Source organism: Paenibacillus sp. cl141a (assembly GCF_900109305.1).
GTDB classification, from domain to species: Bacteria; Bacillota; Bacilli; order Paenibacillales; family Paenibacillaceae; genus Paenibacillus_AQ; species Paenibacillus_AQ lautus_A.
Map to the genome: position 1 here is coordinate 519,043 of NZ_FNZO01000001.1, position 57,157 is coordinate 576,199.

A 57,157-nucleotide genomic window follows, 5' to 3' on the forward strand; every position below is an offset into this window, starting at 1 on the left:
ATTGAAGGGTTTCTTCTGTATCAATTCGAGGATCTTCGAAACTCCCTGGATCTGAAGCTGTTCGTCGACTGTCCCGCGGATGAAAGAATGCTTCGCAGAAACCGGCGGTTCATGGAGAAGGGTCATCGCGAGGAAAGCGTGATACAGGAATATTTGCAGCTTGTGCGATACAGGCATGATCAATATGTCGAGCCTACCCGTTGGCATGCGGATTTGGTGATGAACGGCTCCCTGGAGGGGAAGCTTGGCTGTGCGGTTGTGATGGACTGGATTCAGGCCAGGATACAAGATAGCAGGAAGCATCGCTGAAGGCTGTTTACCGTGTGCTCATATCATGGATTACCGTGCAGCATTGCCGTTTTCATATGTAGTGTTGATATCAGGGCGAAAGCGGGTTACAATTAGTAAGTTAGTATTCCTGCTCGCTAGGAGGCGAATAAAATGAAAGTTGAAATTTGGTCGGATTTTATGTGTCCGTTCTGTTATATTGGAAAGCGCCGGTTCGAATCGGCATTGGAGCAGTTCCCTCATAAGGATCAGGTTGAAGTGGTATATCGCAGCTTTGAGCTTGATCCGAATGCGTCGTATAAGCCCGGGGTGTCCATGGACGAGTTGTTGGCGGCGAAATACGGCATGAGCATAGAGCAGGCCAAGGCAGCTAATGCCAACGTGACTCAACAAGCGGCCAGTGTTGGACTTACCTACCACATGGACCGCGTGATCCCTGCCAATTCATTCAATGCTCACCGACTGGTTCATTTTGCGGTGCAGCATGGTAAAATGAAAGACATGACGGAGCGGCTGTTCCGCGCCTATTTCACGGATGCCGAGAACCTGGAAGATAAGAACCTGCTCGCCGATCTGGCGGCGGAGGTCGGACTGGAGCGGGAGCAGGCTATGGCGGTGCTTGAAAGCGATGCTTTCCAATCCGAGGTACGCGCAGATGAAGCCGCAGCGACGAATCTTGGAATTCGGGGTGTGCCGTTCTTCGTGCTCGGAGGCAAATATGCCGTGTCCGGCGCACAACCGCTGGAAGTCTTCACGGATGCACTGGACAAAGCCTATCGTGAAGCGAATCCCCTGGTCATGGTGAACGAGTCCGACAGCAACGACGGCATGTGTGCCGACGGATCTTGCGATCTGCCGGGCAGCGCGAAATAAACCATACACAGCAAGCCTAGAGCCCGAAGCATCCGTACACGATCTTCGGGCTCTATTTATAACAGATCCTTAAAATTGAATACATAAAGCATAGGAGGTAACCATGCTGCATCTTCCATCCGAGGAGCTAATCCATCGCATTCAGCGTTCAGAAACGGAGTATATGTATGATCGAATGCAAGCCATCGAAGGCCGGACCGGAAATCCCGAAGGGATTGAGATGGTTCGTTTCGGCCAAGCGCTGTGCTTATACAGCAAAACGATGCCTTGGCTTTCTTTTAACACGGTCAAAGGACTCCGCTCAGAGAATCTGAAGGATCTGGACGCAATCATCGACTTCTATCATTCGCGGGACCGCAAATTCCAGTTCGAGATCGTGCCCGGCATGGTGAATCAGGCATTGCTCTCGGCGCTTGCCGATCGCGGATTCTTCCAATCCGCCTTTCATAATTCCATGTATATGAACCCGCAAGAACTGGTGGACATGCCGGATCACGGAATTGTGATCAAAACAATAGACAAAGATGAATTTGAAGATTATGCTAAAGTTCATTGCCTGGGAACAGGACTGCCGGTGCAAGGGATCCCATCCGTAGCATTGAACAATCGCGTATTGCATGCAAGACCGGGCTGGAGGTTCTATATAGCTTATGTGGATGGCCAGCCGGCTGCGGCCGGTGTCCTGCATATGAACCATTCCACGGCTTCGCTTACATTTGCCGCTACGCTGCCGGAATACCGTCGACGGGGGCTGCATCAGGAGCTGCTTCGCAGAAGAATACGGGACGCGAAGGGGGAGGGGTGCAATCTGGTTGTCGGTCAATGTGCCTTCTTATCCCAGAGCCATCGCGACATGGAAACCGTCGGCATGAAGCTGGGCTATGTTCGGACGACCTGGACCGAGCGTCAACCTGAAAGTTCAGCGGAGTAGGGCAGGTGAGAAACAGCGATGCAAGAAGAATTGGATTTTTTAAACCTGGAGTATTTACGTCAAGGCGCAGCCAAGCAGCGGCAGGCAGCTTCGGTTATAGATGAACTGGAACTATGGGAGCATTTGAAATCGAGCAGCCCTATACTGGTGGGCACGATCCCGATCGGGATTGACATCGCTTCAAGCGATCTCGATATCATATGTCATGTGACGGAGTTTGACCGGTTCGAGCGAGAACTCAGGGCGTCATACGACCGACTTGTTTCGGATTTCACCTACTCTTTCCGACGTGTGGGGAACGTAGAGCGAGCGGTAGCGCGATTTCGGTACAAAGGTTGGGAATTCGAGATTTTTGCCCAGCCGGTGCCTTCCATGAAGCAGAATGGTTACCGTCATATGGTAGTGGAATACAAGCTGTTGAAGCGGCTCGGCGAAGCTGCAAGAGAAACCATCATTGAGCTGAAGAGGGCGGGTAATAAGACGGAACCTGCCTTTGCGAAGCTGCTGCATTTACAGGGCGATCCTTATGAGGAGCTGCTGGAGATGTATCGCTGGCCGGAGGATCGACTGGACGCTTATATCAAATCATATATGGACAAGGAGAATGTATATGAATGACAAACAGCAGCTGTTAAACGAGTATTCGGAATGGATCGGCAAGGTGAAGGAGTTCGGTGACCTGGAAGAGGGCTATTGGAATTCTCCGATTGCGGATGGGAAATGGACCGTGCGCGATGTGGTATGCCATATCATGCGATGGGATGAGTATTTTTTTAATGAGGCGATCGCCAAAATCTCAACGGGTGATGCATTGACCGTCCGGCATCTGGATTATGACGCCTTCAATGAGGAGGCAAAGCAGTATGCCAAAACGTTATCGACGAAAGCGCTGGTGGACCGGACAATAACCGCAAGGGAACAGCTGATTCGGGCCATTGAAGCGTTGCCGGAAACGAAGTATGAGGAGCGGTACGCGGACGCAGACGGACATCCCTTTGAAGTGGCGCAATTTATGCGGGATTTCATCTGGCACGATAATCACCATCTGGCTCAGCTGCATCAGGTGCTGCAAGTCGGTTAGTACAAGCAATACTTAGCGGAAATGGGTGAAGTCATTGAATGGCTACTTGGACATCATGTCTTATTTTACACAAAGCAATCTGGAATGGTTTCTTGACCAGTTTCGAGCCTTAGGCCCTCTGCCGGGCATACTGCTGACATTCTTGAAATCCTTTATTCCTCCGATGCCCACGATCGTGATCGTTGGCGTTAATGCAGCGGTGTACGGGCTGTGGGCGGGATTTCTTTACTCCTGGATCGGAATGGTGGCGGGATGCTTGACGACGTTTCTCCTCGTGCGGAAAATATCCGGTACTCCCCTGATCGAACGCTGGGCGAAAAAACCGAAGGTTCTGCGCGGCATGCGCTGGATTCAGCGAAACGGCTTCAGTTATGTTTTTCTGCTGGGCATACTTCCCGTCGGGCCTTTTGTCGCTGTCAACGTGGCCGCCGGTCTGGCGAGAATGAACGTCATGTCCTATCTTATGGCCGTAACCTTGGGCAAGGGCATTATGGTGTTTTGCGTTTCATACATCGGGGCTAATCTCTCGGATTTTATGGCGGAGCCCTTCAAATTGCTCGGTGTCCTAGCCTTTATCTTGCTGTCCCTATGGGGCAGTCGGAAGCTGGATTCATACTTTGTAAGAAAACAATCGTTTCACGATCAAGAAGCTGAGCTCAACTCCAATTGAGTTCCAGTTCCTGATCGTTCTACGAGAATGGATGCGGAGTCCTTGTATTTGCTGTATAATGGTAAAATATCCAGTATCGGCATGAATGAAAGGGGGAAGCATTTATGACCAAGTTGGCCTCATCCATTCTGGAAATCATTCGAATGATGATCATGATGATGATCGTGACAGCGGTTCTGGGCAGCATAGAGCATCAGATCCTGAAGTCCTGGATTTCTTGGGAAGAGTCATATTTCCTGTTCCTGTTTGCGGGAAATGTATGTTGGTTCCTGGTCCTCTATCGCAATCGCCTGCAATTCAGCGGCTGGTATCGTTCGGCGGAGACGCAGCGCAAACTGTCCAGAAATGCGACGAGAACCATCGTAGCGTTCGGCGCGCTCCTCATCGCGGCACCGGTTATTTTAACGTGGATCACCGCTTAATAATTGCATGATTATGTAACGGATATCGGCTAATAAACGATTGGCGTATATAAAAGGGACAGTTCCAAAGGTTGATGCCTTCGGAACTGTCCCTTGCTTGCTGATTACAATCTTTTTCGTTTATATAGAGTCACAAAAAGACATGAGAGCAGCACCAGTACGAGGGAAACTCCTGCGTACAAGGCTTCCTGGGTGCTGCCTTGCTTCTGGGCTGCTTCGTTCGACCAGTCGCCAGGCCGGCCCATTCCGCGTCCTCCCTGCATTTGACCGCCAAACTCGCCGCCGAAGCCGTTCCCCATCTGGCCTTGAGGGAAATCCGGCATCTGCCCTTGACCATTCTGAGTCGGCGCTTGCGGCATGGTCGGTTGATTGCCGCCTGTAGAGGGCTGGTTCGGAGCTTGCGTTGGATCTGTAGGATTTTCCTCTGCGTTACTTTCCTCTGCATTACTTGTTGGATTAACGGCAGAAGCAGCATCCATCGCTGTTCTTGCGTCGGAACTGTTTGTGCCTGGTCCAACCGCCGATATAATCGACGAGACAGATTCATCCACGTCAGGAGCGTCGCCAGAGCCTTCTCCAATGCCACTGGAAGTAACATCCGCGTTGCCGGAAGGAGCAGAAGTAGCACCGTCGTTGTTGGCGGGCGTGTTTTCGCCAGGGATGCCTCCGCCCGGGGCGTCGTTAGGGACAACGATTCCAGTCCCGTCAGTCCCGCTGCCGGCTGTTCCATCCGGTGTCTTGCTTGTCCCGGTGCCGGTAGAGCTCTCTGGGGCGGCATCATTGGAATGCGTATTGCCGCCAGGTACCATCCCGTCACCACCAGGTCGCACGCCGGCGCCGTCAGGCCTCATACCGCCTCCGCCACCAGGCACCATCCCGCCGCCGCTGCCGCTTCCGTCGCCAGACGAAGGGATCGTCCCATCCAGCTGCTGCTGGATATTATCCATAGACTCTTCCGCGAATGAGGTCAATATCGGGAGCGATTGCTCGTACTCCTCATAGGAGTAGAACGGTCTGGGGTCTTGCTTGACGTGCTCGGATATCAATTCCTGCAATTGCGCTACCCGTTCCTCGAAATGGTCCTGCTGCATGTATCCCTCCAGCATCTCCGAGAGGATGGCATGGTAACGTTCCTTATATTCGCCAACCTCGAGCAGCTTGGCAATCAAGGGACGTTCCGACAAAGCACCCTGAGTGGGCTCGTCAATCAGGATGCCGGAGCCCCCCAACCCTCCGAACACCATGTTATAATCCCAGGGCAGGACGGAGAAAATGCCGTTGTTCTCATACAGGTAGTAGTTCTGTTTGTTCATCCCCAAGTAACTGTCCATATTGGAGGCAACGACGTTCAAGGCAACGTACTTGAGCACGTTATCGACATCCAGCACCTTCTCGTAATCGGTGCCGTTATTCAGCTCGTCGAGCATGTCGATCAACACATCGTCATTGGAGGACTTGGATTTCATGACAAGCCCGGTGTACGAATCGGGGTCGCTGCCGAGCCAAGCCAGATCGCTGCCCGAGCCTGTCATCTGGGCTTTGTATAATGCGCCGTACGAATGATCGAAATGACGCTGCAGATAAGAATCGCCAATCTGTTCGATTGCGAGGTAGAAGCCCCATAATTCATCGTTAACGTATACATTGACGTAAGAGAAGCCGGGTGTCGGCAGACCGACGGATTCCGCCAGCTCGTAGGTCAGGAATTCCCGCATATACGAGGCGTCGCTGTAGTTGTTGTTCAGATTGATTTTGCTGATCCCGTTCAAGGTTTGATTGAGATATTCGTCAAAGGAAATCTTGAAGCTGTAGCGGTCGGAATCGGAATTGACCACGCTGCGCAGGCTTAAATTGCCTTTGGTGCGAACGCCGACATGATCAAATTGCATGCCGTTGTAATTGACAGACGCTTCTTTGTATTCTTCAGCGCTGGCGTTGTCCAGCATATCCTGGAAATCCGCTTCGTCGATCGTGATTTTAACGTCAATGACCTTGTCCTTCGGAAAAACCGCGGAATCGATTTGCTCCTGCAGGCCATCGTTCTCAGAACTTGCAGCCGTCCCGGCAACCTGGGTTGTCCATTGGCAGGCTGTGAGCAGAAGGATTATGGCCAGCGCAAGGGACAGCAGGACTGTCGTTCTTTTCTTCATCATTTCTGACCACCGCCTGACTTAGGATACATAATCGCCGCTGTAACTGATCAGAACCGCATGTTGAACGCCCTGCAGCTGGGACAGCTTGTTCACGAATTGGCCTTCGGCATCGCGCAGCCGTACTTCCAGCGTCAGCTCGATGCTGCCTGGCGTCACGGTTTTTTGCTTCAGGTTGTAACGCTTCACAGCCTGACCGACTTGTCCTTGAACGGCTTGCTCGGCCTGCTCGTTATCGCAATGGACGACCAGCAGGTAAGGGGTATCGACCGTCGCTTTCTTAATGAAGAAGAACAGGATAAGACCTACAACGACGGAGCCGATGGCAGCCAGCGTGTAGAATCCGGCTCCGGTTACGATCCCGGCAACCGCGGCCCAGAACAGGAAGATCAGATCGGTTGGGTCCTTAATGGGCGTGCGGAAACGGACGATGGAGAGCGCGCCGACCATACCGAGCGAGAGCACGAGATTCGAATTGATGGCAATGATGACAACGGCCGTGATCATCGTCATCCCAATCAGTGACACGTTAAAGCTCTTGGAATACAGAACGCCGCTGAAGACCCTTTTATAGAGCAGATAAATAAACAGCCCGATAACAAAGGCAACGGCGAGCGTGATCAAAATTTTGGCGATGCTGATGTCGGATACGAAATTTTCCATGACGGATTTTTTGACGATATCCGAAAAATTGGTGGTGTTCGTATTGCTTGAAGTCGATGTGGTGTTCATGAACTATTGATCCTCCCATGTGTTATATTTCAGAAATTTACGGCACATTACATATTTGGATGCCGATTGTCGGTTGAGGCCTTCCAACTGCAGCGCGATTTTGATGTAATCCGGAATGTACTCGTCGTATTTGACCTCGAGTATGATCAGATTCTCATCGATCGCCCGGATCGGCAGCAGGTTTCGATTGAACAGTTCCATGGAGTGCAGGCCGGTTCTCAGCTCCTTGTCAAACGTAATCCGCACATTTCCGTTAGCGCAGACGTAAGGCTCGCGGACATAATCGACAATGACCTTGGGCCGCAGCAGCTTATGCTTCATCTCGTGGTACAGCTCCATCATCAAAGGCTTATCCGGTTGATAGAGACAGTCGTATCGTCCGGCCAAAATCTGATCGGTCATCTCCCTTGTGAGCGGCTCCTTCAGCTTGGCGATGTAATCCCGGAATTTGATTTTCTTCTCAAAATGGATCGTGTCGTCGGCTACGTTATAAATACGGATGCGGTATTTCACCCGATCCCGGACGCCCGCCAGCTTCTCGTATAGGGCTTTATTATTGATATCATCGAAGTACAAGCTTCGAATGTGATATTCCCCGGCGGGTCCGGCATGTTGATCGTAGGTCACCAGATTCTTCAATCGTTGGCAGATGATCCGATATTGGTGAAGATTCACGAAGAACTTCAGCTCGTTCCGGTATTTTAATGGGGTTGTCATGTTTCCACCTCGTTTCTCTCTGTCTTTCGAATGCTTGTTTGCTTACGAGATCTATCCTACCAATCGTTCCTGATATCTTTCTTAAGCGCGGCTGAATGTAAACTGAATGTTTTCGCAATGTAAAATGACGGTATTGAAGAAGGAAACCATTTCATGTATCAGTGGTCTTTATTTCCTGGGCATGGGCAAGGAGGGAGGTCCCCCTGCTGGCGCAATTATGGTAGGATGAAACTATATTCGGGAAGAGAATGGAACGATGCGATTTGATGTATTATGTGTTCGCGCTTTGGACTGCAGCGGCCGTGCTGCTGTTCAATCAGCCTCGAAGCGAGGTAAACCGCTGGGCGGCTTTTTTTCTGTGGAGTGCAGGGATCGGAGGGTTGACGGACTGGCTAGCGCCTACCGGTTTTATTTCGGCCGCGTACGGGCCGTGGATTCAATTCCTCAACCATACCCTGACACCTTACGGCGTGTTGATATTTTGCATGGTGTATACCGGAAGGCCCCGGCACCATAGGAGAAAACGCGATCTCAAAATAGGCCTGCTGCTGCCTGTGTTCGCGATGCTGGTCCAGGTGCTCCTTACGAAAGATTACCAGATTCATTACGGATGGCTGTTCGTATGGACCGGCCCGTATTATGTTGCTGCATGCGCTCTGCTCATTGGAGCCTTATCCTCTGAGAAGAACCCGCAGAAACGCAAAAGCATGTGGATTACCACCTGGATTATGGTGCCAACCTTGCTTGGTGTGATGCTGTTGATAAATGTAGGGAATGTCATCTGGCCCGGTTACGATTCATTCCGGTACGTGTCCCTGTTTATTCTGTATTCGATGGGCGTTGCCGTCATCTGCACCTTTGTGTACGGCGTACTGGGCGTTCGCCTGAAATTCGAGCGCGATCCGCTGGATCGCACGATGCAAGCGGTCAGCTCGGGTACAACGATGCTGAATCATACCATCAAGAACGAGGTCGGGAAAATCGCCATGAGCACCGATAACGTGAAGCGGCTGCTGTCGCCGGATAACGAAACGGCCCTGGAGCAGCTTGATGTCATCGCTAACGCTTCCAAGCATTTGTTAGCGATGACAGGGCGCATGCAGCAGCAGATGAAGGCGTTTAAGCTGGTGGAACAGCCTGTCCGCGCGGATCAGCTGCTTGCTGAACTGCAGCTTCGCGAACAGGAACGGCTGCGCAGTCAAGGCATCGAGTTAAAGGTGCTGTGCACACAGCGTCCCTGGCTGCTTGCGGATGCCGTCCACTTGAAGGAAGCGATCAGCAATCTCATAAGCAATAGCGTCGAGGCGATGCCTGATGGAGGAGTGATCGCGTTGACGGTAACGGCAGACCGCAAGGGTGCCGCGATTTCCGTCAAGGATAACGGCATGGGCATTCCGGAAGAGCAGCAGCCGCTTGTGTTTGAACCGTTCTACAGCACCAAGGGCCACAGGAAGTCAAACTTCGGACTTGGCCTTACCTATGCGTACAACGTGATGAATAAAAGCGGCGGCTCCGTGGGATTGGAGAGCCGCGAAGCGGTCGGTACCGAGATCACGTTGTATTTTCCCCGCAGCAAAATCATTCGTTTATCCGGGAGGGAAGAGCCTTGAATCGAATACACGTCTTTCTGGTGGAGGATGATCCGGATTGGATTAAATCGATGACCGTTTTTCTGAATGCGCAGGAGGATATGATCGTGGTCGGCGCGGCCGAGTCCCCCGAACAAGCGATTGCGATGGCGCAAGTCCTGTCCTTCGATATCGTGCTTATGGATATTCAGCTGACGGCGGGCCGACTCGACGGCATCTACGCGGCTGCAGAAATCCTTGAACGAAAGCCCGAGGCCAAGGTGATCATGCTGACCTCGCTGGATGACGAGTTGGTGATCACGCAATCCTATACGGCCGGAGCCGTCAATTACATTGAGAAATCGAATTTCGAGGAATTGCCGGCCGCAATCCGAAGCGCCGTACGTCAACCGGGATCAATGGAGGTGCTGCTCAAGGAATTTGCCCGCCTCAAGCGGGAAGAACAGCTGCGGAGCTTGACGCCGGCGGAACGTGAAGTGTTTGATCTGTTGGATGAGGGTTACACCCATTCCCAAATGGAGAAGAAGCTGTTCAAAACCGAGAGCACGCTCAAGAATCAGATCAATAAAATTCTGAAAAAGCTCGGGGTGAGGAGCAGCAGGGAGGCCGTGGAGAAGGTCCGCCGAAAAGGGATCGTGAGAGAGAACGACAACTAGCTTCAGGACGGAAGACGGATCATATGGAAGAAATGGAAGAGGTACTACGAAACGTAGTACCTCTTCTTCGTTTGTTCTATAAAAGTGAGGTCTAACGGGGAAACCCCCGCAGCGGTAAAATGACTTGTAAATAGAGGGGCCCGGCTGTCATCGAGAAGGGTTATCCATTAGGAGCTGAGTGCGCATGAAGAGAAATCCGATCTATGTTGAACTCGACATCAAGACGGATATGGAAACATTGTGGTCATTGACACAGAGACCCGAGCAACATCAACGATGGGATTTGCGTTTTTCCGAGATTCATGATTTGCCGCGGGCTGATTCGGACGTCCAGCGGTTTTTATATAAAACCCGCATCGGATTCGGACTGGAAGTTACGGGAACGGGTGCTACGAAAACGGCCGTGCACCCGAAGACCGGGAACCGGATCTCGGTGCTGCGATTCCGCTCGGATCAGCGGATTTCCCTGGTTAAGGAGGGTAGCGGCTATTGGAAATACGCCGACAGCGGCAACGGCGTCGTCCGTTTCTCGACCCAATACGATTACAGGACGCGATTCGGCATGCCGGGGGCCTGGTTTGACCGGCTGCTGTTTCGGCCTTTATTCGGCGCAGCGACGGCTTGGAGCTTCGATGTGCTCCGATTATGGGCCGAGAAGGATATTCCGCCTTCGGTCACGATCCAAAAGGCAATCATCCACGCTTTAAGCGTGTTAATGCTGGTCGTTCTATGGTGCTATGAAGGACTGGTTCCGAAGCTTCTGTTCCCGGAAGCGGGAGAGCTTGATCTGCTGAGGCAGTCGGGTTTGGCAGCCGGTCGGGAAGGGGTGGTGCTGACCTTGCTCGGCATCGCCGAGATCGGCGTCGGTTTATTGACATTGCTCTTTCACAAGAACCGGTTGTGGTACAGGCTGATCATGATCTTGCTTGCGATCTTGATGCTTGGAGCATGGATGACGGATGCCGAGTTAATGAAAGCCCCGTTCAATCCTTTAACGCTTAGCGGGTCAATGATTGGGTTCTGCTTCATGGCTTCGCTGTCCGCATCGGACTTGCCAAGCGCTTACCGTCCGGTTCGAAGACAAAGACCGATCCGCAGGCATACATCCGGCAAAGGAGTGGAAGAACATGACCTCGATCTATGAACAGGCGCTGGGAAGCCAGTTTCACAAGCTTCATCCTAAAATCCAGGAGCGCTTCGGGTTTGACAGCAAGGATAACGTCGCTTCGATCGGCGAAGGCATCATGGAAGAAATCTGGTACGCTCCATGGGCGGCGCTGCCGCTGTATATAGGTACGATGCGGCATATCATGTTTCCTAACCGGGGGAAAGGGGTCCCGTTTCGAATTGAGAACTACGCTTATCGGGATGACCGGGGAAGAGAAACGGTGACGTGGTGCCGTAGTTTTGATTTTCCTGGCATTCAAAGACGATTTGATGCCACAATGATTTATAGCACGCAGCGCAGCCGCGTCGTGGATTATTTGGGAAACAAACAGCACTTGGCAGTCGATCTTCGGATCGATGCCTCGGAGCATGGCGGAATTCGCATTCGATCGGGGGAGCAGAGGTTTTATGAAGGGCGGCTGCAGTTTCGATTTCCCCGGTGGCTCACCGGAACGGCCGATGTATGCGAATGGTATGATGACGAATATCAGTTATATCGGATATCCGTTGAGGTGGTCAATCCGATATGGGGGCCTGTCTTCCGGTATAAGGGAAGCTTTCAGGCCCGGACCGTTCCTGCAAGCGAACGGGATGTCCCGCCCCATGTCAAACCGCTGCGGGTCGAGGCTAGAGAGTAGCGGAAGCATCCGGGGAAAGACCGTTGCCCTTGCGTTCGCGGAACATTCGGTAGTATAGGAACGAGGAAACAACGTACAGCGTTCCGGTAATGCAGAAGGTGATCGCGTATCCCCAGTAACTGCCATAAGTGGTGACCAATTTCGACTGCACGGGCCCCATGGTCGCCCAGCCGAGCATAAAGGCGGTTTGCGTGACCGAATTGGCGATGCCTCTCCGGTGATCCGGTACGCGATCAATCAGAATCGACGACTGTATCGGATTGGCCGCATTCATCAAGGCTTGACGGAACAGGAAGCCGACCGATGCGATGAGGAGGACATTCGTGAAGCCGGTTAACAACAGGAAGGGCAAGGATAGGACTTGAAAGAGAACCACGGCTTTAACGGCTCCTACCCGATTCACCAGCGTAGGGCCGATCAGCATGGATACGATCGTCATGACTTGTCCGAGCGATATCAGAATCCCAACCGCGGATAACGATACCGAGAAACGGTTGGTAAAATACAAATTCAAATAAGGAACGACCAGTCCGGACCCGAGGCCGATTAACAGCTGGGCAAGCGCAAACTGCCCGATGACTTTGAAATCTCCGATCCCGGAGGAGGTAGGTGCCCCTTCAGGCCGCACGGGTTGATCGGGGATGGGTGAATCCAGCGGCCGTGCCTGCGCGGAGTTCTTGTCGGTCGTGAACAAGAGCGGGATAAATGCCGCAAAGGTTGCCAAACCGCCGATGAACAGCGCTGTTTTCAAGCTGTCGACCTTGTTCAGGCCGAGTGCCTGCAGGGCATCCGCCAGGAAGCCGCCTCCCATGCTGCCTAACACTTGAGAAGCAAGCACAAGCGAGGCATGGATGCTAAAGATGCGCATGCGAGCCGATTTCGCCGTATTTTCCGCCAGGAACGGAATCGCCAGCACCTGAAAAAAGGATGCGAACAGTCCGGTGTATACCGCGAGACCAAGCAAGCTGAACTCACTCGCCAGAAAAGCTCGCGCAATCAGTCCGGCGCCGCTTAACAACGCGCCAAGGACCAGGATTCGCTTGCGGCTTCCGCGGTCGCCGATCAAGCCGATCGGGATAAACATCAATGCCGTGGCGAGGGATTGAATACTGACCACTGTTCCATTCATGGAGTCATTATAACCCAGGCCCTGTATGTACAAATTGTAGAGCACGCTGAACATGCCGGTACCGAACTGATACAGCACGTTAGCTAGAAAAAACAGCTTGATGTTGCGCGGCCAAGAACGCATTTCTTTTGCCGACTGTTGTATGAATCCCATGATGATACCCCCTAAATTTTACAGCAGCAACCTCTATTCTAGCAGGTTCCACGGGAGGGAGGAAGAAATATTATGTCGTCGTGGGGATTGTTTGACATGTTATAGACAAAAATATAAAATGTCTATGTAAATAACTTTTGGGGAAGTGGTGTGTGCGATGGACCTTAATGAACGCTTCTGGAATGCTTCCATAGATGAACTTAAACAAGGCTATATCGACGAAGGCCCCGTATGGGTATGTCTCTTGTGCGGCAAGGCGCTGGAGAAAGGGATCATCTACCCGGATCAGGATGTGTTGTACGAATCGGAACGATACATGACCGTCCATATCCGCCGGGAGCATGGCTCCGTGTTTCAGTATCTGTCCGGCCTCGATAAGAAGCTGACCGGACTGACCGAGCATCAGAACCGGCTGCTGCAGCTCTTCTATCAAGGCATGAACGACAAGGAAGTCCAGCAGGAGCTCGGCATCGGCAGCGCGTCGACGATACGCAATCACCGGTTTGCCTTGAAAGAGAAGGAGAGGCAGTCCAAGGTGCTGCTTACCTTGATGGAGCTGTTGAAGGAAAAGGACAGCCATGCTCCGGCGTTCGTGGAAATCCCCAAGCAGGCCAAAATGATCGATGAACGCTACAATGTTACGGAAGAAGAGAGGCAATCGATCCTGGCCAAGGCGTTCCCCGATGGAACCGATGGCCCGTTGAAGACTTTTAAGCTTAAAGAGAAGCAGAAGTACGTCGTGCTGCGCGAAATCGCCGCCCGTTTCAAACCCGATGTCTTGTATTCCGAGCAGGAAATCAACGATACGATCGGAAGAGACAACCCCGATTATGTGACCATTCGCCGATATTTGATCGAGTATGGTTTTTTGGACCGCAAGGATGATGGAAGCCAGTACTGGCTAACGACATAAATGAAAGCAAGAAGGAGGCGTTTAGGCCATGAATCGCAGACAGGAACTGAATCAGATGTACAAGGAGATCAAGATTGAAGCCGGCGTGTATCAAATCCGGAACACGAAGAACGGGAAAATATTCGTCGCCGGAACGAACAATCTGAAAACCATGAACGGCAAGCGCTTCGAGCTGCAGATGGGGACAAGCTACAACAAGCCGCTTCAGCAGGATTGGAAGGAGTTTGGAGAGGATGCGTTTGTTTTTGAGATCCTGGAGAAGATTGAGCCGAAGGAAGACCCGTTCTTCGATTTGAAGGGAGCGGTCAGCAAGCGGGAAGCCTATTGGATCGAACGGCTGGAACCTTTTGGGGAAAAAGGGTACAACGGAGACAGAAAATAAGGCTTTTGTGTGGCGAACCCAGGCGTAGGACGTGAAACCATCCCCCTTCCATTTGCAATGCGCCGCAAGGGTAAGATATGATGAAATGAGCGGCTTAAATCGCTTCCATTCCTACTTCTTACTACACGAAAGCGAGACGTGAACACGAACATGAGATCCATTGCATGGGTAACCGACAGCACGAGCACGATCGACCCTGAATTCGCCAAGAAGCATCATATTTACATTGTGCCCTTGAGGTTGATTCTGGGGCAAGAGGCCTATAGGGAAGGAATCGACATATCGGCAGAAGCCTTTTATGAACGGATGAAAGACGAGCCGAAAGTCAGCAGTTCCCAGCCTCCCATCGGAGAATTCATTGAGCTTTACGAAACCCTGAAAGTGAAGTATGACGATATTATTGCGATTCACTGTTCTTCGGAGCTCAGCGGAACTTTGAATTCTTCCCTGCAGGCGGCCGAGATTGCCGAGGTACCCGTGGTTGGCATCGACTCTCAAGCGGGGGCGTTTCCGGTGCGCGAAATGATTATGTCCGGCATTCACTGGCACAGCCAGGGGGATACCGTACAGGTGATTAAGGATAAAATTCAGTCCATGGTGCACAACATGTCGTTCTATCTCATACCGGCAAGCCTGCATCGACTTCATATCAGCGGCCGGGTGTCCGGTACGCAGCTGCTGCTGAGCAATTTGCTCCGCATACATCTGCTGCTCCGTTTTGACGAAGGCAAAGTCATTGTGGAGGAGAAGATCCGGACGTTCAAGAAAGCCAAACAGAAAATGATCGATATCATGAAAACAGACATACAGAAAATTAAGAAGGTGTGCATCATGCACGCGAACAACGTGGAAGAGGCCGAAGAGATCCAGAAGGAAATCAGCGGGGCTCATCCGTCGCTTAAGACCGAAATCATGACCTTTATCCCTGTTGCAGGCATCCATGCAGGCGAAGGCACCATTGCCATGTCATGGATTAAACACCATCCTGCCTATTCTTAGTTATACTTCAGCCCCAGCCTGCAGATACTATTTGCAGGTTTTTTGCTTTGCTTATCGATTCTATTCTGCCCTCCATGGTTTTATTATGTAATAGTAGGGATGAACCCAAGGAAAGGAATGAGGCAGTCATGAAGGTTATTATCACGCAAGCCGAGGCGATGCAAAAGAATATATGGGACGATATCATGCTGATGTTCGGAAGAACGGACGAGGATGAAGTATGGGAGACGGAGCAGTTTATATTGACGGAGGAGCAGGCCCGTCAGCTCGGACTGCTTAAATAGAAGAGAAGGGCCGCCATCGCTGCGGCTCTTTTCTTCTTGTTTTGCAACGGGGGGCTTTCGTTGTGGTTCGTTTTGGACCTTAACGAAATCATGTTATGATGGAAGGACTCTGCGGAACAGAGGGCGAATACAGTAGTGTGAACATGAAGGAAGGTGACCATGTTGAAGCGAAGAACACCATGGATGGGCTTAACGATGCTGGTTGTCATCCTGCTGCTGGTTCTGGCAGGTTGCCAGGGCCGTTCGGAGACGGGGAATGCGGGCAATGATGGCCAAGGAACTTCGCCATCGGAGGTAGGACAGGACCAGAATCCGCCTTCTCAAGAGAATGACAATGAAACCGAGCCTCCATCAGGCAGTGCCGGCAATGAAAGCGAGGACGGCAGCCTGCCTCCGAACGAAACCGAAGATGAGATCACTGAGCTTATGAACGACATGACCGTCGAGGAGAAGATCGGCCAGCTGGTACTGGTCGGACTTGAAGGAACGGCCATCGATGAAACTTCGCGTAAATTGGTGAAGGATCACCATGTGGGCGGGTTTATCCTCTTCAAAGACAATATAGAGAGCGTAGAGCAGTCGGTAAAGCTGCTCAATGATCTGAAGGAAGCCAATGCTGCCAATCCGGTGCCCCTGTGGCTGAGTATAGACGAGGAGGGCGGACGGGTTACGCGTTTTCCCGAGGAATATGTAAAGCTGCCGTCAAGCGGCAAAGTCGGAAGCAAGGGGGATCTAGCGCTCACGAAGCGCGTTGGCGGCCTGATCGCGCAGAAGGTTGCGGGATTCGGGCTTAATATGGTATTCGCCCCGGTGCTGGACATTCATAGCAACCCGAACAATCCGGTCATCGGCGATCGATCCTTTGGCACTACGGCGGAGACCGTAACCAAGCATGGGATTGCCTCCATGAAGGGGATACAGGAGAAGGGAGTCGTTCCCGTCGTGAAGCATTTTCCAGGGCATGGCGACACTTCGGTCGATTCCCACCTCGGTTTGCCTGTGGTGGAACATGACTTGAAACGTCTGCATGAAATGGAGCTGGTTCCGTTTCAACAAGCGATTAATGAAGGCGCCGATGTGGTCATGGTTGCGCATCTGCTCATGAAGAGCATCGATCCGGATACGCCATCCTCGTACTCGAAGCCCGTAATCAACGATTTGTTACGGGAAGAGATGGGGTTTAAGGGAGTTGTCATAACGGACGACATGACAATGGGCGCGATATCCGGCAGCACGGACGTAGGTGAAGCTTCGGTGAAGTCCGTCGTCGCAGGAAGCAATATGGTACTGATCGGACATGAATATGCGCTGGAGGAAGCCGTCATCCAGGCATTGACCAAGGCTGTGCGGAGCGGCGTGATCCCGGAGGAGATGCTGAACGACCGGGTAAGGGCGACGCTTGAGCTAAAGCACAAATATGAGCTAAGCGATGATCCCGTGAAGGCTCCCGATATACAGCCGTTAAATCAGCATACGAAAGCAGTACTAGATCAAATGAAGTAAACGTAACATATGTAATAGGAAAATATAAAAACCCGATCTCAGAGTTGAGATCGGGTACAACGGACTAGAATATATTAGAAGTTGATATAGTCTATAAAATATGCTAGAATGAAGGATAAATAACTATTGGTTTAATGTCATAATGATCTAATGCTAGATTAGCATGAAAATATGGGATTGTCAACAGGGGGGCATAGAATGGAGAACCGTCAGAGTGCGGATTTTGCATTGGAACGCGAGGTTACGGATACAGAGAAATCGGCTAATTCTCCAACAGAGGATTTTTCGGTTCACGACGATCTCTCGCTTCCGCCAGGCATCAAGATTAGCGATCCAGTTCGCATGTACCTGAAAGAAATCGGTCGTGTTCCCCTCCTCTCAGCCGATGAAGAAGTGGAACTGTCCAAACGTATAGAGGAGGGAGATGAGGAAGCGAAACGCCGTTTGGCCGAAGCGAATCTTCGTCTCGTTGTTAGTATAGCAAGACGCTATGCCGGTCGGGGAATGCAGTTCCTCGATCTGATCCAGGAAGGCAACATGGGCTTGATCAAAGCGGTGGAGAAATTCGACTACTCCAAGGGCTTTAAGTTTAGCACCTATGCCACTTGGTGGATTCGTCAGGCGATAACCCGCTCGATCGCCGACCAGGCCAGAACCATCCGGATTCCGGTGCATATGGTGGAAACGATCAATAAACTTGTGCGTGTCTCCAGACAGCTCCTTCAGGAGCTGGGGCGCGAACCGACGCCGGAAGAAATCGGCAAGGAGATGGACATCTCGCCGGAGAAAGTGCGCGAGATCCAGAAGGTATCCCAGGAACCCGTGTCCTTGGAAACACCTGTCGGAGAGGAAAGCGACTCCAACCTGGGCGATTTCATCGAGGATCAGGATGCGTTGGCACCGGCAGATGCAGCGGCTTTCGAGCTGCTGAAGGAACAGCTGGAGGAAGTGCTCGATACGCTTACCGAGCGTGAAGAGAACGTGCTTCGGCTTCGCTTTGGACTCGAGGACGGACGGACCCGTACGCTGGAAGAAGTGGGGCAGGTGTTCGGCGTAACGCGTGAACGCATCCGCCAGATCGAAGCGAAGGCGCTCCGTAAATTGCGTCATCCGAGCCGCAGCAAGCGTCTCAAGGATTTCCTCGAATAAATCTTGGTAACGGATCATCGGATGATGAATGAATCCCTGGTTACGGTCTACAGGCCGTAATCCAGGGATTTTTTGCTATATGGCCAGGATTTCGCCCCAGATTGACACCACCCGAGTAGTTGGATCATAATGATGTAACATCCCCACATTTAGTAAGGATTGTTGTGCCTAATGTGAAGAATAGGGAGTGACATGACTGCGATGACTTTACATACATCTGCTATTGACCGATTGTGCAAGCGCAATGTGGAGCTGTCTGCCTTTTCGACGTACGGGATCGGCGGCTCAGCCAATTATCTGGCCATGCCTGAAACGGCAGCCGACTTGGCGGATCTTCTGCAGGATTGCAAAAAACACGGGTTGCCTTGGTACATTTTCGGAATGGGCTCCAACATCCTGTTCCCGGACGAACCGAAACGCGATCTGGTGTTTATCTCGCTCAAAAACCTGGTGGAGCTGCAGGTTTCGGGAGACAAATGGTACGTTTCATCCGGAACGCCGATGTCCCTGCTTTCCTTGATGGGGTTAATGGGCGGAACCGATTTGCTCGACTTTACTTTTTTGCTGCCGGGCTGCGTAGGCGCCGGCATCTATATGAACGCCAAATATAATGCGCGCCAAATCTGCGATATCCTGGATACAGTATATTATATCGATACGATGGATCCGGGCCTGAAGGTGCAGTCCATTGCGGCGGGGGATTGTTTATTTGCATACAAGCAATCCATCTTCCAGCAGCATCCATGGATCATCGTAGGCGCCGATCTCAACATTCCGGTCAGCTCGGAGGAGCAGATCCATTCGACTTCGGCCCTGCTCACGGAGTGGAAGAGCCGCGGCAGCCATCCTTCCTCGCTGCCGTCCTTTTTCTCGTTCTTTCTGGGCGAGGTCCATGCTTTGGCCGGAAGGGGAATCGAGACGCCGCAGTCGATGCTCGACATCATCAAGTACCGGACGAGTAAGCGCCATTTCGACTATCCGTCCTGCGGTTCCGTATTCAAGAACAATTACGATTACGGGGTAGCCGTAGGCTCGCTCGTGGACCAGCTGAATATGAAGGGGACCGAATACGGAGGCGCCATCATATCTCCGCACCACGGCAACATGATTCTGAACCAGAAGCATGCAAAGGCCACGGACATTCTGTACTTGATGAATCTGATTTCGGAGTCGATCAACAACCATTTCGGGTTCGTTCCGGAACCGGAGATTGTATTGGTATAAACGCTGTCCGAAAATAATCTCTGTAAAGGAATTGGAATAAGTAGAATTTAACGCTATAATCAGATAGGTGATCATCTGTTTATTGGTATAAACGATGAAATTCATGTTGCGAGAGGGGCATTAAATATGGCTAAAACTTTAATTTTTGGACACAAAAATCCGGATACGGACACCATCTGCTCTGCTATTGCATATGCTGACTTGAAGAATCAGCTTGGTCTTTCGGCCGAGCCCGTGCGTCTTGGCGACGTAAACGGCGAAACGCAGTACGCGCTCGATTACTTCAAAGTAGAGGCGCCTCGCCTCGTTGAGACGGTTGCAAACGAAGCGCAGGACGTCATTCTCGTGGACCATAATGAGCGTCAACAAAGCGCCAGCGACATTGATCAGGTTCGCGTAATCGAGGTTATCGATCATCACCGCATCGCTAATTTTGAGACAAGCCATCCGCTGTACTACCGTGCGGAGCCTGTCGGCTGCACTGCTACCATCCTGAACAAGATTTATAAGGAGAAGGGCGTAGCCGTTCGCAAAGAAATTGCCGGCTTGATGCTGTCTGCGATCATCTCGGACTCCCTCTTGTTCAAATCTCCAACCTGCACGGACGAGGATGTGGCTGCTGCTCGCGAGCTGGCTGAAATCGCCGGCGTGGATGCCGACAGCTATGGTTTGGACATGCTCAAGGCAGGTGCCGATCTGAGCGACAAAACCATTGCTCAATTGATCTCCCTCGATGCCAAGGAATTCCAAATGGGCGGCGCCAAAGTCGAAATCGCCCAAGTCAACGCGGTGGATACGAATGATGTATTGTCCCGCCAAGCAGAACTCGAGGATGCGATTCAATCGATTATTACGGACAAAAACCTGGACTTGTTTGTCTTCGTGGTGACGGACATCTTGAACAACGATTCCATCGCGCTGGCGCTCGGAAAAGAGTCCAAAGCCGTGGAAAAAGCGTACAACGTATCTCTGTCGGAGAACAAGGCGCTTCTTAAAGGCGTGGTTTCCCGTAAATCGCAGATCGTTCCGGTTCTGACCGAAGCATTCAACCAATAATAGCTGGTTATAGGAACAAGCCTGACCATCGACTGAGGAATCAGCGGGGCGGGCTTGTATTTGTTTGGCTGTTTTCTCGGATTCTGCATCATGCAGGACCGCTCGAATCTATACGAAGCGCTTACGAACATTGAAATATTGTAATGAATTTACATCGAAATGACATCCTTTTTACGGCGGCGATTCGTATAATGAAGGAAAGAAATAGGAACCGCAAGTACATACGTGTTTCAAATCCCAAGAAATGGGTTAATGACCATTAATGTTTGTTGAGTCGGATTCCGTGGTAGAAAGTGGTACGAATCTAATCTATCAATAGAAGTATGAAGAGGGAGCGATGAGAAGATGAAGAGATCGGCTTGGAAATTGGGAGCAATGATGCTGCTTGTCCTGATCATGATGACAACCGTCGGTGTAGCCTCAGGCAACAATTATGAGCCGGTTCCGAAAGCTTCGAATCAGGAAGCTGCCTACATAAACGGACTGGAGATCAAAGACGGCAAGGTCTTTCTTCTAGTAGATCCTATCGAGTGGTACGAGGGGGAGGAAGCGAATCAGGTGTTCCGCGAACGGGAGCAGGACCCTGAGATGACCGAGGCCCCCGACGGTTATTATATCGTGAACGATACGGAAGAGCATATCGAACTTCCAGTAGCGGACGATGCAGAAGTGCTGCTCCAGCTGTACGACCATACCGGACGATATGAGGATGCCCAGATTTCCTGGAATCAGCCGGTGAGCCTGAGCAAATTCGCGGACATTTACAAAAAGGATGATATCGTGGACATGAAATGGTTTCCGTTTCATATCACGGTTGAAGACGGCGTCGTCGTGAAGATCATCCAACAGTATGTCCCTTAATTCATCATGAAAAATAGAGAAGCGAACTGATGAAGAGCCGCTCCATTTCGGTTAATCCTACCGATGGGCGGCTCTTATGTTTGTTCTAAGCCTAACGGCAAGCGTTAACCGGCATCTTTGCTGTAGTGCTGGTGCTTCATCGGTTTGATTTTACCGTTGACCACGTCGCTGACGAAGGGTGCAATCTTGGATTTCCGTTCCTCGTATTCTTCCTTCGTCACCTTGCCCTCGGACAGCTTCCGATCCAGGCGCTTCGTTAGTGCCTGGACTTGCTGATCAATGACGGACTGGACGGATATACCTTGCTCCTTCGCGATCTGGGCCAGCGATTTTCCGGATTGCAGCGATGCTTTGAGTTGGTCCGGCGTTGTCTTCAGCAGCTTGGCCAGCTCGTCGCTATCCGAGATCAGCCGGCCGTGCCGCTGATGCATCCGCTGCTTGTGCCATCCGCCCTTGGCGTCAAGCAGCTTATCCGCCGCTGCGGAGTAATCGATGGATTTGCCCAGCTGCTTTGGATGCGAAGCGATTTTCTCCTTCAGCAGCTCCATGATCTTGGCTTTCATGGCATCCCGCGATACGCCTTGCTCTTTGGCTATTTCCGCGAGGGTCGAGGTTTTGAGTTTATCCCGGAGAACTTGCGGCTCCAGCTTCAGAAACTCGGAGATGGCCTTGAACATATGGCCGGGTTTATGTTGCCCGCGTTCGTCCTTGGTCGAAGGAACAGCCGGTGATTCCGACTGCTGTCCGATCGGTTCCGCCGAAACCGAGACGGGAAGATAAGCGAGGCCCATGACTACAGCGATGGCGAGCAGCACCAGCCGCTTCACTGACTTCAAGTGGGTTGTCATTGTTGTTTACCGCCTTTCGTGTTGTTGGTCTTACAGTCCATCATTCTTTCCCGCTAAACTGAACTCATCCTTAAAATAACCTTAAAATAGGATGAAAATACATAAATTTCATTGGGATGGTGAAAAGTGGCCATTCTATGAAACTATCGACTCTTCTCTGCTAATATGCTATCATGGAGTCTTGATAACGTATTAAAGTGAAAAAGCAGTTATGCATAGGACAAGGATTGATGCAGATCCCAGGATATGACTGCGCTTAACGTCTACGAGGGGGATTTTTTGGTGAAAAAGATAACATCCGTGTTAGCAGGCTTCATGCTTTTATTAACTGTCGTCGGCTGTTCGAGCTCGGCAAGCGGGGGGAATGAGCTGGTGGTCGGAATTGACGACAAGTTCGCGCCCATGGGATTCCGCGACGAGAGCAATGAAATTGTCGGCTTTGATATTGATTATGCTCGCGCAGCCGCCGAGAAAATGGGCAAGGAAGTCAAGTTCCAGCCAATTGACTGGAAATCGAAGGAATCCGAGCTTAGCAGCGGCCGCATTGACTTGATCTGGAACGGTTACACCATCACCGATGAGCGCAAGGAGAAAGTGCTGTTCACCAAGCCTTATCTGGAGAACAGTCAGGTCGTCGCGGTGCTGAACGATTCGGATATCGCAACGATCGGCGATTTGGCCGGCAAACAGGTCGGATTGCAGTCGCTATCCTCGGCTGCCGATGCGTTAAGTGCCAACGAGATTCACACGCAGGTGAAGAAAATCAACGAATTTCCTGATAACATGCTGGCTCTGAGTGATTTGAAGAATGGACGCGTTGAGGCTGTGATCATTGACGAAGTGGTCATGAAATACTACATGTCCAAGGAAGAAGGAACGTACAAGATTTTGGAGGAGTCCCTGGCGCCGGAGCAGTACGGGATCGGAGTTAAGAAAGGCAATGAGGAACTGCTGGAAAGCCTGCAGAAAGCCTTGGACGAAATGAATGCCGACGGCACGGCCGCCAAGATTTCCGAGAAGTGGTTCGGGGAAGACAAAGTGTTGAAGTAAGCATTCCCAAGAGGTTGGTCATCCAACCTCCCCATAGGTATTCCAAGAAACCGGACTTTGACCAAAGGCTCCGGTTTTCTGTTCCAATCGGTCGGTACAATGAAATCATCGGAGAACTTCAGCATTCCGGAAGTTTTTCCATTAGGAGTTAAGCAGATATGAGTATGGATTACATCGTTCAAATCGGCAAACCGATGCTGGAGGGCGCGCAGACCACGATCCTGTTGTTCTTGATTTCCATTCTGGCCTCCATACCGCTCGGGTTTGTGTTCACGTTAATGGTTCGAAGCGCAATCAAGCCGCTGGCTTGGTTGGCCAATGCCTATATATATGTTTTTCGAGGCACCCCGCTGCTGCTGCAGCTGCTGTTCTTCTGCTTTGGGCTGCCGGTGCTGCCGGTGATCGGAGAATATCTCGTTTTGGATCGTTTTGTAGCCGCATGCTTGGCATTCGTGCTGAACTATGCCGCTTATTTTGCGGAAATCTTCCGCGGAGGCCTCTTGGCGATTGACAAGGGGCAATATGAAGCGTCTAAGGTGCTGGGCTTGAACCGCTGGCAGACGACCACGAAAGTAATTCTGCCCCAGATGTTCCGCGTAGCCCTGCCTGCGGTATCCAACGAATCCATTACGCTGGTAAAAGATACGGCGCTGCTGTATGCGGTGGCGGTACCGGAGCTGCTGCACTTCGCGTATACGGCGGTCAATCGGGATTTCACGATTATGCCGTTTGTTATTGCGGGCGTGATATACCTGCTGATGACGCTTGTGTTAACGCTGCTGTTTAAATATCTGGAACGCCGATTCAAATATGAATAGAAGGACTGTCGCGCAATGGCAATTATCGAAGTAACCCATATGAAAAAATCCTTCGGCTCGCTGAACGTGCTGAAGGACGTCAGCTTTGAGATTCAGAAGAATGAAGTGATTGCCGTCATCGGGCCTTCCGGTTCGGGAAAGAGCACCATGCTCCGCAGCCTGGTGCATTTGGAGGAAATCAACGGCGGATCGATCAAGGTGCAGGATCAGTATTTGGTGAAGGACGGCGTATACTCCAGTTCGCCGCAGATCAAAGCGATCACGTCCCGCATGGGCATGGTATTTCAGCACTTCAACCTGTTTCCGCATCTGACGGTACAGGAGAATCTGGGCCTCGCGCCCAAACATGTCAAGAAACAAAACAAAGAAGAAGTTAGAGCGAACGGCGCCGCACTTTTGCAGAAGGTCGGTTTGTCCGATAAAGCGGATGTATATCCCGGAAATCTGTCGGGCGGTCAGAAGCAGCGCGTGGTCATTGCTCGGGCGCTCATGATGAATCCGGACATCATGCTGTTTGATGAACCGACATCGGCGCTGGATCCCGAGCTGACCGGCGAGGTGCTGGCCGTCATCAAGCAGCTGGCGGAGGAGCACATGACAATGGTGATCGTGACGCATGAGATGAGTTTTGCCAAGGAAGTGGCGGACCGGATCATCTTCATGGATCACGGACAAGTAGTCGAAGCCGGAACGCCGGATCAAATATTTAACCAGCCGAAGATGGAGCGGACCCGCGAGTTTTTAAATCGGGCCGCGCGTTAAAGAGGACTGGCTCAAAGCTGGATCGAAAGATCGGCTTGGGCTGGTCTTTTTTTGTACGAAAAATAAGGTTATTTTATGAAAGCGTTTAAATTATTGGTTGACGGAATCGGAATTGATCGATATCATTGTTTTAAAGATTTATAAACTGTTTCATATAAGTATCTATAAAATAATAGCGAGGAGCGGAAAAAGTCATGAGTCAGGTTATTACCATTCATTCGGACGTATCCAAAGGGAAAATCAATCGCAATATTTATGGACATTTCTCCGAGCATCTGGGCCGCTGCATTTATGAAGGAATCTGGGTGGGCGAGGATTCGCCGATACCCAATACGGAAGGGATCCGCAATGACGTGCTGGATGCGTTGAGACAGCTGAATATACCTGTTCTGCGCTGGCCGGGCGGTTGTTTTGCCGACGAATACCATTGGAAAGATGGCGTCGGGCCGCGGGAGAATCGGAAACAGATGGTCAATACGCACTGGGGCGGCGTTGTGGAGAACAACCATTTCGGCACGCACGAATTCCTGCGTCTCTGCGAGCTTTTGGGCTGCGAGCCCTACATATCGGGCAATGTCGGCAGCGGCACCGTTCAGGAGATGTCGGAATGGGTTGAATACATGACCTTTGACGGCGTGTCGCCGATGGCCGCATGGCGTCAGGAGAATGGCCGCGAGAAGCCGTGGAACGTGAAATATTTTGGAGTTGGGAACGAGAACTGGGGCTGCGGGGGCAATATGCGGCCGGAATATTATGCGGACTTGTACAGACGCTATCAGACTTACGTCCGCAACTATGGCGAGAACAAGATCTACAAAATTGCCTGCGGCCCGAATGTGGACGATTACCGCTGGATGGAAATCGTCATGAGGGAAGCGCATCCGTACATGGATGCCATAAGCCTTCATTATTACACGGTTCCGGGCGAATTCTGGACAGGCAAAGGACCTGCTACCGGATTCAGCGAACAGGAATGGTTCACCACCATGAAGAAAGCGCTCCATATGGATGAATTGATTACGAGACATTCGGCGATTATGGATCAGTATGATCCTAATAAGCGCATTGGGCTCATCGTGGATGAGTGGGGCACCTGGTTTGATGTCGAGCCCGGCACGAACCCCGGCTTCCTGTACCAACAAAATACGATCCGTGATGCCCTGGTGGCGGGTTTGACGCTGAATATTTTCCACGAGCATAACGATCGGGTGGTGATGGCAAACATCGCCCAGATCGTCAACGTCCTGCAGTCCGTCATTTTGACCGAAGGCGAGAAGATGATCCTTACCCCGACCTATCATGTGTTTGATATGTACAAAGTGCATCAGGATGCCGAACGATTGGCTACCCATCACAGCGGGGCCGATTATGAGATGAATGGCGAGAAGATTCCGCAAGTATCCGTGACGGCCTCCAGGGATGAAGCCGGCAAAATCCATGTAAGCCTGTGTAATGTAAGTCACGCGGAGCAGAGCGACGTGAAGATCCAGCTTCGGGGATTAAGCGGTGGGGTGAAGCAAATCGTAGGCCGGCAGCTTGCCGCCGATTCGCTGGACGCTCATAACACCTTTGAATCGCCAGAGGTTCTCAAGCCGGCTGCATTCACTGCATTTGAACAGGAAGGCGACGTACTGCGTGCGAAGCTGGCGCCGATGTCCGTTACCGTTCTCGAGATCACGGCGGAATAAACGAAGGTCATGGCGGATAATCGGTGTAAAGGTTGTCATGACGATTACCGGGTCAGCGATGAGCAGATCACGCGGGTGCTGTCCTCCCCGATGTTCTCATCGGACCGGTGCGTGCCGGATGAAGCATATGATGCCCGTCTTCGTGCGTGCTTCACATGCCCTAAGCTGCAAGGAGACACCACGTGTACGCTGTGCGGATGCATCGTACAGATTGCCGCAAAGCTGAAAGACAAACGCTGCCCGTATCCGGGGGAAGACCGTTGGTCGATCACCGTTAGTGCTTCATAGAAAATAACGTATAGTCAAAGGCCTGTTCTCATGGATGGATCATGGGAGCAGGCTTTTTTAGAACGGGAATGGTTCATTAGCTTTACAGAAACTTACAACCTATGTTATGACTAATAGAAAAAGATCAGCACGATAGGATAGGGTGTGACATGAAAAAAGGTGGCTTTTTATATTATTGGACCGCTCACTCCAGCATTTCGCTGGCAGGCGTTGTCTATATCATGGTGCTGACTACCTTTATGTATCAGGAATCCGGTTCGGCTTTTATTGCTGGCTTGTTCCCGCTGTTTAACGCAGTGGCGCGGTTTGCCGCCGGCTTTACGGCTCCGCTCGTCATGGAGAAATTCGGCTTCTCCAAGCTGCTGTTGAGGCTTCAAGTTCTGAAAGCCCTGCTGTTGACCACGCTGGTTGTCTTGTTCCCGTACATATCATCCCAGGTCGCGATATTGTGTATCTTCATTTTGTTCATAGCGTTTACCGAAGGATGGGGGAACCCGCTGATCCAGTCCATGGTACCAAGAATGGTTGCTGCTGACCGGTTGGTCAAGGCCAACAGCTCGTTATCCGTGACCAGCCAATCCTTGCAGATTGCCGGATACACGTTTACAGGTTTTCTGGTCATACGGTACGGACATATGCCGACATTAATCATGAGCTGCACGCTCATCTGGCTATCCGTATTGTGTCTTTGGATTGCGGCTCGATCCATGCAGACGAAAGCTCCTGCTGAAGCCGGACGAGGGAAACCAAGCTGGGAAGTAATCCGTGAAGGCTGGTTCTATCTGTGGAGAATGCCTACGTTAAGAATCGTCACGATCATGGATATGGTTGAGGGGATAGCCGGAACCATCTGGGTGGGAGCGATCACGCTGGTGTACGTAAAGGAAGTGCTCCATCAAGGCGAGGCTTGGTGGGGATTTATTAATGCCAGTTATTACGTCGGCGCTATTCTCGGCGGTTTGCTGGTGCTGCTGCTGTCTTCCTTCATTCAGAAAAATCTGATATTCTGCATGGCTGCGGGTTCAGCGGTATTCAGTCTGCTTACTTTGTGGTACGGCCTGAACAGTATCCCGGTTGTGGCTCTAATCCTATGCATTGCAATGGGGCCGGCCTATCAGCTGAGGGATGTGGCGCAGCAAACTGCTCTTCAATCCAGTGTGGATCAGGAGATGCTGCCGAAAATATATGCTTCTCGGGATATCTTATTATCAACGGTAACGAGTGTATCGATTGCAGTTATTGGTCTTATCGCGGATACGCTCGGCATTCGCATGGTTTATATCGCAGGGGCAATCTGTATTGCCATATCCGCAGGGCTGTCGTTCACAATCCTGAGGCTGCAGCGGAAACCGGCTTCAGCGGCGGAAGCGGGAGGCAGCATCTTGTCATGAGATCACTAGAAAAGAGCTGTACCAGTCTCATTCCTTTTGGAACGAATCTGCGCACAGCTCTTTATCATGGGATCGAAGCCCCGACAACCTTGAGCACGCTCTTGTCCGCGTTAGGCTTTGTTCTTCTTGCTGAACAGCGAATCAACCGAGAGCAGGCTGCTGCCGCTAAGAACTAGATGTACAGCCATGGCCAGCAGCGCAATATCCAGTTCATAGCCGCCCAGGAAACCCATGCCCAGCTTCGCCTGAAAAATCGCCACGACAAGCACGACCCCAAGAACCAGAGAAGCGATTCTCGTTCCCAAACCGATAATCAGCGCAATTCCTCCCACGATTTCGATAATGGCTACTACGGTTGCCATAAAGGCAGGGATTCCGAGACTTGCGAAGAAGCCTTCGATATTCCCGATGCCGCTCTGGAATTTATCCAAACCGTGAGCCATAAAGATGACCCCCAGAATCACCCGAATTATGAAAGTGCCTGCAGAAGAATAATTACCCATGAAATAGATCACTCCTTGTCTTTTTGGTTTAAAATGTAATCAACTAACTTAAATATAGCTGAGAACTATAGGTTGTATCATACTCAATTTAACTGTTGAATGTCAAGTAACTAACTAAAAATACTTGGATTTTACAATATCCAATCATGATGCCATATGATTAGATGAAGTTCAGCCAATACAGAACAATAGCCATCCTCAAAGGGAAGGCTATTTATTGTTAGGGTACTCAATATTGGAGGTTCATTAATGCTTTTTATGGCTTAGTGCCTGGGCCGGTATTCCGTCGGCGACTGCCCGGTCCAGCGGCGGAATTGCCTGGAAAAATGGCTGGCTGAGCGAAAACCGAGTTTGTCGGCGATTGCGTTCATCGGCAGATGGGTCGTGACCAGCAGCTCTTTGGCCAGACTGAGCTTCTGGCGGCTGATATATTGTCTTGGCGAGATCCCGTACACTTGGCGGAATAACTTGCAACATTGGCTTCGGCTTAAATTAAGCTCTTGGGATACAGCCATGACCGATATCTCTTCGGTCAATCCCGACGACAGCTTCGCTTCGATGGCATGAGCCGCATCCGCTGCATGCAGGGAGGACGGTTTAGGGGTGCCTGCTGACGCAGATAAAGCGCGGGGCGGCTTCAGCGCATCCTGCCTCTTCAAGAGAGAGAGCACATCATGGATGATGAGCAGGGTGTAAGACTGGAGCAGAAGCCTATCCTCAAAAGTGAGATTGTATTCGCTTGGCTGGTTCTCCGGATGGACGGAATGGGCTGCCGGCTGGCTGCGCCGGACGATTCCCTCCAGCTCTTGAACGTAGGCTGCCAGTTTGCTGCGCTCGCTTTCATGCTGGCGAATATGTCGGTAAGGGGCAGCGGATAATGAGCTTCGAATTTCTGCATCATCCAGATCGAAATGAACATTGAAATACCCATACTGCTTGTTGGATGCATTCGAGGTTTGATGGGGCACCCCGGATTTGATCAGAAGCCATTCCCCTTCGCGGAGCTGAATGGAATCCCGATGAATTTCCTGCAGGACTTCGCCTTCCAGACAGTATAGCAGCTCGAACAGGTGATGGTGATGCCTCGGATAATTCCAGCCTGGCGGCTGGGAATCAAAATGGCAACCGGTTACCTGCAGCGTTTGAATCATATTGGGAAAGCGAAAAGCGATATCCATGACAGCTGGCTCCTTTTGGGCATCGAAAACGCCGGTAATGATGCCTTATATTTTATCATACGACCATTTCGCACAAAAGGTATAAAGAATGCTCCATTTGGAGATTGAGCAGCATGGGGTTTTGATAGATGATGGCAATAGAAAGCAAATGAAACGAGTTAGGAGGAAACAAGCTATGAAAGCTCAATTGAAAGCGGTTAATCAACAATTCGTGCTGGGCGACGAGCCGATTCAGATTTTATCGGGTGCCATCCATTATTTTCGGGTGGTTCCGGAATATTGGGAAGATCGGCTGATGAAGCTGAGAAGCTGCGGATTGAACACGGTGGAAACCTATATTCCGTGGAATTTGCATGAACCGAAGGAAGGACAATTTGTGTTTGATGGCATTGCCGACCTGGAAAGGTTCGTTCGTATCGCCGGCGATCTCGGGCTGCATGTCATCCTTCGGCCGAGCCCTTACATATGCGCAGAATGGGAATTTGGCGGACTTCCATCCTGGCTGCTGCAATATCCGGATATTCAGCTTCGATGCATGGACCCGGTTTATCTGGAGAAGGTCGACCAATATTATGATGAGCTGATTCCGCGATTGGTTCCGTTACTGACCTCCAAGGGTGGTCCCGTGATTGCGATGCAAATCGAGAACGAGTACGGGAGTTACGGAAATGATACGGCATATCTGGAGTATTTGAAGGATGGCTTGATCAAGCGGGGCGTAGACGTGCTGCTGTTCACTTCGGATGGCCCCACGGACGGAATGCTGCAGGGCGGAACCGTTCCCGGCGTGCTCGCCACGGTCAATTTCGGATCAAGAACGAAGGAGGCGTTTGATAAACTGCGGGAGTACCGTCCGGAAGATCCTCTGATGTGCATGGAATACTGGAACGGTTGGTTTGATCATTGGCTGAAGCCACACCATACCCGGGACGCGGAGGATGCTGCTGCCGTGTTCAAGGAAATGCTGGACTTGAATGCATCCGTGAACTTCTATATGTTTCATGGCGGAACGAATTTCGGATTCTATAACGGAGCTAATTTTCACGAGAAGTATGAGCCGACGCTAACCAGCTACGATTATGATGCGCCTCTCTCGGAGTGCGGGAACGTGACGGCCAAGTTCGAAGCGATTCGAAGCGCGATCGCGCAGCATCAGGGGAAAGAACTCTCCGATTTGCCAAGTCAGCCGCAGTCTGTCAAGAAAATAAGCTATGGCTCGGTGAGCATGACGCACTATGCCGATCTGCTGGAACATCTGCCTGCGCTTTCCGAGGAGCAGAAACGCACGGCACCCGTACCGATGGAACGGCTGGGCCAAAGTTATGGCTTCACGGTTTACGCAACGCATATTTCCGGGCCGCGCCAAGGGGAGTCCCTGCATCTGCAAGAGGTGCATGACCGGGCTCAGGTATTCCTGAACGGAAAGTATCAAGGGACGTTGGAACGTTGGGATCCCAAAGCCCTGCCAATCGATGTTCCGGCAGCCGGCGCCAAGCTGGAGATCGTGGTCGAGAATATGGGACGCATCAATTACGGTCCGAAGCTGAAGGATTATAAAGGAATCACGGAGGGAGTCCGAATGAACAACCAGTTCCTGTATGACTGGAGCATCTATCCCTTACCGCTTGATCATCCGAATGCGGCACCGTTTCAACCGCTGGAGGGACCTTTTGAACAGCAGGACCGACCTACCTTCTATCGCGGCGAATTCTTGGTGGATGACATTGGCGATACGTTTATCCGCTTAGACGGATGGGGAAAAGGGGTCGTCTGGGTCAATGGCTTCAATCTGGGACGCTACTGGGAGCAAGGGCCGCAAGCAGCGCTGTATCTGCCTGGACCGCTGCTGAAGCAGGGACGGAATGAAATCTTGGTATTTGAGCTGCATCATACCGAAACGGCAAGCATCGAACTTGTCGACACACCCGACTTGGGTTAATTCGTCCGGAACAGACCGACGATGGATAAACCAAAGGGAGCCCTCTTGTAAGCTGAGAGGGCTCCCTTTCATGTTGATTCGAGTATCAGATTAATTGCCTGCGGACTTTTAAATAACGGTACAAGACGATACCGAATAGCGAGCACAGGACGGCACATAAGCCAATGAAGCCATAACCGGCCTGCAGCCCGCGCAGCAGGCCGAGCTCTGTACCGCTGCCGTACATTTGCTTGAATCCGTTCGTGATCGCGCCGATCGCGTAATTGCCGATGACGCTGCCGATTCCCATCATGGTGACGGTGAACGTAATCGCGGTGTCGCTCTCATTCGGATATCTTTTGGCAATGAGAGCCATGACCGTCGGATAGATCGGGGCAATCCCGATGCCTGCCGCCGCAAACAGGAAGGCGTAGGATTCTCCGCCGAAAATCGCGACAAACGTACATACTCCGGTCAGTCCGGACAGAATGATGATGGACAGCGTGAAGCCGATCCGGTCCGTTATCGGGCCAAGCAGCAGGCGTGCCGCAGAGAAGCAAAGGAAGAATGCGGATAGCATGCCGGCTGCCGCTGCAGGTTCCCATTTGTACGATTTTTCAAGAAAGTTGACGAGCCATCCGCCAACCGCCATCTCCGATACGACGCCGAAGGACAGGATCATGACGACCAGCCACAGTGCGGGATCTTTGACCAGCAGCTTCAGCGGAGTCCGTTCCGTTTCGGAAAGATCGTCCCCGGGAAACTTACTCATGAGTGCCGGGATCATGGGAAGTATGGATAACATCAGCATGGCCAGGTACATGCCCCGCCAATCCAGTGTGTAATTAAACACGGTAACGGTCATGAGACCGGATGCAATCATCGGGGCCACCGTTGAGCTGATGCCGTAGAAGAAATGGGACAGGTTCATCATCGTGCCCGTATTGCGCACAAAGATCCGGGCTGACAATATCGCGAGGCCGATCTCCAGCATACCGTTCCCAATGTACATTAAGAAGTAGGATGCGGTAAACAGCGGGTAGCTGTGGGACAGGAAAATCAACACGCCCGAGATGGCCATCGATCCGAAGGCAGCCATGCTGACCCACTTGATTCCGATCTTACGGGTCAACAGCGCGGTGAAGGAGCACGCGATCAGGTACCCGAGCGCGTTCAGGGAGAGCAAGGTGCCGATCTGCATTTCATCCAATCGATAATCGAATTGGATCCGCGGAATGGCGGGCCCCTTAATATTCTCCGATATCCCAAATATGATAAAGCCGAGAAAGATCGTTGCCAAATGCAGGGTGTAGTCTTTGCTCAATTTAGGTTTTGTTTTTGGTTGAAGGTCAGTATTCACGGTTAATCCCCAATCGTCATTGTTGAATTTTACATTGCGCTTGTATCGGATATCATCATATCCAGAGCGATCCGCTGCAAGCCGTCTAGATAGTCGTGTTCCCAATCGCGAAGCAGCATTTCGGGAAGATGCCGCTCCGGCACGTAGGCGGAAGCACGCTCTTTAATGGAGACAAGGGCGGAAGGCGAGAGATTATGCTCGCACCACAGAATGGCATCGGGATTGAGAATCGCGGTGAAGGCGGCACATAGCCGGCTTAACGCATCGATTTGCCCCTGATCCGGCTCGATGAGACTGCTCATCACGGAACGATTACGTTCCAATATGTCTTGAAAATTGCTGCCCTCGCTCATCGGGACGAAGCCGATCTCGCCCGTGAAGAACGAGCGGCCGCGAACGACGTTTCCGTTAATGAGCAGCCCGGCCCCCGGTCCGTTGTGACCGAGGTACACGTATACGAGGGAAGCCTCCGCCGAGCCGCTGAGATTGTGGTAACCGAGCACGGCTGCATTCATGTCATTCTCTACGATGACAGGAATGGAGAACAGATCCTCCAGGTGAGATTGGAGGTTGTAATCCTGGAATGTTCCATACGACGGCACATGAAAAATAATACCGTCCCGCACCGCCGCCGGCATGCCGACGGCGATGGAGCGAATCTCTGGATAACGGCGGGTCCAGCTTGCCATTTGGAAAGCCAAGGCTTCCGGTCCATGATGAAGGATGCCGTCTTCAGCCTTCCGCTCGAGCAAGTCGCCGTTCCCATTAAAAACAGTGTATACGCTCTGTTCTTTCTCGTAATAAACAGCGAGACCCAGCATGCAATCCGGATTAAAAGCATAGCGGTTCGCACGTCGGCCGCCGCTGGATTCATCCAGTCCGAGCAGGTTGACTTCACCTTCCTGCACCATGAGCTCCACAACTTTGCTCACAGTCGGAAAGCTGATGCCTAGTCTTTCGCTGAGCTCGGCTTTGGTTCCGCTTCCCAGCTCCAGCAGCGACGAACGGAGCGCGCGCCGGACGGCGAATTTCATGGATTGCGGCGTAGGCAAAGCTTCTTTGCGCGTTTGAATCACCTCATTCACTCTTTTTAAACGTGTTTAATAAGTTCATGGAGATGATTATTGCACATCCGATAAGGCGGTGCAAGAACAATATGTTGGCTTCAAAAAGAATAGGATGAATGATGGGAAAGCGGTTGACAACAGCCATGCTCCATGAGAAAATGTACGCGCGTACATAAATTGCAGGAGGCTTGATGATTATCGCTAGTCGTAAAGAGGTAGCACAGCTTGCCGGCGTTTCGGAAGCTACGGTATCCCGCGTCCTGAATGGTGTCGGGCCGATCAAGGAGGAGACCAAGCAGCGCGTGCTGGAAGCGGCGGATCGGCTTGGATATACCCCAAGTGCGCTAGCCCGAAGTTTTGCGCGGCGCAGGAGCGGTAATCTTGGCGTGGTTATGCCTTACCTGCCGAAAGCTCGCATATTCTCGGCCTATTATTTTTCGGAGATCCTAAGCGGTATCGGCAGCAAGGCGCTGGAGAGCAAACATGACCTGCTGATGCTGTTCCGTGAACCCGGCGGTTCGATGGACTATCTGAACCTGTTTCGTACCCAGAAGGTTGACGCCTGCATTATTCTCGGTGCCCGGGACGATGAAGGCGAGCGCGCAGCCATTAAACAGCTGAGTGAAGCGGACCGCCCTTATTGCCTTATTAACCAATACTTTGACGGCGAGGCGTTTCACGTCATGGATGCAGATCATGTGGAAGGCAGCTATCAGGCCGTTCATCACTTGATCGGGCAGGGATTCCGGCAGATTGCTTTTCTTAATGGCCCGCCCCAGTATTCCAACAGTCGCGACCGGCTGAAGGGCTACACCCGGGCGCTGAACGAAGCGGGAATCAAGCCGGATGAATCCTTGCTGTTCGAGGGCAACTTCAGCCGCAAGAGCGGTTATGCCGCAGCTGAGCTAATCGCCGGGAAGCTGGACCGGATTGAAGCGGTGTTTGCGGCCAATGACCGCATGGCGATCGGATTACAGCAGGGTCTGCGCGCGTTAGGTATTGCAGAGGATCGAATGCCTGCCTTTGTCGGTTATGACGATTCGGAGGCTGCTGAGCTCTGCACCCCGCCGCTCACCAGCGTAAGAGTTCCTTTCTATGAACTGGGATGTCTTGCCGCGGAGCATGTGCTCCGCCTGCTGGACGACTCCGATTCGCCGGACGGCAGCGGATCGAGCGCCGCGCTGCATCGGCAGCTGCCTACTCGCCTGGTGGTCCGCGCATCTTCGCTTCATCAAAATCAATGAACCCTTATTCAAGGAGGAATGAAAGATGAAACAATTACGTGTCGGCATGATCGGATATAAATTCATGGGGAAAGCCCACAGCAACGCATATCGAAGCCTTCCGATGTTTTTTCCGAAGGCGCTGAAGCCTGAAATGGTGGCAATCTGCGGCCGCAATGCGTCGGCCGTGCAAGAAGCGGCGGATCAGTTGGGCTGGCGTGAAAGCGTTACCGATTGGAAGCAGCTCGTGAATCGGGAGGATATCGATCTGATCGATATCAATGCTCCAAGCGACGCCCATAAGGAAATTGCGTTGGCCGCGGCAAAGGCCGGCAAGCATATTTTCTGCGAGAAGCCGCTTGCGCTGACCTTGGCCGACGCCAGAGAGATGCTGCAGGCTGCGGAAGATGCGGGAGTCACCCATATGGTTGGATTTAACTACAGATTTTCTCCGGCCGTAAGACTGGCAAAGAAATTGATTGACAGCGGCAGATTGGGCCAGATCTATCACTTCCGTGCCTGGTTTCTGCAGGACTGGATCATGGACCCGCAGTTCCCGCTGGTATGGCGGTTGCAGAAGGAAGTGGCCGGCTCCGGATCGCACGGGGATCTGGGCGCTCACCTGATCGACCTCGCGCATTATCTGGTCGGGGATATGCAGGAAGTAATCGGGATGAGCGAGACCTTCATCAAGGAGCGTCCTATTGCCAGCGAGATGACCGGATTAAGCGCAAAAGGAAGCAAAGGCGGCCCCATGGGCCAAGTGACGGTAGACGACGCAACGTTATTCATGACCCGCTTCGAGAACGGGGCGCTGGGCAGCTTCGAGGCAACGCGGTTCGCCGCGGGACATCGCAGCACCAATTCCTTCGAGATCAACGGCAGCTTGGGCAGCGTGAAATTTGATTTTGAACGGATGAACGAACTGGAGGTTTACTTCACGACCGACGATGAGGACGTTCAGGGCTTCCGCCGGGTACTGGCTACCGATCCCGTACACGATTATATGGAAGCATGGTGGCCGCCGGGGCATACGATCGGTTTCGAACACACCTTTACTCATGAATTTCTTGAGTTGTCGAACGCGATTTCGGAGGGACGGCAGCCGGTGCCTAATTTCGCGGACGGCGTAAAATGCCAAGCCGTCCTGGAAGCCGTGGATAAATCGATCGAAGAACGACGCTGGGTGCAGCTGTCTGAAATGTAATTATAATCAATCGGCCAAGGCTTGGCCGGACACATAACAAAGGAGTGCTACGCATGAAAAAGGCTTTAATCGTATGGGGCGGCTGGGACGGACACGAGCCGGAGCAGGTTGCCGGCATTTTCGCGGAATTGCTTCGGGGCGAGCAGTATGAAGTGGAAGTATCCGACACGCTGGATGCTTTTAACGATGCAGAGAAGCTGCAGGCTTTGGATCTGATCGTGCCGGTATGGACGATGGGCGAAATATCGAAGCAACAAGTGGAGAACGTATCGCTTGCCGTGCAGAAGGGAACCGGCTTGGCCGGCTGTCATGGCGGGATGTGCGATTCTTTCCGCAATAATGTGGATTGGCAGTTTATGACGGGAGGAAACTGGGTCGCGCATCCGGGCAACGACGGAGTGGAGTACCAGGTGGAGATCAAATCCAGCTCCAGTCCGCTTGTGGAAGGGCTGCAGGATTTCACCGTGGCATCCGAGCAGTATTATTTGCATGTGGATCCGGCCGTCGAAGTGCTGGCCACCACCCGGTTTCCGGTTGCGGCAGGACCGCATCTGCTGAACAAAGCGGTTGACATGCCGGTGGCGTGGACGAAGCGCTGGGGATACGGACGGGTTTACTACAATTCGCTGGGCCATCATGCAGATATCGTCGACATGCCGCAGGTGAAGGAAATGATGCGGAGAGGACTGCTGTGGGCCGCCGAGGGCAAGTCATTGTATGCCGGCTCGGACATAAGTTTCTTTACCGAAGGTCAGGGCTACACAGGCATGGGAGACAGCCAATAAAGGCAGAAGGAGACTGGGATCATGAAGAAGGTAAAGGTAGGCATTATCGGCTGCGGTAAAATCAGCGGCATTTATATGGAAAACTGCCACAAGTTCGACATCCTGGAGCTGACGGCCTGTGCGGATATCGATCGAGCCCGTGCCGAGGAACAGGCTGCGAAATATAATATCCCGAATGTTTATACCACCGAGGAGCTGCTCGCGGACCCGGAAATTGAGCTGGTCATTAATCTGACGATTCCTGCCCTTCACGCGCAAATTATGCTGGATGCATTGGAAGCCGGCAAACATGTGTACGTCGAGAAACCGCTGGGCGTAACCCGGGAAGAGGGCAGAGCGGTGTTGGACATGGCAGCAGCCAAAGGGCTGCTGGTAGGATGCGCGCCCGAGACATTCCTTGGAGCCGGCATCCAAACGGCCCTCAAGCTGATTGAGGATGGACGTATCGGCAAGCCGATCGCAGCAACCGCATTCATGATGAGCCGCGGACATGAGCATTGGCATCCGGATCCGGAATTTTATTATGCCGCCGGCGGCGGTCCGATGTTTGACATGGGGCCTTACTACCTGACGGCACTGGTCCAATTGCTGGGACCGATCCGCGGGATTAGCGGAATGACCGGCGCTGCGCTCGCGGAGCGTACCATTACCAGCGAGAAGAAGCAAGGGCAGAAGATTAAGGTAGACATTCCTACGCATGTAGCCGGACTTATCGATTTTCAGAATGGAGCCATCGGCACGCTGATTACGAGTTTCGATGTTTTTGGAGGCAGCACGCTTCCTAATATTGAAATTTACGGGACCAAGGGTACGCTTCTCATTCCGGATCCCAACACCTTCGGCGGGCCGGTAAAATACCGATTGACCGGTGAAACCGAGTGGACGGAAGAACCGCTGCTTCCAGGGTATAACGAGAATACGAGGGGGATCGGCCCTGCGGATATGGCCTACGCCATCCGGAGCGGAAGAGCTCATCGTGCGAGCGGCGAGCTTGCCTATCATGTGCTTGAAGCCATGTGGGGGTTCCATGATGCTTCCGATGACGGCAAAAGGTATGAGATGTCCAGCACCTGTGCCATCCCGGCACCGCTTCCGCTTGATTTGCCGAAGTATACCCTGGATCAATAATCTTGCGTCACATGTTAATAGCGGCTTACCCCAAGGTCAACCGGACCCGGGTAAGCCGCTTTATACTGTGTCAGAACTCTATTTCGCACTAGCTAACCTTCTCTCTATTCCGAACTGGAACGGAGCGATAAGCGGTTATTCTTTTACGACAAGACCGAATATTTTGGTTAACGGGATGGCTTGGTGAGGCGAAATAATGCAACCTTGAAGATCTTCCAGGGTCGCACCGATATGATGGAATTCCGTTCGGCTTAAATCAATTCCCGCAAGCTTCGTGCCGGAGAACTGCGATTGATCGATCTGGCAGTCCACAAACTCTACCTTGCTTAACTCGGAATGATAAAAATCCGATTTGACGAGCGATGTCGATTGGAAGGATACCTGCTTCATGTTGGCAAACCGGAACGTGGCATAGTCGCCCGTACAATGATCGAATACGACATTACGGATGGTGGCGGCCGTCAGGTCGAGCCCCAATATTTTGCAATGATTAAATTGTACCCGGTACATGATGGCCTCGCTGAGATCAACATTGGACAAGTCGCAGTGGTTGAACACGAGGTCCGTCAGTTCGGCATGATGAAGCGCGACATGCTGGAACGTCACGTTATCGAAGATCATTTGGTCGAACTGAACCTTGTTGGCCGTAACATAGTCAAACGTCTCGTCCTGACAAGCGGATTGAACGAACGAGGATTCGTCGTCAACGCCCGCATCGGACAGGATCACAGGCTCAAGCTGCTTGGGGAGCTTGGGTTTCACGATTTTGATCGGTGCCGATGAACCGGCCGTATTGGGGGGTGCCATGATTTTTTTCCTCCAAACATAGGAATAAGGATTGAAATAATAACTTAACAGAACAAACCGCATAGGTTTGAATAGAAGTATATCATGTCCTTATCCCAATGTCCGGTCCCTCGCATTGATGGCGGCGTCCAGGGTTCCGCCGTGCCGATTCGGGGACCATGCCAGCAGGCTGACACGGCTGTTGCCCGATAGATCTGCAAGGAAAGGCGTCGTCTGTTCTCCGGCAGCCCATGGCCCAAAACATTCCTCCTGCCGCCCGAAGGCCGTTCCCGAGCTGTACAGGATGAACCTTTTCCCTGAAGCAGGTTGAACGAGAACCAAATCTTCCATCCCGTCTCCATCGACATCCCCTAATACCACGGACAGTGGTGAACCCAACATATCCTTGGCGGAATACCAAACGCCGGCATGCCGAAGCCATGTACCGCTGCTTAGCCAGACCTGACATGCTCCGGATGAGGAGTTCCACACCACCAGATCATCCAGGCCATCGCCATTCACATCTCCGATGCACGGTATCCTATCATTGCTCTGTAAGGAAACCTCATGCTGAATAAGGGGAGGAGAAAAGCTCCCCCCGGAACTGTAGGCGATGGCGACTTTACCAGTGGCGTGATCCCATAGAAACAAATCATCTCTGCCGTCCCCGTCAAAATCTCCCGTTAAGGATTTCCAATTCAGGGCTCCCGGGTCGGACAGCCATATCCCGTCAGGTGCCATACGGCTGCTGCCGGCACTCAAGGCAACATGGCATACCCCAAGCTCTGCATGCCATACTGCCGCATCGATGAAGCCGTCGCCGTCGAAATCGCCTGTCATTGCGGTGCCGCTAGGGGTTGGCGGCCAGTCGGCCAATAGCGGACGTATCGAATGTATGCCATTATGGATTCTAAGGGGAGACCTGATCCCAATATCCATAGCGTACCAAATGTTGCTGGCCTCGTCCCGAATGATCCATCGGTTCGGGAGCTTGTTTCTTTTGGCGTGCAGAAACTTGGGACGCTTCATGCTCAACCTGTCCAACAGCCGGGTTTCCCTGAAATCCGGTATGAAGGGGACAATGGAGGTTAAGGATACAAACGATTTTCGCTCCCTCTCGAAGAACCGAAGGATCCTTCTGAGCGGCGAATGTTCGTCATAATGCACGGTGCCGTCATCAAGGAATCGGATATAAGGAAATTCAAGATAAGGGTGGTAAAAGAACGAGGCCAGCTCGCGTTCACCCGTGAAATCCTTTAAAGTCTGTTCCATGCGAGCAACTTCGGCTTCGATGTTATGGCCTGAAACATAATAAAGCGGAGTGGGTACATAGATCGTTCCGTTTGTCAACGGATCGTCCGGATTGTGCCGGAGCACGGCTGTCTTCGCATTCGGTTCGTTCGGCGGAGATTCGTACAGGACCCCGTTGCAGATCTCGATGATCTGCCGCTGAACCGGCGATGCGGCATAATGCGGCGTCTCGAACCAGGCCGCGGCAAAACCCGCCGTTTGGAACGCTCGATGCCCCAGCTGAACCCGCCGATAGGCATAGGATTCCTGCAGCTGCAGGAGCGAAGCGGCAGCCTCGGGGGGATCATCCGGCGGACAATCGGCGGTGCATTCCGAATGTGCAAATTCGAATCCGTCGCCGCTTGCCGATCCCCCGTACTGATGCGTATAGCCATGAATGCCAAGCGAGGCGCCGAGCGCTGCCATCGTGCGGAGCAGCCGCACAAACCGAAGGGAAGCTTCATCCTGCAGGTCGGCTAACGATCGGTCCGTATGTTGCGCCGGATCAACGTATCGGGGAATAACGGCCAGATGAAAGGGGATTTGCTGATGGTGCAGGAATCTTGCGACGACAAGCAGCTTCGCTTGTTGTTCTTCCGTCCCGTACCATCCGCCAGGTCCGATATCTTCAAGCCGTATCATTGCATTGTTCATGTACAGGCCCTCCTTTCATGGGCATCCGAGCGCCATGTGATATCCGATACATTTTATTTATGCTAGTTATGGGCTTAGCGTCATCAGGGATGAAGCAATCAATGATAAAAAGAGGATCTTCGAGCCTCTCCGCGAATACCAAGAGATCAAGAGAGGAACAGGAGGGAGTGGAAGACCATGCAGATTCGAATTGCAAATGAGCATGATGCCGAAGGCATTGCTAGCGTACATGTAAACAGCTGGAAAACGACGTACAGGGGGATCGTCGACGATGACTTTTTGCAAAAGCTTTCCGTTGCGGACCGCGTAGAAGGCTGGCGCAGGAAGCTTGCCAATATGCCCGAAGACGAACAGCTACTGGTTATTTCAGACGAACATGGCAAGGTTTACGGGTTTATGTCGTACGGGACGGAGCGAGAGCAGAAGATCTCCCATGAAGGAGAACTCTACGCGATCTATCTCTTGGAAGAAATTCAAGGGCAGGGATGGGGAAAACGGCTATTTGCCAGGTTGAAGGAATTTCTGCAAACGAGAGGATATCGTTCATTGTCGGTTTGGGTGCTGGTAGGCAATAAAGCCGAGCAGTTTTATAGACATATGGGCGCTCAAGAGCTGAAGCAAAAAGAGATTGTCATCGGGGGAAAAAGACATGCCGAATTGGCACTGCTTTGGAGTTCCCTTGACCAAATCCGGTCATCTTCCTAAAGGTCTTCGCTTGGTTTTACATTAATGAGAGAATCCACTATGATGGAGATATACCCCGGTGGGTAACCTGATTTTTGATTTTGCCGCACTATAGGAGGTTCGTATTTGAGTATTATTCCGATAGGTCCGTTGATGATCCGAGCCGATATTGTGATATTTCTGATCTGCGCCGCGGCCGGTTTCGTCGCATTACGCATTCGTTTGCGCCAGTTGCCGCAGCGGGAATGGATCCTGGACACCTATGTATCCGTCATTATCATAGGTTTTCTCTCATGGAAATTCGGGATGCTGGTGTTCGATCCGGTCCGCACCCTCCAGCATCCGACCTCGCTGATCTACATGACGGGGGGAGTCAGGGGCATATGGCTGGGGGTTGTTCTCGCTATCGTATACGCTGCACTTCGCTGGAACAGGAAGAGAGGGGAGTCTGGCCTGCTGCTGAAATCGGCGCTGTTATCGGCCTTTGCAAGCGGAACGGCAGGGTATCTCCTTCAGTGGCTGTGGGCGGATGGTGTGAGTGTGACGCCTTCTTTATTCTATGCTCTGCTGTTCGGCGTCTTGCTGACGGTCAGCTGGCTTCGCTTTCAGGCACCGCTGCCGCAATTCCTTACGCTGGGATTAGGAAAAAACAGGGCGGTCCTGGTCGTGATGGCGGTTCTCTTCGCGTGGGTCATCTATGATTTCGCTTCGGATAAGGCCAGCGAGCGGGAAGCAGCCGCACCGCCGCATCAAGAGGGAAGCCAGGAAATCGTGGCGGAAGGCTTGAAGCCTGGGCTTCGCGCGCCGGATTTCACGCTGACCGATTCAGAAGGCCGTGAGATCAAGCTGTCCGATTACCGCGGGCAAACCGTACTCCTTAATTTTTGGGCTTCCTGGTGTCCGCCTTGCAAGGTCGAAATGCCTTATATGCAGGATTTTTACTATAAACATCAGGATGACGACGTTATCATACTGGCCGTCAATATGACCCATTTGGAAAAAAGCATGAGCGAGGCACAGTCTTTTGTTGAGAAGAACGGCATCACCTTTCCCGTCCTGTACGACCAGCATGGTGAGAACACCGGGCGGTACGAGGTGGTGGCTTATCCGACCACCTACGTCATTTCACCTGACGGCATCGTATCAGAACGGTTTCAAGGCGCGATCGACGAAGATATCATGGTCAGAGCTTACCGCAAGGCTAGCGATTAAGTAAGGTTAATGGCGGAATTTTGAGTGCGTGGACTTCTATCTCTGCCGCCTTCTCCCCAGGAGGAATATAATACACAAACGCTTGGGAGGGGGAGAAGGATTGCAGCCAATACCAATTTCGGCAGAAGGATGCAAAGGTTACGTCGGCAAAACCGTTTGCGCTGTCATGCATGATGGAAGGGAAGTCGTGGGGACGATTCGCGGTGTACACGATCGGGGTCTTGAACTCGAATTTGCGAACCCATCCGCATTTATATTGTCCGCCAAAGGGAAAAAGGGCAGAAAATCTTCGAAGTCGACCAAAGGCGGTGCACAAACGTCCGCATTTGGACCATACGGCTACGGCGGTTTTGGACCATATGGAGGCTACGGTTTCGCAGGCAATGTGCTTGCTTGGGAAGCCATTGCCTTGTTGTTCCTCATTCCGTTTTTATTTATCTAAACCCATATCAGGATATGGATCAAGACCAGCAATTTTCGATGAGACAGTCGGGGAAGGTGCCCCATACTGTCTCTTTTTCTATGTCCAATTTATAAATTTCGCGAGGATTGGGTACGGTTGAAAGGTTCGGCGGATGCATCGGATTGACTGATCAGCCATATCACAGGCGTGAAAGCGACGAGAAAACAGCTGCCCGCCAGAATCGGCAGCAAGGACCATTCCGCCAAGGAGTAACCGAGAAGCGTCTGCCATCCAATGGCGATCAGTCCGAATAAATAGGCGAGACCGCTGATATGAATGATGATCGGTTTGACGGCAGCATTGACGGATTTTCTCATGGACAGCCAGGCCACCAAAGGAATGGCCTGCAATGCATGAAACCCGAGTCCGTGCAGCCATATGATATTGCCGCCGATCCCGGTGAAACGACCCGCGTTGATGGAAATCCAGATGCCTGCCGCAAAAGATACCAGCACCGCGATCATGGCATAACGGATGCCGAGGCCAAGCTCCGGATGGGCCTCTATTGCACGCTTGCGGAAATATTGAGCCCCCAGGATCAGGTAGAACACGATGAGGAGAAGCGCAACGGCAGGAAAAATCATGGAGATGACATGATCGAAGGATGAACCGTTCTGAACGAACCTTGGATCGACGCCGCGGAAATGTTGTACGGTCTCGGCGAAGTAGGAGAACAACACTAGGGGAATGTAACAGCAGCGGTAGATCGATTGGCTTCGTGGCCGCATGCCGGAAACCGGTAAAATGCTTGCGGTTGATAGGATGAATATTCCCAGAGCCGCGTTGAAGGAAAAGGCTTTGGAGACATCTCCGTCCGGTGAGACAGGTCCGCCATGGAGCAGCACCCATACCCCGCAAATTCCGGCCAGCAAAAAGCCGAGCAGACCCGTCAGCATGAGCCATGTCTCCTGTTTATACAGCCGGTATGCCCCGCTGGCCGCTTCACGTGCAAGTTGGTTCATAATGAATACCCTCTTTCGGAAAGATGAATTGTTTCTAATGTACAAGAGAACGGGGGCTGCTTTAACGGGCTGGGGATGTAATGGGCACCGTACCCCGGGATGATTTCATGGCTGGGCTTAAGCCGGGGATGAGATGACTGTTCATCCGCATGGGGAATGAGGAGGTCAGTGCTTTTTTACTAGATCGGGACCTGATGAAAATGAATCCTTCGCTTGATTGTTCCTTTCCTGTATACCTACTAAAATTGAAAAATGTGGTTATTGCTTGGTAGATCGGTTTAATAGTTTATGGAATTGAAATTTGTGGGTAGACTGCCTGAAGAAGCAGGGCGGCGAGACAGAAGGGGCGTCCGTATTTATGTCCAATCGAATATTAGTTACACCCGAGCAGCTGGAGCAGGTATCCGCGCAATTTGCCCAATCAGGGCAACTTAGCGGCGATTTGGTGCAGCGGCTCCAGCGAAGGATTCACGAAATGGAAGGTCAGTGGGAAGGGATGACCCGCGAGCGGTTTTACGGGGATTATCAGCAGGCCAGGACGACAATGCTCAAGTTTGTGGAGTGCTTGCAAACGATATCCGCCGAGCTGAAGCAAATATCCGTCAAATTCCGTTCCACGGATGAAATGGTGAACGGTGCTGCAGCTGGAGGAGCCGCAGCAGGCGCGGGCATTATGGCCGGGGCGGCAACCGGAGCGGGAATCGCTGCGGCGGCAGGTGCTGCATCCAAGGCTTCCGGCGTGGCCGCTAAATCCTCAAGCAACCCGCTGGACGCAGCGCTCAAAGGAGTAGAAGTGGAAGGCAGCGTAATCAAGCACGAAGAGAATGGACTTTATGCCAAAGCAATAACAGGCAGTGCGGGAGCAAGCTTATCCGAAGGGGCGCATGCCAGCGGGGCTGTTGTTGAAGCAGGTTATGCGAATGATCATGTCGAAGGATCGGTTAGCCTGGTGAAGGCCGAAGTCGAGGCGGCGGTCAAGGACGGTACGCTTAGCGTCGGAGCTGAGGCTACATTAAACAAATATGAGGGCGGCGTGAATATTCCGCTTCCTTGGACGGATAAAGAGCTGCACATCGGAGGTTCCGCTTCACTGGGCGTACTCGGCGCATCCGCGGAGGTGGGCAAGAGCGGCTTGAAGTTCCACATCCCGTTGGGACCGGGAGCAAGCCTCGTCGGAGTCGGCGGAGCGATTACGGTAAAATAGAAGGGGGCGCACAGCCGATGAGCGACAGACAAAAACGGTTCAAATACATAATGGTGATTATTGCGATCGTCGGCGTTCTGGGCACGGTGATTCCCAATCTGCTGGACACGAGTTACGCGGCGGCGGAAAAAACCGTCATCTGTCTATCCTTTCTCATTGGAGTACCGCTCGTAGTGTCGATTGTCTATTGGATCGGTAAAAAAATAATGAAGGGTTGATCAACATGGAACAGCATGAGCAAACGGAGCAGAAGCTGCTGCCAATCGGAACTGTAGTCAAGTTCAAGGATTGGGACCAGACGCTGATGATCTATGGCCGAATGCAGAGCGACTCCAAGACGCTAAAGCGTTGGGATTACGTTGCCTGCTTCTATCCTCACGGAAATCTGACCGCGGATTCCAACATCTTTTTCAACCATAAGGACATCTCGGAAATCGTATTCACGGGTTACGTCAACGAGGATGAAATTGCATTCCGTGATGCATTGCTGGAAGGAATTGCAAAAGCGGATCAAATGGCGGCCGCGGGTTCCGGCTCTGACCATTCATAAATCAAATATAGAAGCTTGGTTCGAAAAGCAGCTCTGATAAGAGCTGCTTTTTTGTTTGTACGGGAATTGCATTTAAAACCAAAAAAACAAATACAATATCTTTGTTTATTTTTGAAAATATACTATTCAAAGATAAACGGGCGTGTTAATATGGGAAACAAATGAAAGCAAATTCATATGGTCAATCGGAGGGGAAGCTTCATGGTTCAGAGCTTATGGGAACAATCAAATGCACAGCAGGCACAAAATACATTGGATGAGCTTGTCTATCGCTCGAATTTGATTGGTGCCGACCGGCGCGTATGCAACTGGGGCGGCGGCAACACATCCAGTAAAACAACGATTCAGGATTTTCGCGGCAACGACGTCGAGGTGATGTACGTAAAAGGCAGCGGATCCGATCTGGCCACCATGAAAGCGGGCAATTTCACAGGCTTGCGCATGGAGGATATCCGGCCGCTGTTCGAACGAGATTCGATGTCGGATGAGGAAATGGTGGCATACCTTGGTCATTGCATGGTAGATGCGAAGCACCCGCGCGCTTCCATTGAAACGCTGCTGCACGCGTTCTTGCCGTTTCGGCATGTGGATCATACGCATCCGGATGCCATTATCAGCTTGTGCTGCGCCCATAACGGCAAAGAATTAGCCCGGGAAATTTTCGGCGACCGATTCGTGTGGGTTCCATATGTCCGCCCTGGCTTTACGCTGTCGAAGATGATCGCGGAAGGGGTGCTGGCTAATCCGAACGCCGAGCTTGTGCTCATGGAGAAGCACGGACTTGTAACCTGGGGCGACACCTCGGAAGCTTGTTACGCACAGACGATTCGCATCATAAGTGAAGCGGAAGCGTTCATTGAAGCCCGAGTGAACAACGACAAGCTGTTCGGCGGCCGGAAGCATGCGCCGCTTGCCGCGGAAATCCGCCGGAGCATCGCTGCGGAAGTGATGCCTGCCGTACGCGGAGCCGTCAGCGACGCGAAGAAAATGATCCTGTCCTTCGATGATCAAGACGATGTGCTGGACTTCGTCGGCGGCATCGATTCGCCGAAACTGTCCCAAGTAGGCGCCGCTTGTCCGGATCATCTGGTTCATACCAAGGTTGTTCCCCTCTTCATCGATTGGACGCCGAACGCTGAAGATATCGAAGGCCTGAAGGCAAAGCTCATCGAGGGCATTGCGGCATACAAAGCGCAGTATCAAGCCTATTTTGAACGCAACCATCATGAAGGCGACGTCATGTTCGAAGCGGCTCCGCGCGTCATCCTGATTCCCGGAATCGGAATGATCAACACCGGCAAGAGCTGGACGATGTCGCAAGTCAGCGGCGCCCTGTATCATCGGGCAATCGCGGTCATGCGCGGCGCAACGGCGCTAGGCGACTTCGTATCCCTGAGCGAGAACGAATCCTACAACGTGGAGTATTGGCCGCTGGAGCTGTATAAATTGAGCCTTGCACCGGCCGAAGCGGAGTTTTCGCGACAGATTGCTTTTATCACCGGGGGAGCCGGGGGGATCGGCAGTGCCGCGGCGCGCAGGCTCGTAGCCGAAGGAGCCCATGTCGTGCTTGCGGACCTAAATCTTGAAGGCGCGCAGCAGGTTGCCGAGGAAATCAATGCAAAGTACGGGGAGAATCGGGCATTTGCTGTTAAAATGGACGTAACCGACGAAGAGGCCGTGCAGCGCGCCTATCGCGAAACCTCCGTAACTTATGGCGGTGTCGATATTATCGTGAACAATGCGGGTCTTGCAACGTCCAGCCCGTTTGACGAGACGTCTCTTAAGGAATGGAACCTGAACATGAACGTGCTGGGCACAGGTTATTTCCTCGTGGCCAGAGAAGCCTTCTCCTTGATGAAGGTACAGGGGATTGGCGGGAGCATGGTGTTTATCGGGTCGAAGAACTCCGTTTATGCCGGAAAAAATGTGACCGCATACAGCTCCGCGAAAGCGCTTGAGGCGCATTTGGCCCGCTGCATTGCTGCCGAGGGCGGGGAATACGGCATCCGAGTGAATACGATCCTGCCTGACGCGATATTGCAAGGCTCTGCGATCTGGAACTCGAACTGGAGAAACGATCGGGCTGCAGCCTACGGGATCGAACCGGATCAGCTGGAAGAGCACTATCGGAAACGCACGACACTGCTCGTGAACATCTACCCGCAGGACATTGCCGAGGGCATTGCTTACTTTGCTTCGTCCAAATCATCGAAGACGACCGGCTGCATGCTGACGATTGACGGGGGAGTACCCGCAGCGTTTACTCGATAATCGAAAGAATGAGTAACCAACCTAACGCAAGGAATCAAGAATTCTTATTAAGATGGGGCGCTGGGTTGATACAACCCGGCTATCCTCATTCATAGGGGAGGATATGCGATGAGGCAGGACGTTGCAAGGAACTTTGAGGAAGCTAAACAGCTCTATGGGCAGCATGGCATCGATGTGGACCAAATCTTGACAGAACTTGAGCGCATCAAAATCTCCATCCATTGCTGGCAGGGAGATGATGTTCGCGGATTCCTGTTCCGTGATCAGGACCTGTCCGGCGGCATTTCCGTGACCGGGGAATATCCCGGTGCAGCCGAAACGCCGGACCAGCTGAGAGCCGACCTGGAAAAAGCGTTATCGCTCATTCCCGGATCCCACAAGGTGAATCTCCACGCGATTTATGCGGATACCGACGAGTCCGTTGATTTGGATCAGCTGGAGCCGAGGCACTTCCAGTCCTGGGTGGATTGGGCCAAGGAGCAGGGGATCGGACTCGATTTTAATCCCACCTGCTTTTCCCACGACAAGTCGAAGGACGGGTTTACGCTGAGTCATGCCGACCCGGCGATCCGTCAATTTTGGATTGATCATTGCAAGGCTTCGCGAAGAATCGGAGCTTATTTCGGTGAACAGCTGGGTCAGACCTGCGTGACGAATATTTGGGTTCCGGACGGCTACAAGGATATGCCGGTAGACCGAATGGCACCGAGACAGCGGCTGAAGGATTCGCTGGATGAGATTTTTGCCGAGGAGATCAATCCGGAATGGAATTTGGATGCAGTCGAGAGCAAGCTGTTCGGGCTCGGATCCGAAGCCTACGTTGTGGGTTCGCACGAGTTCTACATGGGGTATGGCATTCGGAACAACAAGCTGATCTGCCTGGATGCGGGTCATTTTCACCCAACCGAGAGCATTGCCGGCAAACTGTCGTCGCTCGCCCTTTTCACCGATGGGCTTCTCCTTCACGTCAGCCGGCCGATGCGCTGGGACAGCGACCATGTCGTCATCATGGACGATGAACTGACCGAGATCGGACGCGAGCTGGTGCGCAATCAACTGCTGGATGTTACCCATATCGGACTGGACTTCTTCGATGCCAGCATTAACCGCATCGCTGCGTGGGTTATCGGAACCCGCAATACGATCAAGGCGCTGCTGCGCGCCAAGCTTGAGCCGGTCGATCGGCTGAAGCAGGCTGAGCTTGAAGGCGATTACACGACCCGCCTGGCGTTGACCGAAGAGTTTAAATCCTATCCGTTCGGAGCGGTGTGGGATTACTACTGTGAACGTTTGGGAGTGCCGGTCAGAGAAGAGTGGCTGTCCGAAGTGAAACAGTATGAACAGGACGTATTGCTGAAGCGTTCGCAGGCATGAGAAGAGATGGAATCGTCATCGGGTTCATGCCCGAACCGTTGATTATGATCTGACAAGGAGGCTGGGGAGCGTTGAGCGTTCTTGCATTTGATTTGGGAGCAAGCAGCGGCAGGGCGATGCTGGGCCAGCTGAACAGCCGCACCATCGGCGTGGAGGAAATCCACCGGTTCCCGAACGATCCCGTTCGAATCGGCGACCGCTTCCAATGGGATATCTTACGGATCTACCATGAGATGAAACAGGGCTTGCTCAAGCTGAAGGGGAAACATCGCTTACCGTCGAGCATCGGCATTGATACTTGGGCGGTGGATTTCGGGCTTCTGGATCGGGGCGGGGAGCTGCTCTTGAATCCGTATCATTATCGGGACACGCACACGGATGGCGTGATGGAACAGGTCTTCCGCGAACTGACGCCTGGAGAAATTTTTGATCGGACGGGAATTCAATTTCTCTCGTTCAATACGATGTACCAGCTTGCTTCGCTCCAACGGAAGAAACCCTATCTGCTTCAAGAGGCTGAGCGATTCTTAATGATCCCCGATTTGCTGCGCTATTTCTTGACGGGCGAGATGGCGAACGAATTCACGAATGCGACCACGACGCAGCTGTATAACCCGCACTTGGCCAGCTGGGATGATCATCTATTGAAATCATTGAAGATCCCTCGTGGGTTATTTCATCCTGTGGTTCAACCCGGTACCCATATCGGGGGGTTAAGGCCTGCCGTAACCGAGGAACTGGGGCTTCCATCCATCCCGCTTTATGCGGTTGCAGAGCATGATACGGCTTCCGCCGTGGTCGCGGTTCCTGCATTGGAGCGGTCGTTCGCCTATTTGAGCTGCGGCACCTGGTCGTTGATGGGGACCGAGGTCGACCAGCCGGTCATTCATGAAAGGGCCCGTGAGCTGAACTTCACGAATGAAGGAGGCGCATACGGCACGTATCGGCTGCTCAAGAACATCATGGGGCTGTGGATCCTGCAGGAATGTCAGCGGACCTGGGAGCGGGAAGGGATGTCGTATTCGTATCCCGAATTGGTTCATATGGCGGAAACGGCGCCGGCATTTGCTTGCTTCATCGATCCGGACGATTCCATGTTCCTTCCTGCGGGAGACATGCCGAAACGGGTAAGGGAATATGCGGCCCGCACGAACCAGGGCGTTCCGCAGAACGAGGGCGCGCTTGTGCGCTGCATTATGGAAAGTTTGGCCATGCAATACCGATATGTGCTGGAGTTGACCGAGGAATTGTCCGGACGGAAATTTCAGGGCTTGCATATGGTAGGCGGTGGCATTCATAATGAAACATTATGCCAGTGGACGGCGAACGCCATTGGGAAGCCGGTATGGGCGGGGCCTGCGGAAGGCAGCGCCATCGGCAATATGGCCGTACAGTTCATTGCGCAGGGCGAGCTGTCCGATATATGGGAAGCGCGCGCAGTCATTAGGGAATCCTTCCCGGTCAAGACCTACGAGCCGCAGGATGCCCCCTTATGGGAGGAAGCTTACGGGCTGTTCGGTCAGTGGACCGGGAAGAGATAGAATATACGAACAGTAAGGATGGGCGGTATGATGCTGGTTGCAGAACGATATGAGAAAATAGTACAGTTGGTCAACGAAAGAGGGAGCATTCGCGTCTCCGAGCTGAGTCAGCTCTGCGGCGTAACGGAGGAAACGATTCGCCGCGACCTTGACAGGCTGGAGCAAGCAGGACGCCTGCGCCGTTCCCACGGGGGAGCGGTTAGCGTGAAGGATCAACCGGAAATTCAGCGGTCTCAGCCGGAAATACCGTATGCCGAACGGGAAATCATGCATGCGCTGGAGAAGCAGCGAATCGCGGAGGAAGCGGTCAAGCGAATCCATCCGAACGACCGCATCCTGCTGGATGCAAGCTCAACCGCGTGGTACATGGCCAAGATCATACCGGACATTCCGATGACCGTGCTGACGAATTCGATTAAGGTGGCCGTTGAGCTGAGCACCAAGGAGCGCGTTCAGGTCATCTCGACGGGCGGGATCCTGGCTCATCGTTCCTTGTCCTTCGTCGGTCCGCTGGCGGAGCGTTCGCTGGAAGCTTACTACGTGGATAAAGCCTTCCTCTCCTGCAAGGGCGTGCACATGGACCGGGGCTTGAGCGAATCCAATGAGCTGCAGGCAAGAATCAAGCAAAAAATGATCGGGATGACGGATGAGACCATTCTGCTTGCCGATGCCAGCAAATTCGGCACGCAGGCTTTTGCGCAGGTGGCCGACCTCGCCGAAGTGAACCTGATCATCACCGACCGGAGATTGACGGAAGAGGAAGCGGCGCCTTATCGGGCGCTGGGTCTTCGAATCGAATCCGTATAGAGCAAGCTGCTGGATCATATCAACATGGAATCCCCCCGTTCCGGTGGGTTCTTGCTAGAGGCCGACTCATCGGCCTATCCTGACGATTAGCGGGGTGAAAAGTTTGAAGATTTCATTGTTTGTCACTTGTCTCAGCGATGCCTTGTTCCCGCGGGTAGCTGAATCGATGGCAAGACTGCTGGCAAGGTACGGCGTGCAGCTGGAATTCCCGGAAATCCAGACCTGCTGCGGCCAACCTGCCTACAACAGCGGTTATTGGGAAGAGGCGCGCATCAGCGCCAGGACGATTTTGGACGCTTTTGACGACAGCGACTTTGTGGTGTCCCCTTCGGGGTCCTGCACGTATATGATTCATCATTATCCGGATTTGTTCAAGGACGATCCCGTTTACCTGGATAAAGCGAAAGCGCTTCAATCCAAATGCTATGAGTTTACGCAATTCCTCGTCGACGTGCTGGGCGTGACCGATGTTGGCGCCGTCTATCCGCACAAGGTAACCTATCATCCTTCCTGCCACGGCAGCCGCCTGCTCGGGGTAAAGGACGAACCGATGAAACTGCTGAGTCACGTCAAAGGGCTGGAGCTCGTCCCCTTGCCGTTTGCCGAGGATTGCTGCGGGTTCGGGGGAACGTTTGCCGTGAAAATGGCGGATATTTCGGGCGCGATGGTAACGGAGAAAAGCGATCATGTGCTGGAAACCGAGGCGTCCGTGCTGGTCGGACTTGACATGGCCTGCCTCATGAACATTGCCGGCAATCTGCGTCACCGGGGCGAGAAGGTTCAGGTCAAGCATTTGGCCGAGCTTTTGTACGAGGGGGTGAGCGTGCATGAGCACAGCTGAGACGAAAGCGCAGACGGTGAAGGAGCGTGCAGGTTACGCTCTGAACAATGAATTTCTGCGCAATGCGGTGAAGTTTACAACAGAACGGCTGCGGCTTGGCAAAAAGCTGGCGTCGGAGGAGCATGGCAACTGGGATGCGTGGAGGGAACGGGGGCGCCAAATCCGGCTCCATACCATTGCGCATTTGGATTATTATTTGAATGAGTTTGCCGAGCAGGCCAGGGCGAACGGAGCGCATGTCCATTTTGCGGAGACGGCAGAAGAAGCGGTTGCGATCTCCCTGCAGATTGCGGAGCATAAGTCGGCTAAATCCGTCGTCAAATCGAAATCGATGGTGTCCGAGGAGCTGCACCTGAACAAGGCACTGGATTCCATCGGGGTGGAGGCCGTGGAAACGGATCTCGGCGAGTACATCATTCAGCTTGCGGATGAAACACCTTCCCATATTATTATTCCAGCCATCCACAAAAACCGTTATCAGATCGCAGAGCTGCTGTCCGCGGAGGCGGGCGAAGCGCTGCCGCCGGATACGGCGATTATGGCGGGGTTCGTCCGCATGAAGCTGCGCGAGAAATTTCTCGAAGCGGACATTGGCATGACGGGCTGTAATTTTGCCATCGCGGAGACGGGCTCGATGGTCCTGTTCGAGAATGAAGGCAATGCCCGGATGGTGACGACCGTGCCGAAGACGCAGATCACCCTAATGGGCATGGAGCGGATTATTCCCTCATGGTCTGACCTCGAGGTGATGGCTACCTTGCTGCCGCGGTCTGCGACCGGCCAGAAACTGACGGTATACATGTCCGGCATCAGCGGGCCGAAGAGAGAGCTGGATGCCGATGGACCAGACGAAATGCATATTATCATTATCGATAACGGGCGCTCTCTCCAGCTCGGCGATCCGGAATTCCAGGAGCTGCTCAATTGCATACGATGTGGCGCCTGCCTAAATGCTTGTCCGGTATATCGTCATATTGGCGGGCACGCCTATGGAGGTACGTATAGCGGCCCAATCGGTGCCGTATTAACGCCGGCCTTGAACAAGAACGTCGCGGAATGGGACGATATCGCCAACGCATCCAGCCTGTGCGGCGCCTGTTATGAAGCATGCCCGGTCAAGATCCCGCTGCATGACATGCTGGTATCCTTGCGCCGCCGGAAGATTGAAGCCGGACGCGGCGATAAGCTGGAAGCGATGGGGATGAAAGGCTTCTCGGCGGTCATGGGTAATGCCAAGCGTTACCGCAGTGTGGTATCCCTCGGAAAATGGGGCCAGAAGCTGGTGGTGCGGGGCGGGGAGATCCGAACGAGGATCGGTCCTTTGAAGGGATGGAATTCGTACAGGGTGACCCCGAGTCTCCCCAAACATTCCTTCCGTGATCGATGGCCCGAGATGGAGCAGGATATTCGCAGAACCTCGGGGACCATGGATCCTGTAATCGCCGACCGGTTGAGGGAGCGGCTTCGAATGCAGAAGTCCGGAAAGGGGGAGAATGCGCATGACTAACGAAACCGATCGCGGCTGGTTAACCCGACTAGAAGAACAATCCCGCAGGAAGCAGGAGCAGTTCATGGATGGGATCGCCGCGAAGCTGGGTAGAGATCGGATTCGCTCCGCTCCGGAGCACCCTTTCCGCGGTGCCCCGGATTTCTGGAATGAATTTAATTGGCCGCTCGAGGAGAAAATTACGCAGTTTACCGCAAACTTTGAAGCAGCCGGAGGCCATGTGGTCAGACTGAGCCATCGCGAAGAGGTCACCCGGTTTATAAGGGATAAAGCGATGGAGATGAGCGCAGCTACGATTCTTCGTCAGCAGGAGGACGCGCTGGATCGATTGGGTCTGGAAGAGAGTCTGCCGGATGCGCTGGTTCTCTCCTGGAACGAAGCGGCGGACACGGACTGGAGGGCTGTTGCCGCCAGAGCCGACTTCGGCGTTGTCATGGCCGATTACGCTGCGGCTTACACCGGTTCGATTACGGTGAAGTCCGCCCCGCATAAGGGTCGTTCGGTCAGCCTGCTGCCGACCGTGCTGATGGCTATCATTCCAATTGACAGAATGGTTACCCGATTAGGGGAGATTCTCGTTCAGTTCGATCAGGCCGGACGTGAGCAGCTGCCAGCGGGAATCCATTTCATATCGGGTCCGAGCCGTTCCGCCGATATCGAGAACGATCTGACGATTGGCGTTCACGGACCGGGCATCGTATATGCTTTGCTGGTAGATTCCTACGAAACATAATGTTGAGCCCCAAGCCGGGAGCAGTCCATTGGCTACTCCCGGCTCGGGCTCATTTAGATTATAGAGATACATAAGTTTTCAGAGAAACTGAAAACTTGATTCACACCTATTCCGCCTTCTGTTTCCGTCTTTGGTGAAAGTAGATGGAAAGCTGTTTTTCTCGCGTATATACTATTTGCCTTTGCGCGTCAGCTCGGCCAGCCGATCCCACTGCTCATGGGTCACTTCGGCCAGCTCGTTAAACTGCCCTGCCCCCTGCAGCCATTCGCCGCCGTCGATGGTGATCACGTCGCCATTAATATAGCCGGCATAATCGGAAATCAGATAGGCGGCGAGATTAGCCAGCTCCTCAGCATCCCCAACGCGCTTGAGGGGGATGCGGTCGATCATTTTCTGTTCCAGTTCTGGCGTAGGGGATAATCTTGACCAGGCGCCTTCGGTTGGGAACGGACCCGGGGCGATGGCTACCTGGCGTATGCCGTAGGGTGCCCATTCCACGGCCAGGGAGCGAGTCAGCGCAAGCACGCCTGCTTTGGCAGCCGCGGACGGGACCACGTAGCCTGAGCCCGTAGAAGCGTATGTGGTGACGATGTTGAGCATCGTCCCGCCTTTGCCTTGTTCAATCCAGCGTTTGCCGACCTCCAGGGTGGCATAGAAGGTGCCGTGCAGCACGATGTTGAGCACGGCATCCACAGCCCGAGGAGAAAGGCGCTCCGTGGGACTGATAAAGTTCCCGGCCGCATTGTTGACAAGCACATCAATGCCTCCGTAATGCTGCTCTGCCGCTTCAACAAGAGCCGAGATTTGCGCAGGGTCGCGAACATCGCAGCTTTTGTACCATACCTCGCAGCCCTTCTGCTTTAATTCTTCTGCGGTCTGCTGCAGCACTTCTTCCCGGCGTCCGCATATGGCGAGCTTAGCGCCCAGCAGCGCGAATTTCTCTCCCATGGCGCGTCCCAGGCCCGTGGCGCCTCCCGTAATCAAAACGACTTTATCGCGAAGCAAATCGTCGGTGAACGGTCCCATCGAAAGTTCCCCTTTCAGGCAGATATGGATCTTCGGATCCTTTGTCCGCGTTCTTTATAGAACAGGCTGCATACATTCCATGCTTCTTTTCTTGCAACCGCTTACTTTAAGCGTAACATGGTTAGCGAATCCAGTCACCACTTTGTTAGTTCCCTAATTCAGTTTCAGAAGGCCCTTGCTTGGTTAGGTTAATTAGAAATGCTGGTTAAAACGATACATAGTCGTAAATTCTACATCTTATACATCACGCTGCCACCTGACCCTGGGTATATGATTACATCACGAGATGAGGTACCAGACATGATTCTACAATCACTGACGGATCAGCTGATATTAAAAAAGATTACGGGCCGTACTTCCGCGGATATCACGAACCTGGAAACAGATTCAAGAGAAATCCGGCCGGGCGGCATGTTCGTCTGCGTACCGGGATTTCACGTGGACGGCCATGATTATGCCGAACAGGCGATA

58 protein-coding genes (2 of these 58 running past the window's edge) are annotated in these 57,157 nt (G+C 52.5%); 45 read left to right on the plus strand and 13 right to left on the minus strand.

Features of this window, described 5'->3' with window-relative positions:
- From BMX45_RS02465 to BMX45_RS02495, 7 genes are all read left to right on the plus strand, one after another.
- A protein-coding gene (locus BMX45_RS02465) for an AAA family ATPase (RefSeq protein WP_009590685.1) crosses the window boundary here: on the plus strand, positions 1–309 show its 3' portion. It extends 273 nt beyond the left edge of the window; only the last 309 of its 582 coding nucleotides appear in the window; its start codon lies beyond the left edge, outside the window; it ends in the stop codon at positions 307–309.
- Positions 310–441: 132 nt separating this feature from the next.
- Positions 442–1,161, plus strand: a complete 720-nt coding sequence (locus tag BMX45_RS02470) for a DsbA family oxidoreductase (RefSeq protein ID WP_090908334.1) — start codon at positions 442–444, stop codon at positions 1,159–1,161.
- 103 nt (positions 1,162–1,264) lie between these two features.
- On the plus strand, positions 1,265–2,092 hold the full coding sequence (locus BMX45_RS02475) for a GNAT family N-acetyltransferase (protein ID WP_090908335.1): 828 nt from the start codon (positions 1,265–1,267) through the stop codon (positions 2,090–2,092).
- A gap of 18 nt (positions 2,093–2,110) precedes the next feature.
- Complete coding sequence (locus tag BMX45_RS02480; protein ID WP_090908336.1) at positions 2,111–2,710, plus strand: DUF4269 domain-containing protein; 600 nt, start codon at positions 2,111–2,113, stop codon at positions 2,708–2,710.
- Positions 2,703–3,173, plus strand: coding sequence for a DinB family protein (locus BMX45_RS02485; RefSeq protein WP_090908337.1), 471 nt, complete (start codon positions 2,703–2,705; stop codon positions 3,171–3,173). Before BMX45_RS02480 ends, BMX45_RS02485 begins: the two co-directional genes overlap by 8 nt.
- A 55-nt stretch (positions 3,174–3,228) precedes the next feature.
- Positions 3,229–3,843, plus strand: a complete 615-nt coding sequence (locus tag BMX45_RS02490; RefSeq protein ID WP_175495023.1) for a TVP38/TMEM64 family protein — start codon at positions 3,229–3,231, stop codon at positions 3,841–3,843.
- Positions 3,844–3,947: 104 nt separating this feature from the next.
- Positions 3,948–4,265: a hypothetical protein gene (locus BMX45_RS02495; RefSeq protein WP_090908339.1), complete on the plus strand. Its 318-nt coding sequence runs from the start codon at positions 3,948–3,950 to the stop codon at positions 4,263–4,265.
- Positions 4,266–4,369: 104 nt separating this feature from the next.
- Here BMX45_RS02495 and BMX45_RS02500 read toward each other — a convergent pair whose 3' ends face one another.
- The 3 genes from BMX45_RS02500 to BMX45_RS02510 are packed head-to-tail and all read right to left on the minus strand — an operon-like array spanning position 4,370 to position 7,864.
- The gene (locus BMX45_RS02500) at positions 4,370–6,418 is read right to left on the minus strand and encodes a CotH kinase family protein (protein WP_090908340.1); all 2,049 of its coding nucleotides are present in this window, start codon (positions 6,416–6,418) and stop codon (positions 4,370–4,372) included.
- 18 nt (positions 6,419–6,436) lie between these two features.
- Positions 6,437–7,147, minus strand: a complete 711-nt coding sequence (locus tag BMX45_RS02505; protein WP_015736180.1) for a DUF4956 domain-containing protein — start codon at positions 7,145–7,147, stop codon at positions 6,437–6,439.
- A 3-nt stretch (positions 7,148–7,150) separates the two neighbouring features.
- Positions 7,151–7,864 carry a polyphosphate polymerase domain-containing protein gene (locus BMX45_RS02510; protein WP_090908341.1) on the minus strand — a complete coding sequence of 238 codons (714 nt, stop codon included), beginning with the start codon at positions 7,862–7,864 and terminating at the stop codon, positions 7,151–7,153.
- Between the two features lie 266 nt (positions 7,865–8,130).
- Between BMX45_RS02510 and BMX45_RS02515 the strand changes: the two genes are divergently transcribed.
- The 4 genes from BMX45_RS02515 to BMX45_RS02530 all read left to right on the plus strand — a co-directional run bounded on the left by BMX45_RS02515 (position 8,131) and on the right by BMX45_RS02530 (position 11,914).
- Complete coding sequence (locus BMX45_RS02515; RefSeq protein ID WP_254777922.1) at positions 8,131–9,474, plus strand: sensor histidine kinase; 1,344 nt, start codon at positions 8,131–8,133, stop codon at positions 9,472–9,474.
- Positions 9,471–10,109 carry a response regulator transcription factor gene (locus tag BMX45_RS02520; protein ID WP_090908343.1) on the plus strand — a complete coding sequence of 213 codons (639 nt, stop codon included), beginning with the start codon at positions 9,471–9,473 and terminating at the stop codon, positions 10,107–10,109. The genes BMX45_RS02515 and BMX45_RS02520 overlap by 4 nt, the downstream gene beginning before the upstream one ends.
- A gap of 184 nt (positions 10,110–10,293) precedes the next feature.
- Complete coding sequence (locus BMX45_RS02525) at positions 10,294–11,253, plus strand: DoxX-like family protein (protein ID WP_090908344.1); 960 nt, start codon at positions 10,294–10,296, stop codon at positions 11,251–11,253.
- Complete coding sequence (locus tag BMX45_RS02530; protein ID WP_090908345.1) at positions 11,237–11,914, plus strand: DUF4166 domain-containing protein; 678 nt, start codon at positions 11,237–11,239, stop codon at positions 11,912–11,914. The genes BMX45_RS02525 and BMX45_RS02530 overlap by 17 nt, the downstream gene beginning before the upstream one ends.
- Here the strand turns inward: BMX45_RS02530 and BMX45_RS02535 are convergent.
- A complete protein-coding gene (locus BMX45_RS02535) occupies positions 11,904–13,196 on the minus strand; it encodes an MFS transporter (protein WP_090908346.1) in 1,293 nt (430 codons plus the stop codon). The two genes, BMX45_RS02530 and BMX45_RS02535, sit on opposite strands and share 11 nt — an antisense overlap.
- A 157-nt stretch (positions 13,197–13,353) precedes the next feature.
- On the opposite strand from BMX45_RS02535, the gene BMX45_RS02540 reads away from it, so the two are divergent.
- From BMX45_RS02540 to BMX45_RS02575, 9 genes are all read left to right on the plus strand, one after another.
- Positions 13,354–14,109, plus strand: coding sequence for a DUF2087 domain-containing protein (locus BMX45_RS02540; protein ID WP_090908347.1), 756 nt, complete (start codon positions 13,354–13,356; stop codon positions 14,107–14,109).
- A gap of 28 nt (positions 14,110–14,137) precedes the next feature.
- Entirely contained in the window at positions 14,138–14,491 is a 354-nt protein-coding gene (locus BMX45_RS02545; RefSeq protein WP_090908348.1) for a GIY-YIG nuclease family protein, read from the plus strand.
- Positions 14,492–14,641: 150 nt separating this feature from the next.
- Entirely contained in the window at positions 14,642–15,490 is an 849-nt protein-coding gene (locus BMX45_RS02550; RefSeq protein WP_090908349.1) for a DegV family protein, read from the plus strand.
- Positions 15,491–15,618: 128 nt separating this feature from the next.
- A complete protein-coding gene (locus BMX45_RS31200; RefSeq protein ID WP_009593107.1) occupies positions 15,619–15,774 on the plus strand; it encodes a hypothetical protein in 156 nt (51 codons plus the stop codon).
- A gap of 159 nt (positions 15,775–15,933) precedes the next feature.
- Positions 15,934–17,277: a beta-N-acetylhexosaminidase gene (gene nagZ, locus BMX45_RS02555; protein WP_090908350.1), complete on the plus strand. Its 1,344-nt coding sequence runs from the start codon at positions 15,934–15,936 to the stop codon at positions 17,275–17,277.
- A gap of 198 nt (positions 17,278–17,475) precedes the next feature.
- Positions 17,476–18,426, plus strand: coding sequence for an RNA polymerase sigma factor RpoD (gene rpoD, locus BMX45_RS02560; RefSeq protein ID WP_009593145.1), 951 nt, complete (start codon positions 17,476–17,478; stop codon positions 18,424–18,426).
- 201 nt (positions 18,427–18,627) lie between these two features.
- Positions 18,628–19,650 (plus strand): UDP-N-acetylmuramate dehydrogenase, encoded by a 1,023-nt coding sequence (locus BMX45_RS02565; protein ID WP_090908351.1) that lies wholly within the window; start codon positions 18,628–18,630, stop codon positions 19,648–19,650.
- Positions 19,651–19,776: 126 nt separating this feature from the next.
- Positions 19,777–20,706: a manganese-dependent inorganic pyrophosphatase gene (locus BMX45_RS02570; RefSeq protein WP_090908352.1), complete on the plus strand. Its 930-nt coding sequence runs from the start codon at positions 19,777–19,779 to the stop codon at positions 20,704–20,706.
- A 345-nt stretch (positions 20,707–21,051) separates the two neighbouring features.
- The gene (locus tag BMX45_RS02575; RefSeq protein WP_036661422.1) at positions 21,052–21,567 is read left to right on the plus strand and encodes a hypothetical protein; all 516 of its coding nucleotides are present in this window, start codon (positions 21,052–21,054) and stop codon (positions 21,565–21,567) included.
- Between the two features lie 104 nt (positions 21,568–21,671).
- Here the strand turns inward: BMX45_RS02575 and BMX45_RS02580 are convergent, their stop codons facing one another.
- Positions 21,672–22,415 (minus strand): hypothetical protein, encoded by a 744-nt coding sequence (locus tag BMX45_RS02580; RefSeq protein WP_090908353.1) that lies wholly within the window; start codon positions 22,413–22,415, stop codon positions 21,672–21,674.
- 282 nt (positions 22,416–22,697) lie between these two features.
- On the opposite strand from BMX45_RS02580, the gene BMX45_RS02585 reads away from it, so the two are divergent.
- The 6 genes from BMX45_RS02585 (at position 22,698) to BMX45_RS02610 (ending at position 28,412) form a co-directional block, all read left to right on the plus strand.
- On the plus strand, positions 22,698–23,465 hold the full coding sequence (locus BMX45_RS02585) for an amino acid ABC transporter substrate-binding protein (protein WP_090908354.1): 768 nt from the start codon (positions 22,698–22,700) through the stop codon (positions 23,463–23,465).
- Between the two features lie 158 nt (positions 23,466–23,623).
- Complete coding sequence (locus BMX45_RS02590) at positions 23,624–24,283, plus strand: amino acid ABC transporter permease (protein ID WP_090908355.1); 660 nt, start codon at positions 23,624–23,626, stop codon at positions 24,281–24,283.
- Positions 24,284–24,298: 15 nt separating this feature from the next.
- The gene (locus BMX45_RS02595; RefSeq protein WP_090908356.1) at positions 24,299–25,045 is read left to right on the plus strand and encodes an amino acid ABC transporter ATP-binding protein; all 747 of its coding nucleotides are present in this window, start codon (positions 24,299–24,301) and stop codon (positions 25,043–25,045) included.
- Positions 25,046–25,239: 194 nt separating this feature from the next.
- The gene (locus tag BMX45_RS02600) at positions 25,240–26,733 is read left to right on the plus strand and encodes an alpha-N-arabinofuranosidase (RefSeq protein ID WP_090908357.1); all 1,494 of its coding nucleotides are present in this window, start codon (positions 25,240–25,242) and stop codon (positions 26,731–26,733) included.
- Between the two features lie 9 nt (positions 26,734–26,742).
- Complete coding sequence (locus BMX45_RS02605; protein ID WP_090908358.1) at positions 26,743–27,021, plus strand: DUF6171 family protein; 279 nt, start codon at positions 26,743–26,745, stop codon at positions 27,019–27,021.
- 149 nt (positions 27,022–27,170) lie between these two features.
- Positions 27,171–28,412, plus strand: coding sequence for an MFS transporter (locus tag BMX45_RS02610; protein ID WP_090908359.1), 1,242 nt, complete (start codon positions 27,171–27,173; stop codon positions 28,410–28,412).
- A gap of 110 nt (positions 28,413–28,522) precedes the next feature.
- Here BMX45_RS02610 and BMX45_RS02615 read toward each other — a convergent pair whose 3' ends face one another.
- Positions 28,523–28,915: a DoxX family protein gene (locus BMX45_RS02615; protein WP_009593117.1), complete on the minus strand. Its 393-nt coding sequence runs from the start codon at positions 28,913–28,915 to the stop codon at positions 28,523–28,525.
- Positions 28,916–29,178: 263 nt separating this feature from the next.
- Positions 29,179–30,093, minus strand: coding sequence for an AraC family transcriptional regulator (locus tag BMX45_RS02620; RefSeq protein ID WP_090908360.1), 915 nt, complete (start codon positions 30,091–30,093; stop codon positions 29,179–29,181).
- 175 nt (positions 30,094–30,268) lie between these two features.
- Between BMX45_RS02620 and BMX45_RS02625 the strand changes: the two genes are divergently transcribed.
- A complete protein-coding gene (locus BMX45_RS02625; protein WP_090908361.1) occupies positions 30,269–32,032 on the plus strand; it encodes a glycoside hydrolase family 35 protein in 1,764 nt (587 codons plus the stop codon).
- Between the two features lie 85 nt (positions 32,033–32,117).
- Here BMX45_RS02625 and BMX45_RS02630 read toward each other — a convergent pair whose 3' ends face one another.
- Positions 32,118–33,371, minus strand: coding sequence for an MFS transporter (locus BMX45_RS02630; RefSeq protein WP_090908362.1), 1,254 nt, complete (start codon positions 33,369–33,371; stop codon positions 32,118–32,120).
- Positions 33,372–33,400: 29 nt separating this feature from the next.
- Entirely contained in the window at positions 33,401–34,447 is a 1,047-nt protein-coding gene (locus BMX45_RS02635; RefSeq protein WP_090908363.1) for an ROK family transcriptional regulator, read from the minus strand.
- Between the two features lie 182 nt (positions 34,448–34,629).
- On the opposite strand from BMX45_RS02635, the gene BMX45_RS02640 reads away from it, so the two are divergent.
- Genes BMX45_RS02640 through BMX45_RS02655 form a run of 4 tightly spaced genes read left to right on the plus strand, consistent with a single transcriptional unit; the run spans position 34,630 to position 38,781 of the window.
- Positions 34,630–35,682: a LacI family DNA-binding transcriptional regulator gene (locus BMX45_RS02640; protein ID WP_090908364.1), complete on the plus strand. Its 1,053-nt coding sequence runs from the start codon at positions 34,630–34,632 to the stop codon at positions 35,680–35,682.
- 25 nt (positions 35,683–35,707) lie between these two features.
- The gene (locus BMX45_RS02645; protein WP_090908365.1) at positions 35,708–36,868 is read left to right on the plus strand and encodes a Gfo/Idh/MocA family protein; all 1,161 of its coding nucleotides are present in this window, start codon (positions 35,708–35,710) and stop codon (positions 36,866–36,868) included.
- 53 nt (positions 36,869–36,921) lie between these two features.
- Positions 36,922–37,653: a ThuA domain-containing protein gene (locus BMX45_RS02650; protein WP_090908366.1), complete on the plus strand. Its 732-nt coding sequence runs from the start codon at positions 36,922–36,924 to the stop codon at positions 37,651–37,653.
- Between the two features lie 21 nt (positions 37,654–37,674).
- Complete coding sequence (locus tag BMX45_RS02655; protein WP_090908367.1) at positions 37,675–38,781, plus strand: Gfo/Idh/MocA family protein; 1,107 nt, start codon at positions 37,675–37,677, stop codon at positions 38,779–38,781.
- Positions 38,782–38,916: 135 nt separating this feature from the next.
- Here BMX45_RS02655 and BMX45_RS02660 read toward each other — a convergent pair whose 3' ends face one another.
- Together BMX45_RS02660 and BMX45_RS02665 are read right to left on the minus strand one after the other, a co-directional pair.
- On the minus strand, positions 38,917–39,588 hold the full coding sequence (locus tag BMX45_RS02660) for a pentapeptide repeat-containing protein (protein ID WP_090908368.1): 672 nt from the start codon (positions 39,586–39,588) through the stop codon (positions 38,917–38,919).
- A gap of 90 nt (positions 39,589–39,678) precedes the next feature.
- A complete protein-coding gene (locus tag BMX45_RS02665; RefSeq protein WP_090908369.1) occupies positions 39,679–41,511 on the minus strand; it encodes a DUF2334 domain-containing protein in 1,833 nt (610 codons plus the stop codon).
- Positions 41,512–41,688: 177 nt separating this feature from the next.
- On the opposite strand from BMX45_RS02665, the gene BMX45_RS02670 reads away from it, so the two are divergent.
- The 3 genes from BMX45_RS02670 (at position 41,689) to BMX45_RS02680 (ending at position 43,849) form a co-directional block, all read left to right on the plus strand.
- Positions 41,689–42,216 (plus strand): GNAT family N-acetyltransferase, encoded by a 528-nt coding sequence (locus BMX45_RS02670; protein WP_090908370.1) that lies wholly within the window; start codon positions 41,689–41,691, stop codon positions 42,214–42,216.
- 105 nt (positions 42,217–42,321) lie between these two features.
- Positions 42,322–43,407, plus strand: a complete 1,086-nt coding sequence (locus BMX45_RS02675; protein ID WP_090908371.1) for a redoxin domain-containing protein — start codon at positions 42,322–42,324, stop codon at positions 43,405–43,407.
- 100 nt (positions 43,408–43,507) lie between these two features.
- The gene (locus BMX45_RS02680) at positions 43,508–43,849 is read left to right on the plus strand and encodes a hypothetical protein (protein WP_090908372.1); all 342 of its coding nucleotides are present in this window, start codon (positions 43,508–43,510) and stop codon (positions 43,847–43,849) included.
- Positions 43,850–43,938: 89 nt separating this feature from the next.
- Here the strand turns inward: BMX45_RS02680 and BMX45_RS02685 are convergent, their stop codons facing one another.
- Complete coding sequence (locus tag BMX45_RS02685; RefSeq protein WP_090908373.1) at positions 43,939–44,832, minus strand: hypothetical protein; 894 nt, start codon at positions 44,830–44,832, stop codon at positions 43,939–43,941.
- A gap of 358 nt (positions 44,833–45,190) precedes the next feature.
- Between BMX45_RS02685 and BMX45_RS02690 the strand changes: the two genes are divergently transcribed.
- From BMX45_RS02690 to BMX45_RS02735, 10 genes are all read left to right on the plus strand, one after another.
- The gene (locus BMX45_RS02690) at positions 45,191–46,036 is read left to right on the plus strand and encodes a WXG100 family type VII secretion target (protein WP_090908374.1); all 846 of its coding nucleotides are present in this window, start codon (positions 45,191–45,193) and stop codon (positions 46,034–46,036) included.
- Between the two features lie 17 nt (positions 46,037–46,053).
- Positions 46,054–46,254, plus strand: coding sequence for a hypothetical protein (locus BMX45_RS02695; RefSeq protein ID WP_090908375.1), 201 nt, complete (start codon positions 46,054–46,056; stop codon positions 46,252–46,254).
- A gap of 5 nt (positions 46,255–46,259) precedes the next feature.
- Positions 46,260–46,586 carry a DUF4176 domain-containing protein gene (locus BMX45_RS02700; RefSeq protein WP_090908376.1) on the plus strand — a complete coding sequence of 109 codons (327 nt, stop codon included), beginning with the start codon at positions 46,260–46,262 and terminating at the stop codon, positions 46,584–46,586.
- Between the two features lie 201 nt (positions 46,587–46,787).
- Positions 46,788–48,857 (plus strand): bifunctional aldolase/short-chain dehydrogenase, encoded by a 2,070-nt coding sequence (locus tag BMX45_RS02705; protein ID WP_090908377.1) that lies wholly within the window; start codon positions 46,788–46,790, stop codon positions 48,855–48,857.
- A 108-nt stretch (positions 48,858–48,965) separates the two neighbouring features.
- Positions 48,966–50,231, plus strand: a complete 1,266-nt coding sequence (gene rhaA / locus BMX45_RS02710; protein ID WP_090908378.1) for an L-rhamnose isomerase — start codon at positions 48,966–48,968, stop codon at positions 50,229–50,231.
- Between the two features lie 71 nt (positions 50,232–50,302).
- Positions 50,303–51,772 (plus strand): rhamnulokinase, encoded by a 1,470-nt coding sequence (locus BMX45_RS02715; protein ID WP_090908379.1) that lies wholly within the window; start codon positions 50,303–50,305, stop codon positions 51,770–51,772.
- Positions 51,773–51,802: 30 nt separating this feature from the next.
- A complete protein-coding gene (locus BMX45_RS02720; protein ID WP_090908779.1) occupies positions 51,803–52,579 on the plus strand; it encodes a DeoR/GlpR family DNA-binding transcription regulator in 777 nt (258 codons plus the stop codon).
- Positions 52,580–52,682: 103 nt separating this feature from the next.
- The gene (locus tag BMX45_RS02725) at positions 52,683–53,420 is read left to right on the plus strand and encodes a (Fe-S)-binding protein (protein WP_090908380.1); all 738 of its coding nucleotides are present in this window, start codon (positions 52,683–52,685) and stop codon (positions 53,418–53,420) included.
- Positions 53,407–54,927 carry a LutB/LldF family L-lactate oxidation iron-sulfur protein gene (locus tag BMX45_RS02730; protein ID WP_090908381.1) on the plus strand — a complete coding sequence of 507 codons (1,521 nt, stop codon included), beginning with the start codon at positions 53,407–53,409 and terminating at the stop codon, positions 54,925–54,927. Before BMX45_RS02725 ends, BMX45_RS02730 begins: the two co-directional genes overlap by 14 nt.
- Positions 54,920–55,660, plus strand: coding sequence for a LutC/YkgG family protein (locus BMX45_RS02735; protein ID WP_090908382.1), 741 nt, complete (start codon positions 54,920–54,922; stop codon positions 55,658–55,660). Before BMX45_RS02730 ends, BMX45_RS02735 begins: the two co-directional genes overlap by 8 nt.
- 171 nt (positions 55,661–55,831) lie before the next feature.
- On the opposite strand, the gene BMX45_RS02740 is transcribed toward BMX45_RS02735, so the two are convergent.
- The gene (locus BMX45_RS02740) at positions 55,832–56,686 is read right to left on the minus strand and encodes an SDR family oxidoreductase (RefSeq protein ID WP_090908383.1); all 855 of its coding nucleotides are present in this window, start codon (positions 56,684–56,686) and stop codon (positions 55,832–55,834) included.
- 300 nt (positions 56,687–56,986) lie between these two features.
- On the opposite strand from BMX45_RS02740, the gene BMX45_RS02745 reads away from it, so the two are divergent.
- Positions 56,987–57,157, plus strand: partial view of a UDP-N-acetylmuramoyl-L-alanyl-D-glutamate--2,6-diaminopimelate ligase gene (locus tag BMX45_RS02745; RefSeq protein WP_090908384.1) — the 5' portion only. Its footprint extends 1,338 nt past the window's final position; 171 of the gene's 1,509 nt are visible here — the first part of the coding sequence; it begins with the start codon at positions 56,987–56,989; its stop codon lies beyond the right edge, outside the window.

What these genes read in the sequence shown, in the direction of transcription:
- BMX45_RS02470 (WP_090908334.1), top strand. Translation starts at nt 442, where the DNA reads ATGAAAGTTGAAATTTGGTCGGATTTTATGTGTCCGTTCTGTTATATT.
- BMX45_RS02475 (WP_090908335.1), top strand. Translation starts at nt 1,265, where the DNA reads ATGCTGCATCTTCCATCCGAGGAGCTAATCCATCGCATTCAGCGTTCA.
- BMX45_RS02480 (WP_090908336.1), top strand. Translation starts at nt 2,111, where the DNA reads ATGCAAGAAGAATTGGATTTTTTAAACCTGGAGTATTTACGTCAAGGC.
- BMX45_RS02485 (WP_090908337.1), top strand. Translation starts at nt 2,703, where the DNA reads ATGAATGACAAACAGCAGCTGTTAAACGAGTATTCGGAATGGATCGGC.
- BMX45_RS02490 (WP_175495023.1), top strand. Translation starts at nt 3,229, where the DNA reads ATGTCTTATTTTACACAAAGCAATCTGGAATGGTTTCTTGACCAGTTT.
- BMX45_RS02495 (WP_090908339.1), top strand. Translation starts at nt 3,948, where the DNA reads ATGACCAAGTTGGCCTCATCCATTCTGGAAATCATTCGAATGATGATC.
- BMX45_RS02500 (WP_090908340.1), bottom strand. Translation starts at nt 6,418, where the DNA reads ATGATGAAGAAAAGAACGACAGTCCTGCTGTCCCTTGCGCTGGCCATA.
- BMX45_RS02505 (WP_015736180.1), bottom strand. Translation starts at nt 7,147, where the DNA reads ATGAACACCACATCGACTTCAAGCAATACGAACACCACCAATTTTTCG.
- BMX45_RS02510 (WP_090908341.1), bottom strand. Translation starts at nt 7,864, where the DNA reads ATGACAACCCCATTAAAATACCGGAACGAGCTGAAGTTCTTCGTGAAT.
- BMX45_RS02515 (WP_254777922.1), top strand. Translation starts at nt 8,131, where the DNA reads ATGTATTATGTGTTCGCGCTTTGGACTGCAGCGGCCGTGCTGCTGTTC.
- BMX45_RS02525 (WP_090908344.1), top strand. Translation starts at nt 10,294, where the DNA reads ATGAAGAGAAATCCGATCTATGTTGAACTCGACATCAAGACGGATATG.
- BMX45_RS02530 (WP_090908345.1), top strand. Translation starts at nt 11,237, where the DNA reads ATGACCTCGATCTATGAACAGGCGCTGGGAAGCCAGTTTCACAAGCTT.
- BMX45_RS02535 (WP_090908346.1), bottom strand. Translation starts at nt 13,196, where the DNA reads ATGGGATTCATACAACAGTCGGCAAAAGAAATGCGTTCTTGGCCGCGC.
- BMX45_RS02540 (WP_090908347.1), top strand. Translation starts at nt 13,354, where the DNA reads ATGGACCTTAATGAACGCTTCTGGAATGCTTCCATAGATGAACTTAAA.
- BMX45_RS02545 (WP_090908348.1), top strand. Translation starts at nt 14,138, where the DNA reads ATGAATCGCAGACAGGAACTGAATCAGATGTACAAGGAGATCAAGATT.
- BMX45_RS02550 (WP_090908349.1), top strand. Translation starts at nt 14,642, where the DNA reads ATGAGATCCATTGCATGGGTAACCGACAGCACGAGCACGATCGACCCT.
- BMX45_RS31200 (WP_009593107.1), top strand. Translation starts at nt 15,619, where the DNA reads ATGAAGGTTATTATCACGCAAGCCGAGGCGATGCAAAAGAATATATGG.
- nagZ (WP_090908350.1), top strand. Translation starts at nt 15,934, where the DNA reads ATGTTGAAGCGAAGAACACCATGGATGGGCTTAACGATGCTGGTTGTC.
- rpoD (WP_009593145.1), top strand. Translation starts at nt 17,476, where the DNA reads ATGGAGAACCGTCAGAGTGCGGATTTTGCATTGGAACGCGAGGTTACG.
- BMX45_RS02565 (WP_090908351.1), top strand. Translation starts at nt 18,628, where the DNA reads ATGACTTTACATACATCTGCTATTGACCGATTGTGCAAGCGCAATGTG.
- BMX45_RS02570 (WP_090908352.1), top strand. Translation starts at nt 19,777, where the DNA reads ATGGCTAAAACTTTAATTTTTGGACACAAAAATCCGGATACGGACACC.
- BMX45_RS02575 (WP_036661422.1), top strand. Translation starts at nt 21,052, where the DNA reads ATGAAGAGATCGGCTTGGAAATTGGGAGCAATGATGCTGCTTGTCCTG.
- BMX45_RS02580 (WP_090908353.1), bottom strand. Translation starts at nt 22,415, where the DNA reads ATGACAACCCACTTGAAGTCAGTGAAGCGGCTGGTGCTGCTCGCCATC.
- BMX45_RS02590 (WP_090908355.1), top strand. Translation starts at nt 23,624, where the DNA reads ATGAGTATGGATTACATCGTTCAAATCGGCAAACCGATGCTGGAGGGC.
- BMX45_RS02595 (WP_090908356.1), top strand. Translation starts at nt 24,299, where the DNA reads ATGGCAATTATCGAAGTAACCCATATGAAAAAATCCTTCGGCTCGCTG.
- BMX45_RS02600 (WP_090908357.1), top strand. Translation starts at nt 25,240, where the DNA reads ATGAGTCAGGTTATTACCATTCATTCGGACGTATCCAAAGGGAAAATC.
- BMX45_RS02605 (WP_090908358.1), top strand. Translation starts at nt 26,743, where the DNA reads ATGGCGGATAATCGGTGTAAAGGTTGTCATGACGATTACCGGGTCAGC.
- BMX45_RS02610 (WP_090908359.1), top strand. Translation starts at nt 27,171, where the DNA reads ATGAAAAAAGGTGGCTTTTTATATTATTGGACCGCTCACTCCAGCATT.
- BMX45_RS02615 (WP_009593117.1), bottom strand. Translation starts at nt 28,915, where the DNA reads ATGGGTAATTATTCTTCTGCAGGCACTTTCATAATTCGGGTGATTCTG.
- BMX45_RS02620 (WP_090908360.1), bottom strand. Translation starts at nt 30,093, where the DNA reads ATGGATATCGCTTTTCGCTTTCCCAATATGATTCAAACGCTGCAGGTA.
- BMX45_RS02625 (WP_090908361.1), top strand. Translation starts at nt 30,269, where the DNA reads ATGAAAGCTCAATTGAAAGCGGTTAATCAACAATTCGTGCTGGGCGAC.
- BMX45_RS02640 (WP_090908364.1), top strand. Translation starts at nt 34,630, where the DNA reads ATGATTATCGCTAGTCGTAAAGAGGTAGCACAGCTTGCCGGCGTTTCG.
- BMX45_RS02645 (WP_090908365.1), top strand. Translation starts at nt 35,708, where the DNA reads ATGAAACAATTACGTGTCGGCATGATCGGATATAAATTCATGGGGAAA.
- BMX45_RS02650 (WP_090908366.1), top strand. Translation starts at nt 36,922, where the DNA reads ATGAAAAAGGCTTTAATCGTATGGGGCGGCTGGGACGGACACGAGCCG.
- BMX45_RS02655 (WP_090908367.1), top strand. Translation starts at nt 37,675, where the DNA reads ATGAAGAAGGTAAAGGTAGGCATTATCGGCTGCGGTAAAATCAGCGGC.
- BMX45_RS02660 (WP_090908368.1), bottom strand. Translation starts at nt 39,588, where the DNA reads ATGGCACCCCCCAATACGGCCGGTTCATCGGCACCGATCAAAATCGTG.
- BMX45_RS02665 (WP_090908369.1), bottom strand. Translation starts at nt 41,511, where the DNA reads ATGAACAATGCAATGATACGGCTTGAAGATATCGGACCTGGCGGATGG.
- BMX45_RS02670 (WP_090908370.1), top strand. Translation starts at nt 41,689, where the DNA reads ATGCAGATTCGAATTGCAAATGAGCATGATGCCGAAGGCATTGCTAGC.
- BMX45_RS02685 (WP_090908373.1), bottom strand. Translation starts at nt 44,832, where the DNA reads ATGAACCAACTTGCACGTGAAGCGGCCAGCGGGGCATACCGGCTGTAT.
- BMX45_RS02690 (WP_090908374.1), top strand. Translation starts at nt 45,191, where the DNA reads ATGTCCAATCGAATATTAGTTACACCCGAGCAGCTGGAGCAGGTATCC.
- BMX45_RS02695 (WP_090908375.1), top strand. Translation starts at nt 46,054, where the DNA reads ATGAGCGACAGACAAAAACGGTTCAAATACATAATGGTGATTATTGCG.
- BMX45_RS02700 (WP_090908376.1), top strand. Translation starts at nt 46,260, where the DNA reads ATGGAACAGCATGAGCAAACGGAGCAGAAGCTGCTGCCAATCGGAACT.
- BMX45_RS02705 (WP_090908377.1), top strand. Translation starts at nt 46,788, where the DNA reads ATGGTTCAGAGCTTATGGGAACAATCAAATGCACAGCAGGCACAAAAT.
- rhaA (WP_090908378.1), top strand. Translation starts at nt 48,966, where the DNA reads ATGAGGCAGGACGTTGCAAGGAACTTTGAGGAAGCTAAACAGCTCTAT.
- BMX45_RS02720 (WP_090908779.1), top strand. Translation starts at nt 51,803, where the DNA reads ATGCTGGTTGCAGAACGATATGAGAAAATAGTACAGTTGGTCAACGAA.
- BMX45_RS02730 (WP_090908381.1), top strand. Translation starts at nt 53,407, where the DNA reads ATGAGCACAGCTGAGACGAAAGCGCAGACGGTGAAGGAGCGTGCAGGT.
- BMX45_RS02735 (WP_090908382.1), top strand. Translation starts at nt 54,920, where the DNA reads ATGACTAACGAAACCGATCGCGGCTGGTTAACCCGACTAGAAGAACAA.
- BMX45_RS02740 (WP_090908383.1), bottom strand. Translation starts at nt 56,686, where the DNA reads ATGGGACCGTTCACCGACGATTTGCTTCGCGATAAAGTCGTTTTGATT.